We start from the raw sequence: 55,643 nt of genomic DNA, 5'->3' as shown, positions 1-55,643 counted from the left end.
CCGCGAGACCACCAAACCTGCCGACCTGGGCGAATGCTACGGCGCCGTGTCCACGGAGCGCTCCTCGCTCGGCGAGGTCGAACGCGGGCTGTTGCACCGCACCAATTAGACGACGGCATATGAAACTGAGTCCCCTGACTATGGATCATCTCAGCCGATGCGGCTTGGCTTAGTGTCATGACAGAAGACACGCAGAAGTTGGAAGCGGACACCACGTTGGTCGTGGGCGGCACCGGCAAGACCGGTCGCCGGGTGGTCGCCCGGCTCAACGCGCGTGGCCTGCCGGTGCAGGTCGGTTCACGCTCGGGCGAACCGCCGTTCGACTGGAACGATCGGAACACCTGGGAACCCGCCCTGGAGGGCATCGGCGCGGTGTACGTCACCTACCAGCCGGACCTGGCGTTCCCCGGGGCGGCAGAGACGGTCGCCGCGTTCTCCGAACTCGCCGTCCGCTGCGGGGTCCACCGGCTCGTCCTGCTGTCCGGGAGGGGCGAGGAGGGCGCCCTGGCCGGAGAGGACGCGGTGCGGAACGCCGGCGCCGACTGGACGATCGTGCGGGCGAGCTGGTTCAACCAGAACTTCAGCGAAAACCTTCTGCTCGAATCCGTGCTCCGCGGCGAGATCGTGCTGCCGGCCGGCGACGTGGCCGAACCGTTCGTCGACGCGGACGACATCGCCGATGTCGTGGTCGCGGCGCTGACCGACGGGCGGCACGCAGGACAGACCTATGAGGTGACCGGCCCCCGGCTGCTGACCTTCGACGACGTGGCCATCGAGATCGGCAAGGCCACCGGCAGGGACGTCCGCTACGTGCCCGTCACCATGGAGCAGTACATCACGCTGCTCCAGGAGAACGGCCAGCCGACGGAGATCGTCGAGCTGTTCGCCCAGGTCCTCGACGGCCGCAACGCCCACCTGTCCGACGGTGTGCGGCGCGCGCTGGGCCGCGAGGCCAAGGACTTCGGCGACTACGCGCGGGACACCGCCGCCACCGGGGTCTGGGCCGTCTGAGAGCCGCCGACCCGCAGACGAAAGCAACCGGAGGGGACGTCATCGGCATGTCGCAGCTGCTCGTGATCCTGCCGGTCGGCACAGGTGCCGGCCGGGCCAAGGCGCCGGTGCCCGCAGGACCGGCCCGGACCGACGCCGCACCTTCGGCACGGGAGGTGTACCGCCGATGAGCGTCCCGACGTCGAGTGAGAACAGCCTCCACGGCATGCCCGACCATCTCTGTGCCTTCGCCCTGATGCACGTGGCCATGCGCCGCGACGCCCGCAGACTGGGCAAGGCCGCACCGGCCCTGGATCCGGCGATGTACGGCCGGGTGGGGGCCTGGTGGCGCCAGGTGCGCGACGTGATCGACTGGCATCACCGCAGCGAGGACGACGTGGTCTGGCCCGCGCTGCGGCGCCGCGTGCGCGGGTTCGCGGCCAGTGAGAAGGTGATGAACCACGACCATGTGGCGCTCGACCAGGCCATGGAGGCGGTCTCGGCGGCGCTCGGGTCCAACGGCGACCGCGCGGCCCTGGTGTCGGCGTCCGCCTGGTTCGACGACCTCATCCGCGAACACCTCCGTCTGGAGGAGGCGGTCGTGTTCCCCATCTTCAGCGGCGACCTCACCGTGGATGAATACCTCTCCATCGAAAGAAGGGTGCTCGCGAGCGCCTCGGCCGGGATCCTGACGTTCCTGCTTCCATGGATGCTGGACCAGGCCGACAGGACCACGGCGGCGAAGGTGAACGCCACCATCCCGCCGCCGATCCGCCTGTTCGGCGGCACGCTGCTGCGCTGGCGCTACGACCACTCGTGGCGGTGGTGGTGACATCGGTCCGGCGTCGGCGGGGTACATGTCCCGCCTGGACAGCGGCATCCACCCCCAGACGTCCCCGACCCAGCCGCGATCGCGCTCAAGTGGAGAACCGTGATTTCAGACGCTCGCCGTACTACGTGTTCCTCCCGGAGGCCCGCACGGGCTTCTGTTGTTCCGCCGCCGGGTCGCACTCGGGACAGTGTCGAGTTAGGACATTCATGCACTCCGTGAACGCCCCTGTAAAAATCGACCGTTATGCCACCGAACGTCTGCCCCAGGACTCGCCGCGCAGGGCCATGCCGGACCGGGCCCCCGCGGAAGCGCTCCTGCCCGCGTCGAGGCACGGCATCGTCCTGTCGTGCCGCAGGCTGCGCCACAGCTTCGGCGACCGAGTGGTGATCGACGACGTCTCCTTCGACGTGTTCGCGGGCCAGGCGTACGGTCTGACCGGCCCGTACGGATCCGGCAAGACCACCGCCGTCCGCATCGCCTGTGGTCTCATGACGGCCGACCGTGGCAGCGTGCTGCTGGAGGGCCGTCCGATCGACCAGATCGACGGCCCCTCACTGAGAAGATCGGTGAGCTACATGGCGCAGAACACGGCCGCGTTCCCCTCGCTCACCGTGGTCGAGACGGTGCGGTTCTGGGCCCGGCTCGTCGGGCTCCCCCGTGCCGTTTCCGATGACCGTACGGCCGAGGTCCTCGCCACGGCCGGCATCGAAGGCCACGGTGCCACCCCGGTCGACCGGTGTTCGGGCGGCGTGCTGCGCGAGCTGAGCCTCGCCGTCGCGCTGCTCCACCGGCCTCGGCTGCTCGTGCTCGACGAGCCCACCCTCGGGATCGACGGTCAGAGCAAGGAGCGCCTGCTCACCACGCTGATCCGCTTGCGTGACGCGGGAACGGCCATGCTGTACGCCAGCCGCGACGCCGCCGAGGTGCGGCTGTTGTGCAACCGCTTCGGCCTCCTCGACCGGCGCCGGCCCGCCGAGGGACATCGGGCAAGCCACTGCGCGTCGTCGGCGCCGGTCGCCTGACATCCCATGACATCCGAGCCTTTGACGAACCTTGAAGGAAGATCCCAGTGAACTACACTCGTGAAGCCGTCGGCGGGCATCCCCGGATGAGCGGCCCGCGGCGCCCCCCGGTTCCGTGGTGGGCCGCTCCACTGCTCTGGCTCGGCATGGTGTCCATGGGACTCATGGCCGGCCTGTTCTACGCCTTCGCGGTGTCGGTGATGCCCGGCCTCGCCCGTACCGACGACCGCACCTTCGTGTTCGCCATGCAGCGGATCAACCAGGCCATCGAGAACCCCGCGTTCGCCACGACGTTCTTCGGCGCGTTCCTGTTCACCGGGGCCTCCGCCTTCGTGCAGTACCGCCTCGGCATGCGGGCCGCGGCCCGGTGGGTCGTGGCGGGACTGGTCCTGTACGTCGTGGCCCTCGCGATCACGATGGGCGTCAACGTCCCCCTCAACGAGAGGCTGGCGAGCGCCGGAGACCCCTCGAAGATCGCCGATCTCGCCGCGGTCCGCGAAAGCTTCGAGGGAGTGTGGGTCACGACCAACACCGTCCGCGCCCTGGCCTGCACCCTGGCCCTGGGCTGCCTGGGTCGCGCGCTGACCCTGCACGGCCGGGACGAGGTCAGATAAACGCGGTCGCGCCGAGAGGCCGGTGCCGCCCCGAACGGCACCGGAGGGGCCGGTGTGACCGGCCCCTCCTGGAGGTCCCTCTGACCGGCGGCCGGGGATCAGCTGGAAAGCGCCGCGACCTGCGGCTGACCGGCGGCCCGCGATCCTTCGACGCTGCTCCTGCGGTGCTCCTGCGGGCTGATCCCGCGCACCCGCTTGAAGGCGGCGCTGAGCGCGAAGGAACTGCTGTACCCCACACGCCTGGCCACCGTACCTATCGTCACGTCCGGCTCGCAGAGCAGGTCGGCGGCCAGCGCGAGTCGCCAGCCGGTGAGGTAGCTCATCGGCGGTTCACCGACCAGCTCGGTGAACCGGCGGGCGAGGCCCGCGCGGGAGACGCCGGTCCTGGCGGCCAGCTCCGCCACGGTCCACGGGCGGGCGGGTTCACCGTGCAGCATCCGCAGAGCGGAGCCGACGACAGGATCGTGCTGTGCCCGGTACCACGCGGGGGCACCGGCTCCCGGGCTGGCGAGCCACGACCGCAGGACCTTGACCAGGATCAGGTCGAGAATACGATCGAGCACCAGCTCCTGTCCTGGCTCGGACCTGCCGATCTCCTCGCCGAGCAGCAAGATGAGCGAGTCGTCCCCCGGCCCGATCGTCCTGACCAGCACGGGCGGCAGCGCGGTGAGCAGCCGTCGGCCGATCTCACTGTGCATTTGGTAGGTACCGCTCAGCATGACCGCCGCGCCATCCGGGCTGTCGCCCCAGGTGCGCACGCCCAGGTTCATCGTCTCCCCGAGGCCCTCTCCCCGCAGGGTGGTGCAGCGCTGCCCGGGGTGGATCACGATGTGGGGCGCAGTGTCCGGCGCGTCGGCGATCGTGTACGCATCCGGCCCGCGCATGATCGCGACGTCTCCCGGACGCAGCCGTGCCGGCTCACCGTTGCCCGGCATGATCCACGCGTCTCCGTGGACCATCGTCGCCAGCGAGAGCGGCGCCCGATCCTCGATGCGCAGCGACCACGGCGGGTTCAGGATCGACCGGAGCAGGAACGCGCCGCGCGCTCGCGGGCTCTCCAGCATTCCCGTCAGCGTCTCATCCGTCAGAGTGCCCATAGGCCTAATTTTAGACGCTGCAACATGAATTTGTTGATTCTAATATGGAAAGTCTCATCGGTAGGGCGTTATTGTGTAAAGCCGGTGATCTTGTCGGAAAGAGAAGATTGGTGCCATCGGAGATGCTGCACAACCTGTCGCTAGTGCTCGCCACGATCACCACGGGACTGATCGCGGGCCTGTTCTGGGGCTTCTCCATCTCTGTGATGATCGCGCTGCGCGGGGTCGACGACCGGACGTTCATCGAGGTGATGCAGCGGATCAACGCGGCGATCCAGAACGGCCCGTTCGCCGCCGCCTTCCTCGGCGCGCCCCTGTTCACCATCGTGGTCATCGTGCTGGATCTGCTCGGAGGCCGGGGGCTCTCGGTCCCGGTCACGGCCGGATTCGTGCTGTACGCGGTGTCGCTCGCCATGACGTTCGGGCGCAACATACCGCTCAACAACCAGCTCGACGCAGCCGGCAGGGCCGGCCGCGTCGCCGATCCGGCGGCGGCGCGCAAGCGCTTCGAGGCGGCCTGGAACCGCTGGAACCTCCTGCGCGCGCTCGCATCCATCGCCGCGTTCGGCTGCCTGTGCTGGGCCCTGCTCTTGACCCCCGCCGCGTAGCGACCTCAGTGGAAGGCGTAGCCGCCGTCCGGGAAGAGCGTCGATCCGGTCATGTACCCGTTGGTGAACAGGAAGACGACCGTGTCGGCCACCTCCTCCTCGGTGCCGAGCCGGTGCAGCAGCGTGTCCCTGCGGTACTGGGCGAACGCCGCCTCCCGCATCTCCTCCGGGCGCTGCGACCACAGGTTGCCGTCGATGGTCCCGGGGGAGACGACGTTGACGCGCACCGGGGCGAGCTCAACCGCGAGCCCGCGGCCGAGCCCCTCGATCGCGGCGTTGCACGCCACGTAGGCGGGCGCCGCGACCGGCGGGCGCACGCTGGCCGCCCCGGACATCAGCACCACCGAGCCGTCGGCGGCGAGTTTGGGCGCCGCGTACTTGACCGCGTGGTACTGACCCCAGAACTTCGAGGTGAACGGGCTTTCCGCCTCCTCGTCGGTGAGCTTGAGCATGGGCCCCACCTGGTAGGAGGCGGCCGGGGTGAACAGGTGATCGATCCGGTCGAGGTCGTGGAAGAAAGCGGCGAGGGAGCCCCTGTCGGTGTTGTCGACCACCCGCCAGGTCGCCGCGGCGCCCAGCTCGGAGGCGGCGGCGGCCAGTTTCCTCTCGGTCCGCCCGCCGAGGACCACGCGGGCGCCTTGGGCGAGCACGCGGCGGGCGACCTGAAGGCCTGTGCCCGAGCCGCCTCCGACGATGACGACGGTACGGCCGCTCAAGTCCTTGGTCATGTGTTCTCCTCGATGGTCGAGCTCGTGATGGGTGTGCGGTGACGGGAAAGACAGGACACCGCGGTCAGCTCCCGCCCCGTGTGGCCGACAGCTCGACGGGCACGTAGTCGTGGTCGTACCCGAAATAACCGGGTCCGGCGAGGGCCAGGCCCTCGGCCGTGCGCCAGCGGGGGTCGCAGGGCGCGCCGACGACGCTGACCCGGAACCCGTACCGCAGACCCTCGGTCGTGACCGGCTCGCCGCCGTCCGTCTCCAGCACGCAGATCAGGTCGGGAACGCCTGCGACGACCCGGCCGTCGAGCCGGGCAACCAGGTTCTCGTTCTGGAACTCCAGCTCCAGGGCGCTGTCACCATACGCCCCGGTGCCGGTCAGCCGGGCGGTGCCGTACGCGAATCCGCCGGAGGTACGCCGCACCACGTCGACGACCTTGCCGGTGAACAGCAGCCGGCCGCCCAGGACGCCGACGGCCGCGGCGACCGGGTCGCGGCGGCCGCGCGCCTCCCGCACGGTCCGGCCGAGCCGCTCGACGAGGGTCAGTGTGCCGGGCACCAGGGCGTCGCGCAGCTGCGAGCCGCGCAGGATGTACTGCGCGGTCATCGCGCTGCACCCCATCTCCACCGCGATCGACCTGGCGAACCGCTCGGCGTAGCGGTTGTCGGCCGTACGCAGCAGGGAGGTGTTGCCCTTCTCGTCGGCGAGCACCAGCGGGCAGGTGGAGACCCCGGCCAGCGTGGGCAGCACCATCTGCAACTCCGGGAAGGCACGGCCCATGCCGTCGGCGTCCAGGAGCGGCAGGCCGGTCTCGGCGGCGGCCACGATCGGGATCGTCGAGTTGACCCCGCCCGCCTCGATGCACGCCAGGTGGGTGATCTCCCGCCCGAGGACCTCCTGCAGCGCGCGCAGCGCCGTGTGGATCTCCTCTCCGCTGGGCGGCTTCTCCACCATCACCGTGGGCGCGCCCATCATCGCCACCGGCACCACGACCGCGTCGTCGGCCACGTCGTCGATGTCGACCAGCGTCACCGGACCGTGCCGCAGGATCGCCTGCTCGGCCAGCAAGCGCCCGATGTAGGGGTCGCCGCCACCGCCCGCGCCGAGGATCGCGGCGCCGCGGGCGATGTCCGCCATCCGATCCGCTGTGATCTGCCGCACGGTCATCTCTCATCACCTTTCATCCGCCGCCGTGCGGTGGCCCGCAGGACGGTCATATGTGCTCTCCCAGCTGGAGCTCCCCGACGGCCTTGACCCGGACGCGCACGGCGTTGCCCGGCAGGTAGGCCAGTGGGACCTCGTCCACCTCGACGATCCGCACGCTGCCCGGCCTGGCGCCGGCCGCGACGGCCGCGTCGGCGGCCTCCGATTTGGCCTGGTCGAGCACCTGGTCGCGGTCCTGCGAGCCGATCGCGAAGATCCGGTCGACTTCCCCACCGACCTGGGCGATCGCGGCGCCGATGGCGTTGGCGACCGCGAAGTGGTCGGGTCGGTGCACCCGGTCGAATCCGGGCAGCGAGCCGGGGACGAGAATCGACCCGCCTCCCACGATCACCACCGGGATCGGCTCGGGAGAGGTCCGGATCCGGTCGACGACCTCGCCGATGTCGCGGGCCATCCGGTCGAGCGCGCCGGTGACGAGGGCTGGGGCGAGGTGGCGGACCAGGGAGGGGTCGCCGATGTCGGCGTACCCCGCGGCGACCGCGATGTCCGTCGCGGTGAGGGTGTCGCCGCCGAAGACCAGCGCCCGCTTGGTCAGCTCGTGCCCGACGCTGTCGGGTCCCACGCCCTCCTCGCGCACCACGCTGCCGCCGCCGACACCGATCGACAGCACGTCGGGCATCCGGAAGTTGCTCCGCACCCCGCCGAAGTCGACCTCGTTCGCGGCCTCGCGAGGGAACCCGCCGGTCAGCACGCCGACGTCGGTGGTGGTTCCCCCGATGTCGACCACCGCGCAGTCGGCCAGACCGGACAGCAGCGCCGCGCCGCGCATCGAGTTGGTCGGTCCCGAGGCGAACGTCGCGACCGGGTATTTCCTGGTGTACTCGACGTCCATCAGCGTGCCGTCGTTCTGGGAGAGGTACAGCGGCGCGCGGATGCCGACCGTGGCGAGCGCCTCGGCGAAGGCGTCCACGATGGTGTCGGCGAGGTCGCGCAGGCAGGCGTTGACGATCGTCGCGTTCTCCCGTTCCAGCAGGCCGATCCGGCCGATCTGGTGGGAGAGGCTGATGTGAACGTCCGGCAGCGCCGCAGCGACGATCTCGGCGGCGCGCAGCTCGAAGTCGGCGCTGACCGGCGAGAACACCGAGGAGATGGCCACCGAGCGCACACCGGCCGCGCCGATCTCCTCGGCCGCCCGTTTGATCTCGTCGGGACGCAGTTCCGAGATGGTTCGGCCGTCGAACTCGTTGCCGCCGTGGCACAGGTACGCGCGGCCGCCGATCGCGGTCTTCAGGCGTTCCGGCCAGTCCACCATCGGCGGCAGCGCCTTGGTCGCGGGCAGTCCCAGCCGGATGGCGGCGGTCGGCGCGAGACGGCTTCCCTCCACGATCGCGTTGGTGAAATGCGTCGTGCCGATCATGACGGCCTGGATCTCGGCGGGCGTGAACCCGGCGGCCTCGCTCAGGCCCCGGAGCGCCGTGACGACACCACCGGTCACGTTGTCCGTCGTGGAGGTCTTGATTTCGGCCAGTACCGTGGTCCCGTCCATGAGGACGGCGTCGGTGTTGGTGCCTCCGACATCGATTCCGATGCGCACGTTCACTGTTTCCTTTCCGTTTCACTGCCAACACCCCGGGTGAGGCCGAGCTTGCCGGCGAACGCGTAGCCGGCGAACGCGAAGACCAGGGAGTTCAGGGCGGGGATGCCCCAGGTGACGTACTTGCCGACCAGGAAGGCGGCCAGCCACAGCACCAGGGAGGCCGGCACCCAGGCGGGCGCCCGGTCCGGCACCGCGTCGCCCGCGGCGTCCAGGACGGGTCTCCAGCGCCGTACGACGAAGTACTCGGCGATCATGATTCCCGCGACGGGCGGCAGGGCCACACCCAGCACGATCAGGAAGTCCGTGAAGTGGCCGAGGATGCCGGCCGCGGCCAGCAGGGTTCCTGCGACGCCGAGCACCACCGTGACGAGCGCGCGGTCCACCCGGCGCCCGGTCAGCGTGTCGATGATGTTGACGAAGCCGAGCGAGGAGGAATACAGGTTCCAGTCGTTGATCTTCAAGGTGCTCGCGACGAGGATGATCACGCCGATCGTGCCGCTGGTCGACACGACGATGGAGACCACGTTCCCGGTCCTCAGGGCGTGCGCGAGCAGGACGCCGATGAGACCGATGACGTATTCGCCCAGCGTGATCCCGACGACGGTCTGCTTGATCACATCGGCGATGCCGCGGTTGTAGCGGGTCATGTCCGGCGTGATGACCGCGCCGGCGATGAAGCTGCCGGCCACGAGGGTCGTGGCCGCCGTCATGCTCAACGACGGGCCGGGCGCGGGCGAGGAGACCAGTGTGCCGAGGGAGTGGCGTGAGAGCTCGGAGGCGATCGACCACCCGGCCAGCGCGATGAACAGCGGAACCGTCACGTACGCCGTCCATCGCATGCCGCCGATCCCGCCCACGACAATGAGGGTGACGAACACGCCCGCGATCAGCGTCCACACCCACAGCGGCGGGCCGCCGAGCAGGGAGTGCAGGCCTTCGGCGAAGACCGCGTTCTGGATCCCGAACCAGCCGACAAGGCTGATCGCGATGGTCAGGGAGATGAGGGCCGCGCCGTATCTGCCGAAGCCCGTCCAGCGGGCGAGCACCGAGGTGGACATACCCTCGCGGACCCCGATCACCCCCACCACGATCGCGACGATTTCCAGGATCGCCGCGCCCAGGGTGATGGCGCCTACCGCCTCCCAGAACGACATGCCCATGCCGAGCGTGGCGCCGAGCATGAACTGGGGAAGCGCCGAGAGCTGCCCGAAGCGCTGGGTGGCAATAGAGAACCAGTGATGGCGGGCGTTCTGCGGCACACGGTGCAGGGCGTAGTCGTCGTTGCCGATCACCGCCTCTTTCGTGGGGACTTCCGCGGAGTCAGCAGATGTCATGGTGGCCTCCGGAGCGGGGGGTGTGTGGCGTTGAATGCACGCTAGGCCCATGGCAATTACTGCGAAATGGATACTTTGCACCACAACCCATGCCATGTGGTGCAAAGTGCACCACACCGGTGTTAGCCTCCGTTCATGCAGATCAGAGCGGACGACGCGGCTGATCTCGCGGAGGGTGCGACGCTGCTCGGCTCGGGCGGCGGAGGCGCCGCCGCGGCGATGACCGCCGTCCTGCGGCATGCGCTCCGCCTGCACGGCCCGGTTCCCCTCATCCACGCAGCCGACCTGGACCCCGACGCGTGGGTGGTGCCGGTGGGGGCGATCGGCGCGATCAGCGTCATGGTGGAGCGACCGCCCAGCGGGACCGAGTTCGCCGCCGCGGTGCGCGCGCTTGAGCGGCACCTGGGCATCGAGGCCGTCGCCGTACACGGCCTGGAGACGGGAGGGATCAACGCCCTGCTGGCGGTGGCCACCGCCGCCTGGCTCGGCCTACCGCTCGTCGACGCCGACGGGATGGGCCGCGCCTTCCCCCGCCTCGACCAGACGGTTTTCACCCTCGCCGGGCTGCCGACCGCGCCAATCGCACTGGCCGACCCCTCCGGCACCGAAATGCTGATCACCCGGGCCGACGGCGCGGCCCTTGAACGGCTGGCCCGCACGGTGCTGCCCGCCCTGGGCGGCTGGGCCGCCTCCGCGCAGTGCGCGATGCGCGCGGAGACTTCCCGCAGGCACGCCCTGCCCGGCACCTTCAGCCGAGCGCTGGAGTTCGGCCGGGCCCTCGGCCGCGCGCGGCACGATCCCGCGGAACGCGACCGGATGCTCGAGTACGCCCACGCGCGCAGGCTGGGCACCGGGACGGTGCTCGAAGTACGGCAGCGCGGGCGGACGAGCGTCACAGGCTCGGTCACCGTCGAGCACGCGGCCGACGGCCGGACGCTCAGGCTTGAGATGGCGGACGAATACCTCCTCGCCCTCGACGAGGGCGTCGTGACAGCCAGGGTGCCGGAGATCATCGCGGTGCTGCACGCCCGCACCTGGCGTCACGTCTCCACCGAGGAGGTGGCGGCGGGCCAGCACGTCGACATCCTGGCGCTGCCCGCCCCCGCGGCGCTCGGCACGCCCGAGGCCGACCGGCTCATGGGTCCGACGGCGTTCGGCCTGGACATGCCGGACGAGGCGGCGCGAGGTGACGGGCACGGCACCGGCGCGCCCGGACACCTCACGGAGACGAGATGATCGGCGTGACCGTCGGCGACCTGCTGGCCGAGGAGACACTCCGCGACGGCCTGATCGTCGGCGGCCGGACGGGGCTGGACGCCGTCGTGCGCGACGTCGCGCTGGTCGTCACCGGCGCCGAGCTCGACACGGTCCCCTACGGGACCGCGGCGGTGTTCGACCTCGGTGGCAGGAGCTCGGCCCACCGCCGCCAGCACCTGGTCGAGATCGTCTGCCGCCGCCTGCACGGCCGTAACGGGCGGCTGCTGATCGTCGCGGGCGGCCCCTTCACGCCCACGCTGTCGACGGTACGGCTGGCCGACCGGCTCAGGCTGCCGATCGTGGCCACACCGGGCACCGCGCCACAGACCCTGGCCGCCGGCCTCCTCGCCCTGGTCCACGCGCCGCAGGCCGCCGTCGGACGGCGGCTCGCCGCGGGCGCAGCCCGGCTGCGGGCCGCGGGCTCGCTCAACCGCGTCATGGCCGTGCTCGATGCGGAACTGGACGGCCGTACGTCCCTGTCGACGACCGACGGAACCGTGCTGGCGGGCACCGTGCCCAGGCACGCCGTAACGGTGCCGGCAGGCGCTCCGGTGCCGACCGTCGAGCGGACGGGCCAGGTGTCCACCGCCCTGTGCCCGGTGCCCGGCACGGACGACTCGCGACTGTGGATCGTCTCCCAGTCGGAGCGCTCCGGCCCCCTCTGGCGTGAGACGGCGCTCGGCCTGCTCGACATGGGGGCGGCCTACGCCGCGGCCTGGTACGCCGCGGAACGGCTCACGGCCGAGCGGGACGCCCGCACACGCGGCGGGCTTCTGACCGAGATACTCGCTCTCGACGGCCCCCTGTCCCCCCACCTCGCGGGCCAGGCTGCGCGGCTGGGCTGGCGGCTGGACGGATGGCACTGCGGTATCCACATCACGCTCATCGGCTCGTCCGTTCCCGCCCCCGCAACGGTCACGCGGCTCCTGGCCGCCAGGCTCGACGCACACGGCGTGAAAGGGCCGCTCGTCGAGCAGGCGGGCGGATGGTCGGGCTGGCGCACCACCGAGCAGCCGGGCTCCGACAGCGTGGCGATCACCGCCGCGGTGCACCGGGCACTCGGCGAATATCACGCGACCCCGAACGTTCCCCCGATCACGGCGGGCATCGGACGCGCCGCCGCCGGACCTGCGGGCCTGGTCACCACCCTCGCCGACGCGCGCCGGGCCTCTCTCGTGGCCTCCGCCTCCAGCAGGCCCGGGACGGTACAGCACAGCGACGACCTGGGTGCCAAGCGGATGCTGCTCGACTGGTACGGCTCGCAGACCGCTCGCGAGGAGGCCGAGCAGATGCTCGCGCCGCTGCTGCGCGACAGGCGGGAGGCACTCCTGGAGACGGTCGAGTGCTACCTTGACAGCGGCTGCTCGACGGCGGCGACCGCACACCGGCTCGGCCTGCACCGCAACACCGTCACCCGCCGCGTTCACCGGGCCGAGGCGCTGCTCGGCGTGCCATTGAGCGACCCGGACGACCGGCTCGCCGTCCAGCTCGCCTGCCGGATGTGGCGCCTCGACAGAGACTGAACGCCCGCACGACTCCTCTCCTCGTCCTGCGGGGCATCTACCCGGCCGCCCTCGTGGCGGGCAGAGCGAGGCCGCTTGCGCCCCGGGGATGGCTCACTGCTGTTCCAGCCGCACGCAGGTCGCCTCCAGCACGCCCAGCGCGGCGGTGAGCGCGGGACGCCGTCCGGTGGGGGTCCGCCACACGCCGTAGATCCTCCGGAGCGGGGCCGACCGGACGGTGAGCGCGCGGACGGTCGCGGGCAGCGGCCCCCGGCCCATCCGGGGCACCAGGGCGACGCCGAGCCCCGCGCCGACCATCTCGATCTGGCTTGCGTACTCGCCGACCATGTGGGTGAACCGGGTGAGGCCGGGCGAGCGGCGGTAGGCGTTGAGCAGGAAGTCGTGGGCCACCGAGCCTGGCTCGTAGAGCCAGGACTCCTCCCGCAGGTCGTCGAGCTCGACCGAGGTCCTGTCGGCGAGCGGGTGCGTGTGGGAGACCAGCACGTCGGAGACGTCGTCGCCGCGCCGCAGGGCGCACCGGCCCCGCTGGTCGTCGCCGACGGGCTGGTGAAGCACTATCCGGTGCGGGGCGGCGGTCTCCTGCGGAGGACCGTCGGCCTGCGGCACGCCGTATGCGGGGTGTCGCTGGAACTCGCGGCGGGCGAGACGCTCGGGCTGGTCGGCGAGTCCGGCTCGGGCAAGTCCACGATCGGCAAGCTGCTGATGGCGCTTGAGAAGCCGACGGCGGGCAGCGGCAGCGGATCGGGATCGCCCGCTCGCTGGCCCTGCGCCCGCGGGCGCTCATCCTGGACGAGCCGATCTCCTCGCTGGACGTCTCGGTCCAGGCGGACGTGATCAACCTGCTCCAGGACCTGCAGGACAAGCTCGGCCTTTCCTACCTGTTCATCGCACACGATCTGTCGGTCGTCCGGCACATCGCCGACCGGGTCGCGGTGATGTATCTCGGCCGGATCGTCGAGACCGGGGACCGCGACGGTGTCTTCGACCGGCCGTCCCACCCCTACACCCAGGCCCTGATCTCCGCCGTCCCGGTGCCCGACCCACGCAAGGAACGCGCCAGGGAACACACGGTGCTGCGCGGCGAGATCCCAAGCACCCTGCACCCTCCCGCGGGCTGCCGCTTCCGCAGCCGCTGCCCCACCTACCTCGACCGGCTCGACGAGAGCCAGCGGACGGCCTGCGCGGAACGAGTCCCGGCGCTGGTCGACCACGGTGACGTGGTGGCGCTCGCCGACCCGGAGTACCTGTTCGTCGAGCGGATGCTGCGTTTCCTTGGCGCCCAGGTGGTCAGGGTGGGGATGGTCGAGGACCCGGCCGGGCCACAGCTGGACCTGCGGGCGCTGGAGGAGGTGGCCAGGGACGGCGTCAAACTGCTCTACGCGCCGGAGCTGCTGCCGGTCCCCCGCTACGAGGGGGACCACGCGGGGGTATGGATGCGGGCCGGGCCCGCCTTCCTCTACTTCAGCGCCGGGTAGGCGCGGACCAGCGGCGTGCGGCCCCACCAGGCGCCGATGCCCAGCGTCTCACCCGCGTTGGCCAGGGCCAGGCCGACCAGGACGATCGCGTAGATCAGGTGGTCGTCCACGAACGGGTTGGTGGCCAGGGGCAGCTCCGCGGCCCACATGAGGACCAGCAGCAGAGTGCCCGCGACGGCGGCGACGCGCAGTCCCGCGCCCAGCACCAGGGCGGCGCCGACGCCGAGCAGGCCGAGCATGAACAGCCAGTCGACCCAGGCCTGGCCCGCCAGGCCGGAGAACAGGCCGCCCAGACTGTTGCCCGCGGTGCCCTTGAGGAAGCCCGTGGTGGGGCTGCCGCCGGAGATCCACGCCTTCCCGGCCGGGGTGGCGAAGCCCAGGCCGAAGGTCTTGTCCAGGAACGCCCACAGGAACACCCAGCCGAGGGCGATACGCGCGACGGCCCAGGCGTAACCGGCCGGACCTGTCGTGGCTCGCTGCGAACCGGTGCTGATGGTGGGGGAATCGGTGCTCATGGGGGATGCCGCCTTTCGGGTGTGGCCGTACCGGTCCTTGGGAGGTTCTTGCCGCCCTTCAAGGACACCGGTTGCGGCGGGTGGCGTGCAGTGCCGTACGACTCCGGTCGCCGGGACCTTCGGCCTTGGCCTACGCGCCGGGCGAGGGGCTCCGTTTCGTTCCTCGGGCCTTTCGGCCCTGCCGTAATCGGGCGTTCGGCCGGATACTGACAGTGAGGAGCAGGACCTGACAGGGAGGTCCACTGATGATCAACCCGATGCGGCTGCGCGGCCGGCACATGACGGGTACGGCGAAGCCCGGACCGTCGAACGAGCCTCCGGCTCCGTCTGCCCCTCCCCCCTCCTCCGGCTGGCGGACCTGGCTGCTGCCCGCAGGCATGCTGATCATCACGGTGTGGCTGCTGGTCTCCATCATCCTCAACGGGGGAACACCCACGCCGTACCCCTACAGCGACTTCGTGGCGAAGGTGGACGCCGGGCAGGTGAAGGCCGTCACGATCGACGACCAGGGCACGGTGACCGGCACCCTGAACAACGGCACGAGGTTCACCAGCCAGATCCCCACGGCGCCCAACGCCGGGCAGCTGGAGACCCGGCTCCACGCAAGGCACGTCCAGACAACCGCGACCCAGGCGAGCGGCTCGCTGTGGTCGATCCTCCTCAGCTTCCTGCCGCTGGCGTTGCTCATCGGCCTGTTCGCGTGGACCGGGCGGCGGGCACAGCAGTCCCTGGTCGGCGGCATCGGAGGCTTCGGCCGGTCGAAGGCGAAGATCATCGAGGCGGAGCGGCCGACCACCCGGTTCGGTGATGTCGCCGGCTACGACGGCGTCAAGCTGGAGATCAGCGAGATAATCGACTTCCTGCGCGCCCCCGAGCGGTACGCCGCGGCGGGCGCGAAACCGCCCCGGGGCGTGATCATGGTCGGCCCTCCGGGAACCGGCAAGACGCTCATCGCCAGGGCGGTCGCCGGCGAGGCGGCGGTGCCGTTCCTGTCGGTCACCGGCTCCGGTTTCGTGGAGATGTTCGTCGGCGTCGGCGCCTCACGGGTCCGCGACCTGTTCGACGAGGCGCGCAAGCGCGCCCCCTCGATCATCTTCATCGACGAGATCGACGCGATCGGCGGTCGTCGCGGCGGGGTGGTCACCGGAGGCAACGACGAACGCGAGCAGACGCTCAACCAGCTGCTCGCGGAGATGGACGGCTTCGACCAGAGCAGCGGGATCGTCGTGCTGGCCGCGACGAACCGGCCGGAGACCCTCGATCCGGCACTGCTGCGGCCTGGCCGCTTCGACCGGCAGGTCACCGTCCCGCTGCCCAATCAGGCCGAACGCGCGGCGATCCTGGCCGTGCACACGGCGGGAAAGCACCTGACGCCGGACGCCGACCTCGACGTGACCGCCCGCGCCACCCCGGGATTCTCCGGCGCCGACCTGGCCAACCTGGTCAACGAGGCCGCGATCAACGCGGTCAGGGCGGACCGTACCACCATCGATGCCCACGATCTCGACACGGCGCGCGACCGGGTGCTGCTCGGCCGCAGGGAGACCTCCAACGCCCTGCTGCCGCAGGAGCGCCACGCGGTGGCCGTACACGAGTCGGGACACGCCCTGCTCGCGGCGTTGTGCGCGCACGCCGACCCGGTCGCCAAGGTGACCATCCTGCCCGCCGGTATGACGCTCGGCGTCACCGAGCAGCTTCCCGAGGCCGAGCGGCACCTCTACAGCGAGGGCTACCTGACCGACCTGCTGGCCGTACGGCTCGGCGGCCGGGCCGCGGAGCTGGTCGTCTTCGGCGAGGGCTCGACCGGCGCCGCCAACGACCTGGCGGCCGCCACGCAGATCGCCACCCGCATGGTGCGCGACTTCGGTCTGTCACCCGCGCTCGGCCCGGTCGGCTACTCGTCGGCGGCGCCGCAGTATCTCGGCGAGGAGGCCCAGGACCTGCGGCGCAGGCCGTACTCGGAACGGACCCAGCGGCTCATCGACGAGGAGGTGGCCCGGCTGCTCGGCGGAGCGGAGAAACGCGCGGTCGGCCTGTTGCAGGCCCACCGCGGCGCCCTCGACCGGCTCTCGGCGATCCTGCTCGAACACGAGACCGTCGACGGCGACGTCGTCGAGGGCGTGCTGCGCGACGAGCAGGTGGTCTCCAGGCTGAACACCAACATCGCCTGAAGACCTCAAAAAGAGGACCCGAGGACCTGCGAAAAGGCTCCCGAGGACGCGCATTGGCCGTCCGGCCGCCCCGGTCGCCGCTGACCAGGCGGCCGGACGGGGCTACTGGGGCCAGGTCCAGTCGCGGATCTCCGGGAGATCCTCGCCGTACTCACGGGTGTACGCCCTGGCCCGCAGCCGGTCGTCGACCATGCGCTGGCGCAGATGGGCGGCCCTGGCCCCCAGGTGCGGCACCCGGTCGATGACATCCATCACCAGGTGGAAACGGTCGATGTCGTTGAGCATGGCCATGTCGAACGGCGTGGTCGTCGTCCCCTCCTCCCGATAGCCCCGCACGTGGAGGTTGGCGTGGTTGCCGCGCCGGTAGGTCAGCCGGTGGATCAGCCAGGGGTACCCGTGGAAGTTGAAGATCACCGGTTTGTCCGGGGTGAACAGCGCGTCGAACTCGGCGTCGGTTATACCGTGCGGGTGCTCCGACGGCTGCTGCAGCCGCATCAGGTCAACCACGTTGACCACCCGGACCCTGAGCTCGGGCAGGTGCTCGCGCAGCAGCGCGGTGGCGGCCAGCGTCTCCAGGGTGGGCACGTCCCCGGCGCAGGCCAGCACCACATCGGGCTCGTCTCCCTCGCCGTCGTCGGTGTCGTTGCTCGCCCAGTCGAGGACACCGAGGCCACGGGTGCAGTGCGCGATCGCCTGCTCCATGGTGAACACGTCCAGCACCGGCTGCTTGCCCGCGACGATCACGTTGACGTAGTCCCGCGACCGCAGGCAGTGGTCGGCCACGGACAGCAGCGTGTTGGCGTCCGGCGGCAGGTACACCCGCACCACGGAGGCCTTCTTGTTCACCACCACGTCCAGGAAGCCTGGATCCTGGTGGCTGAACCCGTTGTGGTCCTGACGCCACACGTGTGAGGACAGCAGGTAGTTCAGCGACGCCACCGGGCGCCGCCAGCCGATCTTCTTGGACGACTCGAGCCACTTGGCGTGCTGGTTGAACATCGCGTCCACGATGTGGATGAACGCCTCGTAGCAGTTGAACAGGCCGTGGCGGCCGGTCAGCAGGTAGCCCTCAAGCCAGCCCTGGCACAGGTGCTCGCTGAGCACCTCCATCACCCGCCCGCCGGAGGCCAGGTGCTCGTCCGTCGGCAGGACCTCGGCGTTCCAGGCCCGGCCGGTGACCTCGAAGACCGCCTGCAGCCGGTTGGAGGCGGTCTCGTCGGGGCCCATCAGCCGGAAGATGTCCGGGTTGGCGGCGATCACGTCCCGTAGCCAGCCGCCCAGCACCCGGGTCGGCTCCGTCGACTCGACCGCGGGCGACTTGACCTCGACGGCGTAGTCACGGAAGTCCGGCAGCGCCAGCGGGCGCAGCAGCAGGCCGCCGTTGGCGTGCGGGCTGGCGCTCATCCGGCTGCCGCCCTCGGGCACCGTCGCGGTGATCTCCGCCACCGGCCGCCCGTCGGCGTCGAACAACTCCCGAGGCCGATAGGAGCGCATCCACTCCTGGAGCATCGCCCGGTGCTCGGCGTTCTCGCGCACCCCGGCCAGTGGCACCTGGTGGGCGCGCCAGGTGCCCTCGACCGGAAGGCCGTCCACCACGTGCGGGCCGGTCCATCCTTTGGGGGTGCGCAGCACGATCATCGGCAGCCGGTCGTTCTGGCCGTTCCTGTAGGCGGCGATCTCGTCGAAGACGGTGTCGAGGGTCTCGGCCATCAGCGCGTGCATGGTGGCCGGATCGTCACCGCCGACCAGGTGCGGCCGGTAACCGTAGCCTTCCAGAAGTTTGAGCAGGTCGGTCTCGGGGATGCGGGCCAGAACCGTGGGGTTGGCGATCTTGTAGCCGTTCAGGTGCAGGATCGGCAGCACCACCCCGTCCCGGGAGCGGTCGAGGAACTTGTTGGAGTGCCAGCTCGCGGCCAGCGGCCCGGTCTCGGCCTCCCCGTCCCCGATCACGCATGCCACCACCAGGTGCGGGTTGTCGAACGCCGCCCCGTAGGCGTGCGCCAGCGAGTAGCCCAGCTCGCCGCCCTCGTGGATCGAGCCGGGCGTCTCCGGCGCGACGTGGCTGGGGATGCCGCCGGGGAAGGAGAACTGCCGAAACAGCCGCCGCATGCCCGTCGCGTCACGGGTGATGGCGGGGTAGGTCTCGGTGTAGGTGCCCTCAAGCCAGGCGTGCGCGACCGCGGCCGGGCCGCCGTGCCCGGGGCCCGCAATGTAGATCATGTCCTGGTCACGGTCGGTGATGATCCGGTTCAGGTGCGCGAAGCAGAAGTTCAGGCCCGGGGTCGTGCCCCAGTGGCCCAGCAGCCGGGGCTTGATGTGCTCGGCGGCCAGGGGTTCGGTCAGCAGTGGGTTGTCCAGCAGGTAGATCTGCCCGACTGACAGGTAGTTCGCCGCCCGCCAGTACATGTCGACTCTCTGCAGCTTGTCCATGCTCTGAGCATCTCCACTCACCACGTGATCATGTAGGGCCCTTGGTCCCGGCTTCGGCGCCGTCGGAAAACTTCTCCCGCCCCGCGCCGATCCCGTCCCCGGTGATCCGAGCCGTGTCCCGCGGGTCTCGGCATGCCGGGGCGGCCCGGTTCTCCTGCCGTCCGGCTCTTTCCACGGGTTCTCACGGCGGCCGAAAGGCCCGGCCGCCCGGGACTTCCGGCCCTCGTCCCGGCGCCGTTCCGGTAGTGGAATGGGGAGTACGGCAGGCGGCCCCGAGGGGTTGCCTGGCCCGAGACCGCCTTCACCTTCTCACTGGGAGATTTCGATGACCGAACGTTTGACGGCCCCCGGTGACCTGGGTCGCCGGATGGCCAGGCGGCGTGAGGACCTGGGGCTGACCCGTGACCAGGTGGCCCACCAGGCCGGGATCGACCCCCTGTACCTGGCGTATCTGGAGGAGAACCCCGCCTCTCCGCCGGCCGCGACCGTACGCAGGCTGGCCTCCGCCCTGAAGACCGGGGTCGACGAACTGCTCGGCGGGACGATCGACCTGCCCCCAGGGCGTGGCCGTCCCGCCGCCCACCCCAGCCTGGAAAGGCTCGAACCCGCCGAGTGCCTGCGGCTGATCTCTCCCGGCGGCGTCGGCAGGGTGGCCTTCGACGAGCCGGGAGGGCCCGCGATCCTGCCGGTCAACTACGCGGTGCACCAGGGCGTGGTGGTCTTCCGCACCGCCTTCGGCGGCCCGCTCGACGAGAGCCTGCGCACAGGCGTCCAGGGTGTCGAGTTCAAGGTCGCGTTCGAGGTCGACCGGATCGACGACGCCAGCCGCGAGGGCTGGAGCGTGCTCATCCGGGGTGGCGCCCACCATGTCCCGGCCGGCGACGAGCAGACAGACGTGAAGGCGTCCGGCGTCCAGCCCTGGGCGGGCGGCGACCGCGAGCTGTACATCACGATCGTTCCCGCCGAGATCAGCGGACGGCGCATCCGGCACACCATGTGACAGGGCAACGAACCGGTTCGTCCGGCCCACGGCCTCCCAGAGGAGACCGTCACCCAGGAGCGGGACCTTTGCCTCTGCCGACCAGGCCCCCCGGTTCCGACAATGGGAACGACGGGCACACGCGGGCGAGGACGGGGGGACGGGCACCCGGGTACGGGGTGCCCGGTCACGTCCGCCGGGTGAGTCCGGCACCCGTCAGGTCGATCACCACGATCACCGCATCGAACCGGGGGGTTCAGATCATGGAAGCCAAGCAGTGGGCCGTACAGATCCACATCACCGAAGAGGGCGACGAGACCTTCGCCCGGGCGGTCCTGTCCACCGGGGCCGCCACCCACCTGGCCGGGGTCGGCCGGGCGCGCCGCAATCCGATCGACGAGCCGGTGACCGAGATCGGCGACGAGCTCGCCGCCGCCCGCGCCCTGGCCGATCTTGCGGGAAGGCTGCTCAACGTCGCCTCAGCCGACATCTCCCAGCTCACCGGCCCCACCTCATGGTGAGGACGGCCTCGGCCTTGACCTTGGCCTTGACCGTGCCCGGGACGTCCGCCGCACGGTGACAGCCCCGGGATGACGCAGGAGCACGGATCACCCGGAGGTCCACCAGGTGGTATGCCGTGAACATCGGGTCCTCCCCGACGGCCGCCCGCGTCAGGCCGCCCACGGCGACGCCCCGCTCTGTCTCCAGATCGGGGCGTCGCCGTTTCTCCGGTCCGGCGCGCGGACCGCTCTCGCCTCCCGGTCAGACACGGCCGTAGACGTGGTGGACGAACTCGGCGAGTTTGTCGTCGGGCAGCCCCTTGGCCAGATCGGCCTCGCTGATCATGCCGACGATGCGGTGGTTGTCGAGCACGGGCAGACGCTTGATCTGGTGCCGTTCCATCATGTTCAGCGCGTCGTCGACGCTGCTGTGGGCGTCGACCCACACCAGCCCGTGGGCGAGCTCGCTCGCCGTGGTCCGGTCGAGATCCATGCCCTCGGCACAGCACTTGATCACGATGTCGCGGTCGGTGATGATGCCCTTGAGCCGATCATCCTGCCCGCAGACCGGCAGCGCACCGACGTTCAGGTCGCGCATCATCCGCGCGGCCATGCGCAGGCTGTCGCTCTCGCCGATGCACTGGGCGTCCGGATGCATCAGGTCCTGGACCGTCCTTCCGGCCCCCGCTGTGGTCATCGCTACCCCCTGAGGTATGGATTTATACACCTTTCCGGCTTTATGCCCGATATGACCGAAATAAGCAGTCATCTCATGCGAAAAACGGCGCCAATCAGCGGCGCACGCGCAGAGGGACGGCCCGTCGTGCAGGACCGTCCGGCGGGCGGGCCGCGTCAGGGAAGGCGACATGGACGTGACTCACCCGGGCCGCGGTACCTCGATCCACCCGGACTCCACGGCGATGCGCACAGCGTCGGTCCTGTTCCTGGCACCGGTCTTGGTGATGACGCTGGAGATGTAGTTGCGGACCGTCGCCGCCGACAGGTGCAGTTCGGCGGCGATCTCCCCGGTCGTGGCCCCCGAGCCGACCAGGCCCAGCACGGCCGCCTCCCTGCCGGTGAGCGGGGTGGCCGTCGCGCTCATCGCCGCCAGGGCCAGGGACGCGTCGATCACCCGCTCTCCCTGGGCGACCCTGCGGATGCTCTCGGCCAGCCGCTCGGTCGGGGCGTCCTTGAGCAGGAAGCCGCTCGCGCCCGCGTCCATCGCCCGCCTGAGCAGCCCGGTGTGGGCGAGCCCGGTGAGGATGAGAACGCGGCAGGCGGGCACGGCCCGCCTGAGACGGCAGGTGGCCTCGATCCCGTCGACACCCGGCATCTCGATGTCGATGACGGCCACCTCGGGCGCGGCGGCGAGGGCATGGGCGACGACCTTGTCCCCCCTGCCGGTCTCGGCCACCACCTCGATGTCGCCCGTCAAGTTCAGCAGGGCCGTCAGGGCACCCCTGACGACGCCGTGATCCTCAGCCAGCAGAACACGAATCAACGGTGACCACTCTCTCCCGATCGTGTACGGCGGGCAGCCACACCCGCACCTCGAACCCGTCGCCGTCCGTGCCGCCCACCCGCAGGGACCCGCCCAGCCTGTCAACCCTCTGCCGCAGCCCGGCGAGTCCTGAGCCCCGCCGCGGGCCCGCTTCGCGGCGGGCGCCGTCGTTGCGCACCACCAGATGGATCCGCCCGTCCGCCCTGTCCAGCTCGATCAGGCAGCGACGGGCGTCGCTGTGCCTGACGATGTTCGTGGCCGCTTCGCGCACGATCCAGCCGAGCGCGTCGCCCGTCTCCTCGTCGATCTCGCTGAGTCCCAGGCGCAGCTCGCAGCGCGCGCCGGTCAGCTCGATCAGCGCGACGGCCGCCGACAGCTCCGCGCCCACGTCGAGTGAGTGCCTGGCCGCCACGACGTCTCCGATCTCCCCACGCGCCTCGGCGGCGATGGCGATCGTGGCCTCGACCTCACCGATGGCCCGGTTCCTGTCCAGGTCCACCAGGGCCAGGGCCAGCTCCGTCTTGAGGGTGATCGACGCCAGCGTCTGACCGAGGAGGTCGTGCAGCTCCCCCGCCATTCGTACCCGGTCCTGGTCCACGGCCATCTCCGCCAGTGCCGCCCGCAGCTCGCGCAGTTCCCGGACGAACCTGGCGTAGTGCACGATCCCCGCGGCGACCACCGAGGCGACGAACACTCCCGTGCTCTTCTGGAGCGCGGCCACGGGCGAGGAGTCCCACAGCGCCAGCGTCAGCGGGAACTCGGCGAGGACGACCACGAGGAGCACGCCGACGGCGAGCCCGAACCGCAGCAGGAGAAGGCCCGCGGTGGCGACGATGAGCGGCGTGTAGATCCAGACCGACCCCAGGAACGGAAGCGCCCCGTAGACGACCACCGCGAACAGGGCGAAGGTCCGCGCTCCGTACGGCGGCCTGCCCACCCCCGCGACGTGCCTGGTGACGACCCGCGCGTAGACCACGAGCAGACCGCCGAGCAGGACGCCCGACAGCGCCGTCCGGCCCATGTCACCGACGAGCAGGAACGCGACGGGGGTGAGCGCCCACAACGCCCCGGTGACCGCGACGACGCCCGCGGACAACCACCTGGCCTGCGCCTGGCTCTCCTGGGTCACGGGTGGTCCCCCACATGTCCGGGCATCATGATTTCGTACTGATCGTGACGCCTTCCCTGGCCGCGATCAACCGTCGGCGGCCTGCCCGTCCCGCAGCCATCCGCTGGCCCGCGCGATGCGCACGGCCTCCTCATCGCTGCGGGCGCCGGTCTTCAGGCGGGCGGCCGCGAGGTAGTTCCTGATCGTGTGGGCCGACAGCCCCAGCCTGCTCCGCAGGTCGCCGCCTCGCGCACCGCCCGCGACGGCCGACAGGACACCGATCTCCCTCGCGGTCAGCGGATTGGCGTCGATCTCCTGATCGGCGCCGTCGGCGGCCAGGTCAAGGTCGATGTAGCGCTCGCCCCTGGCCACCGCGCGGATCGCGTCGGTGAGCCGGTGGGCGGGAGCGTCCTTGACCAGGAAGCCGCGCACCCCGGCGGTCATGGCGCGTTCGAAGTTGCCCGGTGATCCGACACTGGTGAGGATGAGCACCGGCGGCGGCTCCTCCAGTTCCCTGATCAGGCCCGCCGCCTCGAGGCCGTCGATGCCCGGCAGCCCGATGTCGAGCAGCGCCACGTCGGGCTTGCAGCCGACGACGGCGGGCACGATCTCGTCTCCCCTGGACACCTCCTCGATCACACGGATGTCCCGCTCCTCGGAGAGCAGCGCGATCAGCGCCCCTCTGATGAGATCGTGGTCCTCCGCGATAAGAACTTTGATCATTTCCGGTCTCCTGTGACAGAGGTGGTTACGGCCGCCACGGGGCGACCCGGAACATCCAGCGACAATGTGAACCAGCCGTCTTCGATGTGCCGCACGCTGCTCCCGCCGATCTGCGCGAGCCGCTCGTCGAGTCCGGCCAGGCCGCTCCCGCCCACACCGTCGTCCGCGATCACCCCGGCCTGGGCGGCTGCCTCCGGAGCGGCGCCGTTCCGGCGTACGCCGTCGTTGGCGACGGTGACCGTGATCCGGTCACCGTGCGTCTCGACGCCGAGCAGGCAGACGGTGGCGTCGCTGTGCCGCAGCAGGTTGGTCGCCGCCTCGCGCACCGCCCAGGCCAGCGCCACACGGACCTCCGCGGGCAGCGAGGACGGCAGCTCGGCGAAGTCGCACCTGACGCCCGCGGTCTCCAGGGCCCGGCGCACCCCGCTCAGCTCGTTCTCCAGCGACATCTCGCGATACCCCTTGACCACCGCCCGTACGTCGTGGAGCGAGCGTCTGACGATGTGGTGGATCTCCGCCAGTTCGCCGTGCAGCCGCTCGATCTGCCCGGCGGGGATCCGCGAGGACAGCTCGATCCGCATCGCGATGACCGAGAGGTTGTGCCCGAGCACGTCGTGCAGCTCACGGGCGAACCGGAGCCGCTCCTCGGTGATGGCGAGCCTGGCCAGTTCCTCCCGGGTGCGCTGCAGCTCGCTCAGCAGCGTCGCGAAGATGGTCAGCCCCGCGAGCGCGCCCGCGGTGAGCATGCTCTGCAGGGAGCCGAAGAGCACCCAGCTCATCTCCTGGGAGGCGGACAGGACGACGTCGGCGGCGAGCGCGGCGAAGAAGCCCGCCGCCGCAGGCCAGCCCCGCAGCGTGACCGCGAACGCGAGCGGAAGCATAAACCCCACGCTCAGCCAGGAGGGCCCCGCGGCGAACGGCACCGCCACGGCCAGCGCCGACATCCCGCACAGCACGACCAGATCCAGCCGGGAGCCCCGGTCGAGCACCGCTCGCACCGCGAGCCACAGGTAGCAGCCCGTGAGACCCGTGATGAGGAGCACCGCGGCTGCCGCCCTGACGCCGGGGAACGCGCCGAGCGCCTCCGCGATGGGCACGGCGGAGAAGGCCGCCATGCCCACCGAGAAGACCGCGGCCCCGGCGCGCGCCAGCCGTACCGTTCCCGGCCCGACGCCTCTCAACCTCTCCGAGGCTCCCACTTGAACCACCTCTTCGCGGCCAGCAGGGAGAGGACGAGCCAGGCGGCCAGGACGAGCCAGCCCGGCCCCATCACCCGGAAGCCCTCCAGGATTCCCACCTCGGGCGGTACGGCGGAGCCGACGTGCCCGACGTAGTTCCGCCCGAGGTAGGCGGTGCTGATCCCCTCTGCCGCCCACCCGAACGGGAGGAAGGAAGAGACGGTCCGCAGCCAGCCGGGGAAGGCGGAGATCGGGTAGGCGAACCCGGACAGACCAATGGTGAGCAGCAGGAACGGCAGGCTCGCCACCACCGTGGCGTTCTGCGCCGGGATCCTGCCGCTCACCGCGACGGCCATCGCGGCGAACACCGCGAGCGTGAAGAGCACCGTGACCACCAGCAGGGCGGGGTTGGCCGGCAGGGCGACGCCGTGCACGGCCCTCGCCAGGCCGACGATGGCCGCGAGCTGGAGCAGGCCGATCGACATCACGGTCAGGATCTCCCCGCCGAAGATGGCCAGATCGGGTAGCTCCGTCCCGCGCAGCCGTTTGAGGATCAGCAGCTGCCGCTTCATGACGAAGGACTCGACCAGCGTCATGAAGCCCAGGGTGCCCGCGCCCATCACGATGACGCCGGTGATGATGGCGATCTCGACCGGCGTCCCGCCCCTGAGCCCTCCCGGGATCATCAGCGGCATCAGGCCGCCGAACAGGATGGGGAAACCCAGGGCGATGCCGATGGAGACGGGTGTGCGCCAGAAGAGCGTCTGGGTCAGCCTGAAGTGCGCGAGCGTGTAGGCGGTCACGTCCTGACCCCCCGCCCGCTCGTCTCGGCGATGTCGAGGAAGACCTCCTCGAGCGTGGCCTGGCGGACGTCGAGCCCGCTGAGCTTCACACCGCGGGTGTGCGCCCAGCCCAGCACGGAGTGCGCGAGGGACTCGGGCTCCGTTGTGAGGATCACGCACCGTCGCCCCGTCACGGTCAGGTCGTCTCCCTCGCCGACCGGCAGCCCGTCGGGGGTGACGCCGTCGGGCAGTTCGAAGGCGACCCGTCCCGAGCCCCGCCCGAGCACCTCGGCCATCGTGCCGTGGGTCACGATCCTGCCCCTGTGCATGATGGCCACCCTGGCGGCCAACTCCTGCGCCTCCTCGAGGTAGTGCGTGGTGAGCAGCACCGTCATCCCCTCGCCGACCAGATCCCCGATCAGGTCCCGGACCCTGCGCCTGGCCTCGGGGTCGAGCCCCGTCGTCGGTTCGTCGAGGAACAGCAGCTCGGGGTGGCCCAGCGTCGCCAGCGCGATGTCGAGCTTGCGCCGTTCCCCGCCGGACATCCGCTTGACCCGCGTCGCCGCCTGGCCGGAGAGCCCGACCAGCTCCAGTGCCTCGGCGACGGGCCTGGCGTTGGAGGTGAACCCACGCCAGGCCTTCACCGTCTCGGCCGCCGACAGGTCTCCGAGCAGGCCGGACTCCTGCAGCACCAGCCCGATCCTGGAACGCAGGGGGCCGCGGTCAGCGGGGTCACGGCCGAACACCCTCGCCGTGCCCTCCGAGGCCTTGAGGTAGCCCTCCAGGATCTCGATGGTGGTGGTCTTGCCCGCTCCATTGGTGCCGAGCAGGGCGAACACCTCGCCCCTGCGGACCTCGAAGGAGATGCCGTCCACGGCGGTGAAGGCGCCGTAGCGCTTACGAAGCCCCCCGACCTCGATCACCGTCTCGCTCACGCCGTACCGCCCTCGGGAACGGGGAAGTCCGACGTCAGGAAGGTGGCGATGGTACCGATGGTGTAGGCGGTGCCGACGGAGCTGACCCCGTAGCCGGCCCCGGTCTCCAGCTCGGCGATGTCGAACTCGCCCTCGGGCCTGGCGGGCAGCGGCGGGGTGGGCACACCGTCGGGGTAGACGATGCCGTACTGGCTGAGCACGGCTCTTGGCTCGGTCTCGTAGCGTTCGTGGAGAACGCCGTCGTCCCACGCCGCCGCGATCAGCCTCGCGAACTTCTTACGGTCCTCATCCCCGAGGATGTAGATGCTCTCGGCCATCGGGAACTCCTCTTCTTCTCGCGCAGCCGGACCTCTCACCGGCCACGATCCTTGATCTGGGCCGAGGCGGGCAGATGCAGACGACACCGGCCTCCCATGACGGACATCACGAACCGGACCTCGCGTCACGCGGAGCGCCCCCGATGAGGAAGTCGCCGACCGACGACTCCCTCACCCAGTCGAGCCCGAAGGTCCGCGCGGCCAGGCCTGCGTCCCCGCTGCCGAGGCCGCAGGGCGAAAGCCCCATCGCGGTGGCCACGAGGTAGAGCGTTTGGTAGAGGACGCCGACGTTCTTCAGCGTGGCCGAGTAAGCCAGGGCCGAGTACTTCCACGACAGCCGCTGGAAACGGGAGGTGATGGTGACGAGCACGTCGGGAGCGGCGAGCCCGCCGGTCGCGGCGCTCGCGACGGCCAGCATCGCCCGCGCGTCCTCGCTCCTGGCGGGCAGCGTGACGAGCCGGTGGCCGAGCGGGTCGTAGTAGTAGACGCCGCTGTCCAGGCCCTCGCACCTGCCGACGGTGAGGTAGAGCTCCAGCTCGTAGACGGCGCCGCCGCCGGGGTAGGGCCTGCTGCTCGCCTCGTACGGCATGCCGGGCCCGGGCCCGAAGACCTCCCTGACCCTGGCGGTCCGGTAGAGCAGCTCGCCGAGCTGGCGGAGCGTGGGCGGCGCGTCGGCGTACTCGCGCACCGACCTGCGCGACTCCAGCACCGTGGTGAACGGCGGATCGGCCGCGGCGATCTCCTCAAGCGAGGGCCTGAACAGCTCGACGGCCACGCCCTCCGGCGGAGGTTTCACCACCGGCTCCGGCGGCAGCTCCGCCGCGAAACGGAAGGTCGCGCCGAACGGCTGGTCGTTGCCGCCCCACCTGCTCCTGCTGTGGAAGAGCAGGTCGTGGAAGTCCCAGGCGCGTAGCGCGGGGTCCTCGTCCTCGGTGTCGTCCGCGCGTGCCAGGCCCGCCGCGACCAGGTGGCCGAGCGCCTCCGGCGCCTCCTTCACCATGACCTCGCGGCCGAGCGCCGCGAGCAGCGGCATGGCCTCCTCGGCCAGCGTGACCCGGTGCCGCGACAGCGGGGACTCCAGAACCAGTCCCTCCCGTGACCTGCGGACGAGGGCGAACCTCGACAGGCGCACGGTGCTCCCCGGGGACAGGGCGGGCCGCAGGAACACGGCGTCGCGGGCGATGGGGATCACGCGCAGCAGCGGCTCGACCGCGTGGACCAGGATCGGCCGCAGCCGGGACAGCGCCAGATACAGCAGGGCGACCTCCTGGCTCGTCCCGCCCTCGGCCACGAGCCTGCGGGCCAGCTCGTCCTCGTCGGCCAGCGTGCCCGGCAGCTCGCGCAGCAACGACTCGATCCCCGGGGGCAGGCCACGCGCGATGGTCACGCCGAAGGGATGCGTGATGGTCAGCACGCCGCCCGCCGACTCGACGACGGCGTCCTCGCGCAGGCCGATCATGCGCGTCAGGCCGGTCAAAGGAACATCGTGACGGGGTTCATCTGCTCCTCCGGTGTGGGCTCCGCCTGCCAGCCGAGCTGGACGGGCACGTCGTAGAGGCGGCCGGGCGCCAGCCGCCGCCAGAAGTGGCGCAGCCCCGGCACGATGACCTTGACGACCGGCAGGCCGATGTCGGGCCTCGTCTGGTCGAGCACGAGCATCTCCATCCCGCGCTCCTCGACCAGCGCGCGGGCCGCGGCGACGTCGTCGAGCAGGTCGGTGGTCGCGGGCCTGCCGTACGCCGACGCGGGAACGGGCGGCCCCGCGGGCACCAGATGGGGGTGTCCCTCCAGGCGCGCGTGCTTCCACCAGGTGAGCTGGTCCCCTTCGTGGAAGCGGTAGCGGGTGCCGTCCTCGCCGGTGTCGATGACCGCGGGGATGAACTGGTTCATCTCGGCCAGGGCCCGCTGGACGGCGATGCGCGCGTCGAAGTGGGCGCCGAAGGCCATGAGGATGTCCTCGGTGGGTCCCTTGACGCGGCGGCTGATCGCGGCGGCCACCGGGACGCCCAGGTCGGTGGTGAGATCGAGCACGTGCAGCTCACGGCCGAGCCCCGCGTAGACCTCCTGGAACTCCGCCATCCACGGGTCGGCGAAGCCGCCGAGGTCGAAGGCGGGACGCCGGACGCGGTTGTACCACCACACGGCGACCGCGTCCCTTTCGACGAGCTCCATGAAGCCCTGCACCACGGCGTCCTCCAGCGAGGAGCCCGCGGCGTTGCCGTTGGAGTCGGCCCAGGCGTAGAGCGGTCCCTCGGAACGAGGGTCGCGGTAGTAGTAGTACAGGTACCCGGTGGGCAGGTACTTGTGCCGCCGCTCGGTCAGCGACCACACGGGCGTCCACTCGATCGCGGCGTCCTCGTCGAGAGGGTCGTTGACGTAGGCGTAACTGGACGTCGCGGCCTTCTCCCGCCTGGCGCGGTACTGCGCCTCGCTGTAAAGCGAGCACGCGTTCGGATGGACGGCGTCGGCGCCCAGCTCCCTGAAGCTGGCCGTGCGCCTGGCCTCGTCCCCCTGAAAGACGCCCGAGTAGCGTTCCATCGCCTCGCACATGGCGCTGACCCTCGCCTGCAGGTCGGTCGTGCCCTTGCCGCTGCTCTGGCTGCGCAGGCCGCCGCGCAGGGAGCGCAGGTCGCGTACCTGCCTGGCGAAGTTGTGTCCCGCCATGTACGTCTTGACGAAGGGCGTTCCCGTCTCCAGCCTGACGAGCTCCCTGACGACGCCGGTGACGGGACTGACGAGGTGACCGTACCGTTCTGCGGTGTCCTCGGGATGCCGTGAGCGGTGGCCGCCGTCGGCGGTGAAGGTCTTTGGCCGCGAGCGCGGCTCGACCGGCAGCCCGGCCGTGGCGGCCACCAGCCCCGGGTCGCCGCACTCGGGGCATTGCGGCCTGCGGCGCAGCTCGTGGCGGGTGGTGCCGAGCCGCTGGGTGTCGAAGGTGATCACGTCGCGCTGCTGCTCGTTCCTGACCCCCGCCAGCCACTTCACCACCTCCGCCGCGACCAGGCGCACGCCCGCGGCGCGGGTCAGCGGCAGGTCCGCGACGGGCAGGGCCAGCGGCTGCGCGCTGCGCAGCCGGTTCTCCAGGTACGTCAGCGACTGCCTGTGCCCCTCGAGGCGCTGTGACAGGCAGCGCCAGCAGCCGCTCTCCCCCGGCTGGAAGAGCGGCCCCAGCCAGAGGACGGGGCCCACGGGACGGGCCAGCAGCCACGGCCGTCCCTGCGCCAGATGCCGTCTGTTGATCTCGGCGAGCTCCCCGCGGAGGTAGTCGTCGGTCAGCACCACGGTCAGCGCTCCCTCTCCGGGACCCGTGACCTCCACCCCTTCGGCGGCGAGCAGTCGCCGAAGCTCCTCCTGCGGCACCTCGCCGACGGCGAGCACCTCGACCCGGCCGCCGCGCACCTGCGCGACCGCGGTCTCCCCGAGCCGTCCCGCCATCTCCCAGTAGGCGGCCGCCCCCGGCTCCACGTCCTCGGTGACGTCGACCAGGAGGCCGCGTTCCCTGAGTCGGTGGAGCACGTAGTAGACGTGCTCGGGCGGGATGCCGGGATCGGCCGCGTCGAGGATGTCCTGGACGGTGTGCTTGCCGTCGAGCAGGCCCGCCACCGCCTCGATGGACCGGCCGGTGAGAAGGTGCAGGTCGCGCTCGGAGATCAGGAAGACTCCCTCCCCCTCGACGGTCTCCACCCGGAAGTGGCGGCGAAATCCTGGTCGGGCGTCCATGTCATTCCTTTCTGTGGCGTCAGTGCGCGAGTCTGTGGCGTCAGTGCGTGAGGCTCTGCGGCGTCAGTGCGCGAGGCGGAGCGAGGCGACCTGGTCGTCGGCCAGCCGCAGGAGTGTGAGCCCCGCCGCGGCGAGCCCGTCGACGGCGGACAGGGTGAGCCGGTCCGCGCGCCGCCGGTCGGCGAACCACCTGCCCGTGTGGTCGCGGCGGCGCAGCAGCTCGGCGGCCAGCTCCCCGGCGGACCGCACCAGCGTGCGGTCACCGGTCAGGCGGCCGGTGTGGAGCGCCAGCTCGGCGTCGACCACGAGCCGCGCGCAGGAGCGTCCCGCGGCGGGCGCGCAGTGCCTGGCCACCCGCTCCCGCAGGGTGACCGGGACCTCTCCGGTGAGGAGGTGCGCCGTGGCGACGGCGGCGAGCAGCGAGCCCGGCGTGCCGAGAGCGAAGCGGTGCGCCCGCGCGGCGACGGCCCGGTGCCCCTCCCCGAGGGCGTCCGCGCTGACGGCCAGGGCCCACACCAGGCCGTCCACGCCGGTGGGCAGCCCGTCGAGGACGGGCACCCCGGCCGGGTACGGCGCCCGCGCCGCGCCGCCGGAGGCGAGCTCGGCCAGCAGTTCCTCGTGCAGCCGCGCGGCGAGCGCGTCGGCCGCGGGAACCGTCACGGGAGAGGCCTCGCGCAGCTTGTGCAGGGCCGACAGCAGACCCGCCCTGCCGAGAACGAGATCGGCCGAGGTCGGCCGGGACAGCTCGCTCTCGGCCAGCGGCACGAGCTCGGCCGCCCGCTCCACCAGCCTGGTGTCGGCGAGCGCGGCGCCGCAGCGGCTCAGCGCGTAGATGGCGGAGCCGATCCCGACGAAGGCCCCGACGGGCGCCTGCATCCCGCACATCCTGCGGTAGAAGGACGAGCGGGTGGACAGCGTCGCGAACTCGACCGAGGCGTCCAGCGCGTCCTGCGCGGCCGTCCAGTGGCCGGGGGCGCCGGTGTTGGCGTACAGCTCGGCGAGGAAGACGGCCAGACCCGCGGTGCCGGTGAGCAGGTCGCCGTGGAGGGGTTCGATCTGGTCCAGGCCGTGCGCCGGGTAGGAGACGACGCCGATCCATCCGGACCGCTCGCCGTGCGGCCTGCCCTCGGGCACGCCGAGCGAAACGGCGGTGGCGAGCACTTCGTCGGCCAGCTCGCCCGCGCGGGCGAGCAGCACCTCGGCCTGTGGCTCCTGCCTCCTGCCGGACAGGTCGTAGGCGTGCATGCCGATCTCGCGCACCGTGCGTGGCCTGGGGCCCGCCGTGGGAAAGGAGGCGGGCAACTCACCGGCGCCGGTGAAGTCCAGGCAGGTCTCCAGCACCGCGAGGTGCTCCTCGACCGGAAAACCCGCCAGGTCGGCGACGCGATCCTGCAGACGCTGCCAGGCCGTACCGGAGAAGTGCCCGGGGATCTCGGCGCCGTCGGGCGTGAACGCCGAGTCCGATCCCGGCCTGGCGAGGAAGAGCGGGATGTCCATCCGGCGGAACGCGTCGATCTCCTGTTCGATGATCTCCAGGATGTCCGTGCGCCCCGGGTCCTCCCGCAGCGTCTCCTGGGCGCTGCGGAACAGGTGGGCCAGGCAGATCTCCCTGGCCATCCCGTCGACCAGCGCGCCGGGGCTGAGGCTCTTGCCGAGCAGCTCGACGCAGTCCCAGGTGCCGCGCCAGATGTAGCGGACCGGCGCGTCCTCGAGCAGCGCCAGCGGACCGCGCGCGTCGGCCAGCAGCTCCCGGTTGCGCGCCAGGCAGTCCTGCATCTGCCGGTAGCCGTCGGCCACCTCGTCGGCGTAGCGGCGGGGATCGGCCAGCTCCCCCGCGCCCCATGTCGGCCGGTACGGCGGCGCCTCCCAGCCGATCGGATACCCGTGGGAGTTCTCCGCCACCTGTTCCTGCAGCGCGGCCAGGCAGCCGATGTCCTGTGCCCGGACACCACCCGCGATCACCCTGGGAAAGGTGACGACGGCGGTCCTGACCACCGTGTCCTCGACCTTCCCCCACAGGGAGCGAACCCTGTCGCCGATGAGGGCGGGTTTGCTGATGCGCGCCTGCAGGACGTTCTCCAGGTCGATGAAGACCGGCGTTTCTCCCTTGGCGACCAGGTTGTCCGCCCACAGGTCGCGGCACTCCAGGAACTGGGCGAGCCTGGCCAGCATGCCCAGACGCGTGTAGTAGCGCCTGGCGCTGTCCTCGTCGGCTCCTGGCTCGGCGGTGACGTACTCCTCCCAGCCATAGCCGTCCCGCAGGATGACCTCACGGGTGTGCAGGGGGAGCGGCAGCCCGTGGTTGTTCAGCAGGGTGCACACGTCCATCACCCCCGCGACGGAGCGCAGGTCCTTCGGCTTGTAGACCACCCGCTCGCCCGAGGCGAAGGTGAGCAGCGTGACGACCCTGCCGTGGTTGTGCGGGTCGCCCGAGTCGCCGGAGTAGCCGGTGACGGGGCCGGGGTCGGCCCAGCCCCACAGCGTCCTGCGCAGCTCCGGCAGGTCGGCGCCGAGCCTGTCGAACAGCTCGTGGACCACGCGCCTCCACTGCAGGCACGCCATGCCCATGACGTAGGCGAGCCCCGGCAGCGTCTCCAGCCTGTCGAGCCAGCCCGCCTGGCTGACGTCGAGACCGGGGCTCTGCAGCCAGCCGGACACGTCGTTGGCGGTACCGGCGAGCTGCGCCTCGAAGGCGAACCCGGAGAAGCAGACCTGCGTCAGGCGCTCGATGAGCTGGCCCGCGATGTCCTCACACGCCTCGGGGGTGACGGGCACGCCGCGCACCGTCCCGTCCTTGATGTCGACCAGCCGGTTCACCGCGCGCCTGAAGGCCACGAACGGCGAGCCGGGGCGCCCGGACGCGGGATCGGCCGCGGCGGTCGGCGGCTGTGCGAGCAGGAAGTCGACCAGCGCGTATCCCCAGTCGGGCAGCCTGCGCGGATCGGCCACCCGCACGTCGACGAGCCCGGCGCCGAGGTCGCGGCCCGAGCGTCTGCGGTGGTGCAGCAGCGCCCGCTTGGCGTCCTCGTCGTCGCCGACGGCCGCCTTCAGCCAGCGTTTGGTGCGTTCGGACGCCTGGCGCGGACCACGACCGGCGACGGGGACGAAGAACTCTCCCGACACACGCTCGGGGAAGGGCGCGGCCGCGGCCAGCACGGCTATCAGCCGCTGGTCCCCGCCGGGGACGGCGAGCAGCCCCTCCCCTCGCGCCTCCGCGTATTCCCGGTGAACCGAGACCGTCATCTCAGACCTCCTGTCGGCGGACCATGTGGGCGAAGAGCCGGTTGTCGTTCGCCAGTTCCTCGAAGGGGCCGTCGGCGACGACCCTGCCCTGGTCGAGTACGTAGATCCGATCCGCCGATCTGATGGTGCTCAGCCGGTGCGCGATCACGATCCTGGTGATGTCCAGCTCGGCGATCCGCTGGCTGACCAGCGCCTGCGTGATGTTGTCCAGGGCACTGGTCGCCTCGTCGAGGATGAGGATCCGCGGCCGCTTCACCAGCGCTCTGGCGATGAGCAGCCGCTGGAGCTGGCCTCCGGAGAAGGAGGCGTTGTCCTCGCTGACGAGGGTGTGCATGCCCATGGGCATCGCGGCGATGTCACCGTCCAGGTCGGCCAGGCGGGCCGCCCGCCAGGCGTCCTCCTCCTTCGCGCCGGGCACGTCCCCGACGATGTTCTCGAGGATCGAACCGCGCAGCACCCTGGCCTGCTGCATCACCACGCCCACCTGGGAGCGGATCCGGCGCGGGTCCAGGTCGCGCAGGTCGCCCCCGTCGTAGAGGACCTGGCCGATGCGCGGCGGCTCGAAGCCGAGCAGCAGCCGCACCAGCGTGGACTTGCCCGCGCCAGAGGGGCCGACGACCGCGACGAACTCGCCCGGCCTGAACACCATCGACACGTCGTCGAGGATGCGCTTGGCGGTGCCCGGATAGGCGAACGAGACGCCGCTGAGCCGTACCAGGCCGGTCAGCTCGCCCGGGTCCTTCGCCTCCGGCGGCGTCTCCGCCGCCCGTTCGAGCAGCGGCCTGAGCCGTTCGAACCTGGGCAGCAGGGCGAAGGCCGCCTCGACCGCCCGGTTCATCTGGCCGAGTGCGAGCACGAACTGGCCGAGCGCCACGGCGGCGATCACGAAGGAGGCGGCGGGCACCTCAAGCGCCAGTCCCGTGCCGGTGAGCAGGAGCAGCAGCGTCGGCTGCGCCGCGGCGCCGATCGCCGCGGAGACCGCCCGCTCGCGCTGCGCCGCCGCGGCGGCGCGCTGCTGTGTGGCGAACAGCCGCGCCCACAGCCCGAACACCTGGGCCTCCCGGCCCGCGACGTGGATCTTGTCGATCGCGCCGAGGCAGGAGTACAGCAGGGAGTAGATCTTCCCGTACTGCTCGTGGACGACCAACTCGTGCCGCTGCTGGCGGACCGCCCGCACGGCCAGTACGGCCAGCAGCGCCACGACCCCGCCCAGCGCGGCCGCCGCGAGCCGCCAGTCGACGGCAACCAGGAGCAGCAGGCCGAGCAGGGAGAACACGCCGCCGATGAGCGAGTTGACCGTGGCCTCCCCCAGCGACTTGCGCATGTCGGAGACGGCGTTGGCCCGCTGGACCAGCTCGCCCGTGCTGTACTGGGCGAAGAACGGCTGGTCGAGGGAGATCAGGTGGCTCCACAGGGCGGGTTCGAGGCGTTCCTGCAGGCGGCCCTGCACCCGCACGAGCACCGAGTTGCGCACGGTGAGGAGCATGGCGCCCGCGCACACCACTCCCGTGATGATCGCCACGATCCAGATCGCCGCGGGCCGGTCCGCCGGGTTCTCCGCCGACCTCAGCAGGCTGAAGGTGAACAGGGGGACGCTGAGCGCGAACAATGCGGCGGCGGCGCCGGTCGCCAGGAGCCAGGCCAGCTCCCTGCCCGCGCCGCGCAGGCCGTACCTGAGCAGGGCCGCGGGCGAGGTGAGGCCCTCGTCGAGCGGTGGGTACACCTGCCAGGCGTCCGGGGCGAGGACGGCGGCCGTCGCCTCGGTCACCCGGCGGGCGTCCGCGGCCGGGTCGGCGATCCGATAGCCGCCCCTGCACGGCAGGAGCGCCACGGGCCTGCCGTCCTCCCCGGCGAAGCCGATCATGGGGACCGTGGCCTTCCGCCACCACCGCTCCTCCAGGCGGACGCGCCTGTACCTGACCCTGGCGGCGTCCAGCGCGGCGCCGAGCCGATCGCCGGGCGCGGCGAAGCCCGGGTCCCGCACGGCGGCGGGGCCCGCGTCCCGCACGGCGAACCCGCAATGGTCGCCGAGCACCCTGACGACCTCGGCGGCGTGTTCCGCGCCCGTGCGCGGCCTGCCGGGCGAGGGGGCCGCGCCCGCGGCGACCGCCATGTCGGCGCAGGACCGCCTGAGCGTCTCGCCCGTCGCCTCCGCCCTGGCCTCGCGCCAGTTGTCCCTGTCGGCCTCCTCCGCCTCGGCCGGCAGCAGCACCCGCGCCCCGCGCTCGCCGACGGGATATCCGTTCATGTCGCTTCCTCGACGAGTTCGCGATAGAGGCCGGGCCTGGCGACGAGCTCGGCGTGCGTGCCGCGCTGGACGACCCTGCCCCGGTCGAGCACGAGGATCAGGTCGCTGTCGCGCACGGTGCTGAGCCGGTGCGCGATGACCACGCACGTGCAGCCCCTGGCCTTCAGGTTGGCGTCGACCAGGGCCTCGGTGTCCGCGTCGAGCGCGCTGGTGGCCTCATCGAGCACGAGCACCGAGGGGGAGAGCGCCAGCGCCCTGGCGATCTCCAGGCGCTGCCGCTCGCCGCCGGACAGGTTGCGGCCCCGCTCCTGGATCCAGCCGCCCGACAGCCCGCCCCTGCGGTGGACGACCTCGGCCAGGCGGGCGTCGTCGAGTGCCCTGCGCAGCCGGTACGCCGGGACCGTCGGGTCCCAGAGGGTGAGGTTGTCGGCCACCGTGCCCTCGAACACCTGCAGGTTCTGCTCCACATAGCCGACCGAGGTGGTGAGCGTCTCCCTGGGCGTCAGCTCCCTCGGGACGCCGTCGAGCCTGATCTGTCCCGACCACGGCCTGACCGCGCCGGTGAGCAGGCGGGCGACCGTGGACTTGCCGCTGCCGGTGCGGCCGACGACGGCGATCCGCTGGCCGGGCTCCGCCCGAAACGACAGTCCCTCGACGACCGGCCCGCGCTGGCGGTCGTAGCCGAAGGTGACCTCGTCGAACTCCACCGCGCCCCGCAGGCCGCCCGTCCGCTCGGGCGCGCCCGGCGGCACCGCGTGCTGCGGGTCGGGGTCGGCGCAGAGCGCGTCGTCGAGCATGCTGGTCTGCGCGACCACGATCTGCGCCTCGGCGCCGAGTCCGACCAGGGAGGTCACCGGCACCAGGAAGGCGCCGACGAGGAGCTGGGCGGCGACGACGGTCTCCATGGTGACCTCGCCGCGGGCCGTCAGCACCGCCCCGGTGATCACCATGGCGGCTCCGGAGAGCGAGCCGAGCGCGGCGGGCACCACCATCAGCGCCTGCGTCACCCGCGTCAGGTCCTGGGCCGCGGACAGGGCCCGCGCCGACAGACCGGCCCACTTGGCGAAGAACCAGTTCTCCGCACCGTCGGCCTTCAGCGACTCGGCCATCGAGATTCCGTTGAAGGCCATGCCGTCCCTGCGGTGCTCGTCGAAGATCAGCCGCTGCTGGTGCGGGGCGCTGCGGCGGGCGGCCACGCGCATCGCCACCAGGTTCACCGCGGCCAGCAGCCCGGCGACCGCGGCGAAGGCCGGGTGAAAGGCGAACAGGATCGAGGAGTGCACCGCGATGGTGAGGACGGCCGCGACGGCCGCGACGGCCCTGTCCGACAGCAGCAGGGCCAGCCCCGCGCCGAAGGAGGTCCTCGTCACCAGGCCGCCCGTCGCCCGCCTGTGGAAGTAGTCACCCGGCAGCCGCAGCATCCGCCACACGTGGCGGCCCGACAGGTCGGCCGCCATCGCCGTCTGCACGGCGCCGAGCAGCCGCTGTTGCGTCCAGGTCCCGGCCAGGGTGAAGGCCGCGCAGCCGAACAGCCCGAGCAGCACGGGCACCGACCAGGCGGGGTCTCCGGCGACCAGCACCGTGCCCAGCAGCAGCCGGGTCAGCAGCGCCGTCGCCACCGCGGGGAGGGTGAGCGCGAAGGCCATGACGGCGACGGCGAGCAGCGGGGACAGGTACGGCCATGCCTTCGCCAGTGCCGAGCGGGCCGCGGGGAAGCGCGCCCCTCCCGGTGTGAAGGCCTCGCCGGGGCGCGGCACCAGCGCGATCCCGCTGAACCGCCGCCGGAACTCCTGCCTGCTCAGCCGGATCCTGCCCACGGCGGGATCGTTCAGGTAGGCCCATCGCCCGCGCATGCCCTCCAGCACCACGTAGTGCCGGTGGTCAACGAAGATCATCGACGGGACGGGGAAGGTCTCGAGCTCGTCGGGGCCGACGCGCCAGGCGCCGATGTCGAAGCCGTACTGCTCGGCCGCGGCCTTGAGCCCGGCCCCCGTCAGCCCGTCCCTGCCGACGCCGCACCGCTGCCTGATCTCGTGCGGGGGGACGTGCAGGCCGTGGTAGGCGAAGATCATGCTCAGGCAGGCGGGCCCGCAGTCGGCGTCCTCCATCTGCGGACGGCGCTCGGTGCGGACGGGGCGTGGCCTGGTCGCCGTCTCAGCCACGGCCGCCTCCGGGGAACAGCACGTCGACGGGGCGGACGACGGCGACGGTGATCTCCCCGGAAACCGGGGTGAGCGTGGCGCCCGGCCAGGCGGGCCTGCCGAGATCGACGGTCACCAGGTAGCGGCCCTCCGCCCGCAGGGCGTCGCCGAACAGCGGGCGCAGCAGCTCGCCGGAGGCGGGGTACGGCGCGACGGCGCTCACCCGCCCCTGTCCCGCGCCGCCGGCCGTGACGGGCAGGCCGGGGGTGAGCGCGCCGATCCGGTCGCCGCCGACCACGAGCAGCGCCCGCAGCGGGCCCGCGACGGGATCGACGGCCGCGACGGTGCCGCCCGCGGCCAGGGTGGTCCCGGGCGCGGCCGTACGGAGGACCCGGCCGCTGACCGTGCCCGTCACGACGTATCTGCCTCCCCTATCGTCGGAGAGCACGGCCAGCGGGGTCATCGGGGTCACCTCCTGCCCCGCGTGAACGAGGACCTTGGCCAGGCTGCCGGAAACGGGGGCGGCCACCGGCACGGGCCCGTCCCCCGCCACCAGCACGCCCGTGGCCACGACCACGTCCCTGACCTGGCCCAGCCAGGCCCAGCCCGCCCCGCTGGCAACGACCAGGACGAGCGCGACCGCGGCGAGCCACGCCTTGGTCCGCACCGTGGAAACGAGCAGGTCGATCCGCTCGCCCCCGGGCGTCTCAACCGCGGGCACGGTCATCGGGAGTCCCTTCCCGAAGGGCTCTGCAGGCAGAAGCAGAAGCTGAGCATGCACGGCGGCGGCAGGGACCCGGGCCCGTCCAGCGCCTCGATGACGAGTTCGGTGCCGGGTTCCGGCGGCAGCGCGGGCGCACGGGCCCCGTCGGCGAGCCGGATGCCGTACTCGGCCAGGACCGAGGCGGGCTCGCGCTCGTAGCGGAGCCTGATGTCGGCGTCGAACCACGACCGCACGGTCAGCTCGCCGAACCCTCTGCGCTGGGCGGTGTCCCAGCCGATCGCGTCCACAGTCATCACGGGTCTCCTGCCACGTGGTGTGAGATGCTTTTTTCCGCGGGGGGTGGGCATCTGGACTGCCCACCCCCCGCGCCGCGGAAGTGCGGGGGATGTCTCAGTCGCCCCGCCCGCCGGAGAAGCATCCGGTCGGGCAGCTCACGGTGCCGATCGTGCCGAGAGCGCCGCCCGCCGACGACTCCAGGCTCTCCAGGTCGATGGCCTGGTCGGGCTGGACGGGCAGGTCAGGCGGGGGAAGCTCGTCCGGCCAGTCGACGCCCGCCTCCGCGAGCGCGGCACGCGGGTCGCGTGCGAACTCCCGCCTGATCGACTCGTCGGACCAGGCGCGTGCGACGAACCGGGCGAGCTGGGTGCGTACCTCGGGGGACAGCGTCGGGTCTTCCGGCATGAGGTCACCTCGTTGGGAGGCCGCGGGGTCGCGGACGCCTTTCGTCCGCTCCCCCGGTGGGTCAGGGGATCAGCCGTCTGTGAGGTCCAGATTCGCCATCAGCGGTAAAGCACGCCAGAAACAACTAACACCGACATATCGTGATGTTCATCATTTCGGGTAGTTCGTCTTTCCCGATGGAAGCCGCTGCTCCCGATGCGCGAACCCTCGCATCTCTCTCTGGGCCTCACGAGCCACGTCGAGCATGTGGCGCAGCTCTGTCTTGACGGTCTCGGTGTCGCCGTCCGCGCCGCCGAGGACCTTGTGGCCCTGCGCGGCGATGGCGTCGAGCCTGCTGCCGAGGATTCCCTCCAGCTCGTGCATCGCCCTGGCGCGTTGCGCCGCCACCTCGACCGTGACCAGCTCGGCCCTGGTCGCGTAGAGGACCCTCGCCGTCTCCGCGAAGTGCGTCAGGCCCGCCAGGGGCACGGCCGCGACCGCGACGGTCAGCGTCCAGGACATGGCCCCCGCGAGCCCCTCCCCGAAGGCCGCCGACTTGAGCGCCTCCGCGAGGATCACCAGCGCGAACGCCGCCGGAGCGTACGGCCTGGCGAGGAGCCCCAGCGCCGCGGCGGCGAGGAAGACCCCCGAGGCGGCCCACCACGCGCCCAGGAACGGCAGGGGCGCGTAGACCAGGAACGCCATCGCTCCGACCACCCACCGCCGCCACCGGTGCCCGAGCGGGCCCGCACAGCTCGCCACGACGTAGAGAGCGACGACCGCCGTCGCCAGGATGACGGCGGGCAGCCGCCTGGCGGAGCCGTCCTGGATGTAGTGGGCGAACGTGAGACTCATCAGGAAAAGCGCGAATGTCACGATCGCCGCGCGGCCGAGCCGTACCTCAAGCGGCGCGCGAGCGGCCGCCCGCGGTCCAGGGGCCCCTGTCTGGGTCACAAACGGATCATGACAACCGATTCCGGTGAAGGCAACGCGTCATGGGACCGGCTTTCCCGCACCGGTTCCCCGGCCGCCCACCGGCCGCCCACCGACCGCCCACCGGCGGGCCACCGACGGGCCACCGACGGGCCACCGGTGGGCCGGGGCGTCCGGGGACCCTGCGGATCCACCGGACGCCCGGGGGCGGACGGCGTCCGGGGGCACGAGCGGGAGCGCCGTTCCCCGGCCCGTCACGCGCCGGCGACGTCCGTACCGCAGCCGTAGGTGGAGGCGCAGCCGAAGCACCCTCCGAGGGTGCTGATCGTGCTCACCGAACCCAGGCAGCCCCCGGCCTCGCTGCCGCCTCCGGCCGCGACCTCCAGCTCCTCGACGCTGAACTCGCCCTCCGGCTTGACGGGCAGCGGCGGCGTGGGCACGCCCTCGGGGTAGGCGATGCCGTACTCGGCGAGCATCGTCCGGGGCTCGTGACCGTAGCGGGCCCTGGCCTCGCCGTCCGACCACGCGGCGGCGATCAGCCTGGCGAACTTCCTGCGGTCCTCGTCACCGAGAATGTAGAGGCTTTCGGCCATCGGGCCACTCTCCTTCCTTCAACCCCGGCTCGCAGCCGAGATCCGACGGGAACGGCAGCGGGCATCTGGACTGCTCGCTGCCCCTTGTCACAGGTTCAGCCTCGCCCCAGACGGGATGCGCGGGTAGAGACAACTAACACCACCCGGCCGTGATGACCGTCATGTGGCAGACGCGTGGAGGGCGGTCCAGGCCATGGGCGGGTTGCCGGAGTCGGCCGGGAGAGGTTCCCCCGATCGGCGAATCCGGGCAGAAGATCCATGATCATGCCTTCTCCGCGAGCCGTCCGGCTGTCAGGATGGCGGATGTGACCCTCACGGCGTCGGCTCTTCGCATGCCACGGGCCATCGTCTTCGCGACGTTGTGCACCGCGGTCTCCGCGGGCGGTCACGTCCTGGCCGGCGGCGCGCTCGTCCCGCCGCGCCTGGGGATCCTCGGCGCCGTGATCGCCTTCTGCGTCGCCTACCCCCTCGGCGGGCGCGAACGCGGCCCCGAGGTGGTGCTCGGCGCCACGACCGGCGTCCAGATCCTGCTGCACGAGCTGTTCAACCGGGCCGCGTCCGGACCGCACGCGACGGGCCTTGGCGAGCACGGACACCCCGGCTCCGGCATGACCGCGGTCCACCTCGCCGTCGCGCTGGGCACGGGATGGTGGCTGTACCGCGGCGAGAGCGCGGTGTGGCTGATGATCCGCCTGCACGGCGGGCGCGTTCCGGCGATCCGGCTGCTCCTCGTGATCCCCGCCGAGGTGAGCGCCCCCGTGTGGCAGGCCGTGCCCGCCGCGGACGCCGCGCCGTACGGCGGCCTTGAGATCCTCCCCTCCATACGGCGGCGCGGCCCGCCGCCGCTTCCGCGGCACACCGGCTGAGGGACCGGCCGGACAGACCCGAGGGGCGGAGAAGCCCTGCCGGGGGCGGCGCCATGCCGTCTCGCCCTCCGGACTCGCGGACTCGCGGACTCGCGACGAGCCGATTACGGCGAGGCCTCCGCGCCCCGGAGGGACGCACGCGCCTGCGCACACCGCCGCGCCTTCGCCGCGCGCCGCTCCGGCGCGCGCCGAGCGGCCACGCCCGGCCGTCCCTCCCCCGGGGCTGATCCGCCCTCTCAACCGAGCCGGTCACAGGACGGCCCGGCCTCTTCGCCGTGCCCCGGACCGCCCGGTCCCCGCCGTGCCCCCGTGCCCCCGTGCCCCCGTGCCCCCGTGCCGCCGGTTCCGCTCAGCGAGCGCGTCCCTCCGAACGCGTGCCCGTTTACCCTGCGCCTGAAGGAACGATCACCATGAGCTCTGCCATGCGCGATCACCGCGCCCCGCACCACGAAGAGACCCCCGTTTTCTCCGACGAGCACGTGACCGTGCTCGCACTGGCCGCGCGCGGAGGAACCCCCGCGGCCGTCGAGGCCTTCACCCGCGCCGTCTATCCGGACGTGCGCAGGTTCGTCGCCTACCTCGCCGGAGCCCACACGGCGGAGGACCTGACGCAGGAGACGTTCCTGCGGGTCCTGGGCAGCCTGCCCAGGTTCGCCGGTCGCTCCTCCGCCCGCACCTGGCTGCTGACCATCGCCCGGCGGGTCGTCGTCGACCGGTTCCGCTCCGCGGCCTGCCGCCCGATCGTCGCCGACCTCGCCGACTGGCAGTCCGCCGCCGAACGGCGCCAGCCCCGCGGGCTGCCCGGCTGCGAGGACGGCGTCGCCCTGGCCGACCTGCTGGCCAGGGTGCCGCACGAGCGCCGCGAGGCCTTCGTCCTGACCCAGCTCGTGGGCATGCCGTACACCGAGGCCGCCGCGATGATCGGCTGCCCGGTGGGCACGGTGCGCTCCCGGGTCGCACGGGCCAGAAGCCAGCTGATCGAATCGCTGGCGGCGGCCGACCGGGCCGCCTGACCGCGGGTCCCCGCCGGGTTCCGACGCCCCGTGACCCGGCGGGGAGCCAGGACGGCCAGGGCAGCGGGCGATCGCCGGGAACCCGGCGGGGACGCCGGACGACTACTCGGTACCGGACGCGCGTCGCCGCGCGCCGGCCGCGCCGGAGAGATCGGAGACCTGGTGACCATCGCCGTACTGGAAGCGCTCACCTTCGGGCTCAGCCGCATGGTCGCGGCCGCGGAGCGGGCGGGGCAGCGTCTGTGCCTGCTCACCGGCGGGCGCGGGGTTTACCGCCACGAGCTTGGCCGCCTCGCGCCGGACGCACTGGACGTGGTCGACGTCGACACCCACGACGTGGCCGAATGCGCGGCGGTACTCGGCCGCCTGCCGGACCTGCGCGGGCTGGTCAACTCGACCGACACCTGGATGCGGCCGGGGGCCGAGCTGGCCGCGCGGTTCGGGCTGCCGGGCCCGGATCCCGCTGTGGTCCGCACGCTGCGCGACAAGCGCGCGGTCCGGGTGCTGCTGCACGAGCGAGGCCTGTCCCGCGGCACGGCCGTCGCGCTGCCGCCGGGCCCTGACCACACCGCCTCCGCCGCGCTGGTCCGCGACGTGGTCGGCCTGCCCGCGGTGCTCAAGGACTCCGCGGGGACCGGGTCGCGCAACGTGTGGCTGGTGCGGGACGGTGAACAGCTCGACGCGGCCCTGCGCGAGGCCGCGGGCCGGGCGTTGCTCGGCCGTCTGTTCGCCGAGCCGTACCTCACCGGCCCGCTGTACAGCGCGGAGACCCTGAGCTGGGCCGGCCGGACCCGGCTCCTCGGCGTCACGGGCAGGCTGCTGTCCGCGCGCTGGTTCGGCAGGGAGGATCTGCTGTCGTTTCCCGTGCTGCTGCCCGCCCCCGACCTGGCGGCCGTCGACGACTGGGTGGCGCGGGTGCTCGCCGCGGCCGGGCACACCCGGGGTTTCGCCCACGTCGAGTTCGTGCTCACCTCGGACGGGCCCGAGCTGGTCGAGATCAACGCCCGGATCGGCGGCTGCCTGGCGGGCGAGGCGATGTGCCGCTCCCTCGGCGTCGACGTCTACGACGCGATGATCGACATGGCGCTCGGCCGTGCCCCGGCGCTGCTCGACACGGCGACCGGCACGACGAGCGGCACGGCGGGAACGACGGGGACGACGGGGACGACGGGGACGACGGGGACGACGGGGACGGTGGAGACGGTGGAGACGGTGGAGACGACGGGGACGGTGGAGACGACGAGTGACACGGCGGCGACACGGCCGACGGCGACGGCGACGGTCCTCATCTATCCCGGCCGTCCAGGTACGTTCACCGGGGTGACCGGCATCGAGGACCTGCCCTCCCATCCCGGCGCCCCCGAGTGGTATCCGACCATGGCGGCCGGAACCGAGGTCGGCGACCTCGGCGACCAGCGCGCCTGCGCCGGGCTGCTGCTGGCCGAAGGGGCGACGACCGAGCTCGCGATGTACAACGCGCTCAGCGCCGCCCGCGGCGTGCACCCCCTCATGGACGACGAGTGGTGAGACAGTGGCCGGTGAGACGGTGGCCGGTGAGACGGTGGACGGTGAGACGGCGCGGGCGGAGAAGGGGGCGTTGAGGCTCACGGGCGCCCAGCGGTTCATGCTCGCGAGTTCGTTCGTCACCACGCTGGGCAGCTTCGCCGTACTGCCCTTCACGTCGGTCCTGCTGCACCAGCGGCTCGGCATGGACCTCGGCGTGGTCGGCGCGGTGCTCGCGGCGGCCTCGCTGCTGCAGTTCGCCGGGTGCGTGGCGGGCGCGGCCGTCGCCGTACGGCTCGGCCTGCGGCGGACCCTGCTGCTGGCGCTGCTGCTGCACGTCGCCGGGTTCGCGGGGTTCGCCGCGGGCCTGGATCGGCCCGCCGTGATGATCGCCGGTCTGGTCGTCGTCTGCTGCGGTGCCGCGCTCTACCTGCCCTCGGCCAAGGCGTATCTGGTGCACGGCGCCGACCGGGAGAGCCGCCCCCGGCTGTTGTCGGCGAGCAACTCCGCGCTGAACGCCGGGGTCGCGCTCGGGCCGCTGGCGGCGGGGCCCTTCGCGCTCGAGGCCCCCGGCGCGCTGCTCACCGCGGTCGTCATGCTGCTGGCAGTCCTGACGGCCGGGCACGCGCTGCTGCCGGACAGCCGCGACCACGATCCCGGCGCGGGGGCGGAGGCGCCGTCGCGGGTCCTGGCCGGAATCCCGGCGCTGCCGTTCGCGGTGACCGCGTGGACCCTCTACCTGCACATGTACTTCTACTACTACCTGCCCGTCTACACCGTGCCCCGGGTCTCCTCCGCGTTCTACGGCGCCGTGCTGATGCTGCACTCGCTGCTCCTGGCGGTGATGCAGCCCGTGCTGGCAGGCTGGGTCGGAAGGATGCGCCACACCCGGGCGATGGCGCTGGGCTTCACCGCCATGGCCGTGGGAATGACGGTCCTCGCGCTCGGCGGCGCCGCCGCGATCGCGGCCGGGGCGGTGGTGGTCTGCCTGGGTGAGGTCGTGCTGTTCCTGAAGAACGACCTCGAGGCCCTGGCCAGGTCCGCCCGGTCCCCCGCCGTCGTGTTCGGCCAGCAGCGTCTCGCCGCCGGAGTCGGCGCGTTCGGCAGCGGAATCATCGGCGGCGCCGGTTACGGGGCGTTCGACAGGGCGGGCAACGCCCCGCTGTTCTGGCTGGCGGTCGCCGCCCAGTGCGCGCTCCTCCCGCTCGTGCTGCTCGTCGCGTGGCTGGCGTCGCGGCGGCGGTCACCCGGGAGTTCACCAGACGATCCACCGGGGCACTCACCGGCGGCGAACGACGACTCGATGAGGACGACATGAGACCTGACGACGCCCGGACCGCGGCCGGGCGACTTGCCGAGCGGCTGCGGGCCGACGCGACGGACCGGGACCGCGCGAACAGGCCGCCGGTGCGCGAGATCGAGCTGCTCCGAAAGTCCGGGCTGCTCGCCCTGTCCCCGCACGATCACGCCGCGACGCACGCGGTGACCCGGATCGTCTCCGCGGCGGACGCCTCGATCGGCCACCTGCTGGGGTACCACTACCTGCACCTGTGGCGTGTCGGGCTGTTCGACCAGGCCGAGCTGACCGCCAGGACGTGGCGGGAGACGGCGGAGCGGGGATGGTTCTGGGCGGCGGTGAGCAACCCTCAGGACGCGATCTTGGCCACCCCCGTCGCGGACGGGTATCTGCTCAACGGCACCAGGACCTTCGCCACCGGGGCGAGCGTGGCCGACCGGCTGGTCGTCAACGCCACCCGTGACGACGACGGCGAACGGCTCACGCTCGTCGTGGACGCCCACGCCGCGGGAGTCAGCCACCCGGCGGACTGGGACAACATGGGACAGCGGCTCTCGGCGAGCGGGAGCGTGATGTTCGATCGGGTGCACGTCACCGTCGGCCAGGTGGTCGGCGCGCTCCCCCGGGAGGCACACGACCCGAGGATGGTCAGGTTGTCGCTGTCCGCGCTGTCCTACCAGTCGATCCTCACCCAGGTGTACGTCGCCCTCGCCGAGGGCGCGCTGGCCGAGGCCGCCGAGTACACCAGGCGCAACGCCAGGCCCTGGGCGCTGAGCGGGGCCGAGTCCGCCGCCCGGGACCCCTACGTCCTGGCCGGTTACGGAGAGCTGGTCGCCGGGGTCAGGGCGGCGGGTCTGCTCGCCGACCACGCCGTCGCCGCCCTGCAGGACGCCGCCGACCGGGGCGGGGCGCTGACCGCGGAGCAGCGGGGCGAAGCCGGTGTGACGATCTCCTCGGCCAAGGTCGTCGCCACCCGGGTGGTCAACGAGACGACGACGCGGATCTTCGATTTCATCGGCGCGCGGGGCACCGCCTCCCGGTTCGGTTTCGACCGGTTCTGGCGCAACGCCCGCACGCTGACGTTGCACGACCCGGTCGCCTACAAGGCGCGGGAGGTCGGCGCGCACTACCTCACCGGCGAGCTGCCCCCGTCCACCTCCTACAGCTGAACCACACGAGCTTCTCGACGCGGCCCTGACGGAGGATGCGGACGCCCCCCGTCCACCTCCTACGGCCTGAAACCACACTGCCGGGCCCCGCGCGGCCGGACGGACCTCCCACGGCCACGCGGGCCGCCGGGCCCGCGCGCCCGGCGGCCCGTCACGACGTCAGCGCACCGCGACCAGCACCACGTCGTTGCCCGACTGCCAGACGGTGCCCACCTCGGCGAAACCGGCCGCCCGCAGCAGCTCGGCATGCCGCAGGACCGACAGCTCGGTGACCCCGCCGCGGGCCCCGCGGCGTTCCCGTTCCGCGATCGCGACGGCCAGCCCGGGCTCGGCGGAGACGGCCTGCCACCAGGTGGCCCAGTCCTCGTGGTGGGACACGCCGACCCGGGCGGCCCGCCCCTCGAGTACGGCGGCGGCCAGCCCGGCCAGGACGGGCTGCTCGTCGTACAGGTTGTCCGCGTTCACCAGCACACCGCCGGGTCGCAGCAGGGTCGCCGCCTCCTCGTACACGGCGCCGAGCCGGTCCTCGGGGATCCAGTGCAGCGCGGTGGTCGAGACCGCGGCGTCCACGGGCCCCGTGAGCTCAAGCCCCGTCGACCAGCCCGGTGACGCCAGGTCGACGTCGACGAAGCGCGCGAGGTCCCGGTAGCCGTCGCGCGCCAGTGCCAGCAGCACGGGATCCTGGTCCAGGCCGACGATGACGGCTTTGGGCAGACGGCTCGCCAGGCGCGCCGACATCGATCCCGGGCCGCAGCCCAGGTCCAGGAGCAGCGGCGCGGGGCTGCCCGCGGTCGCCTCGGCGACCACGTCCGCGACGACGGCGAACCGTTCCTCGCGATCGGCGATGTAGCGCTCCTGCTGACGGTCCCAGCGCGCCGTCCAGGCACGGGCCGTGTTCGCGTCCATCCTGCGTGACCTCCTCGAAAGCCGATCCCCGGAACCGGTCCGCCCCGGCCGGGACGCCTCCCCCCTGCCGGGAACCCGGCGTGGGCGGACGCCGTCCCGCCTGCGTCCCGCACCCAGGTAGTCGTCGCGGATCCCCGCCGGGTTCCGTGAGGATGCGCCGCCCTGTCCTGGCCACCGTCTTCACACCGCCACCGCCCTGTCCTGGCCGCCGGCTTCACACACCGCCACCGTCCGCCACCGGCACCGGCTTCACGCCGCTTCCCGCGGGTTTCCTCCCCGATCGGCACCCGATCGGCACCCGATCGGCACTGGCCGGGAACCGGCGGCGCCACCCGCACGACTCCCTGTTCAGGACGGCGTTCAGGACGGCGGCCGGACGCGGGCGACGTATGGCTCCGATTCACGAGGAGGTCGGCAGGAATGCACTGGTACGAGGACGAGGAGCTGTGGACGGGCTTCGCCGAGGTGATGTTCTCCCGGGAACGGGCGGCGCGGGCGGCCGAGGACGTGACCGGTTCGCCGCTGCTGCGGTTCCCCTCCGGGGCCCGCGTGCTCGACCAGTGCTGCGGGATCGGCGTGTTCACCGTGCCGCTGGCACGGCGTGGATACACCGTGACCGGCATCGACCTCAGCCCGGTCATGCTCTCCCAGGCAGAGCGGGCCTGCGCCGACGCCGAGGTCGAGGTCGAGCTGGTGCGGTCCGACATGCGGGACTACGTGCGGGCCGGCGCGTTCGACGCGGTCATCAACCTGTACACGTCGTTCGGCTACTTCGAGGCGCCGGAGCAGAACCTCCAGGTGTTGCGGAACGCGCACGACTCGCTGGTGCCCGGCGGGAGGCTGGTGGTCGACGTGATGGGCAAGGAGACCTACGCCCGCTGGGCGGGCCAGCCGAAGGTGGTGAAGGTCGACAACGGCCAGGTGTTCATGTCGGACACCATCCTCGACGACTGGACCAGGTACCGCACCGACTGGACGCTGGTGCGCGACGGCAGGGCCAGGCACGGGTCGCTGACGTGCTTCGTCTACAGCGGCGCCGAGCTGCGCGCGCTGTTCGAGGCGGCGGGCTTCGTGGACGTCGAGTGCTTCGGCGGGTTCGACGGCGCGCCGTACGACAACCACGCGACGCGGTTGATCGTGCGCGGCACCCGGGCCGGCTGACCGGTGGGAACCTCGCGGCGCCCGCACGTTGCCACGGTCCTGCTGGTGCTGTCGGCGGTCCTGTTGGCGACGGTCCTGGCCGGGATCGCGCTGGGCCCGACGACGATCCCCCTCGGCGACGTCGTGCGCTACGTCGGGGCGGCCGTCACCGGCGGCACGATCACCGCCGACGAGGTGCCCGGCTACAGCATCGTCTGGCAGGTCCGCGTGCCGCGAGTGCTGCTGGCGGTGCTGGTCGGCGCCGGGCTCAGCGTGGTCGGCGTCGCCGTCCAGGCGATGGTGCGCAACGCGCTGGCCGATCCGTTCGTGCTGGGCATCTCCTCGGGCGCGTCGGTCGGAGCGTCGTCGGTCGTGGTGTTCGGGCTGTTCACCGGCCTCGGCGTCTACGCGGTCTCCGCGGCGGCCCTGCTCGGCGCGCTGTGCGCCTCCGTGCTGGTCTACCTCGCCGCGCGCGGCCGGGCGGGCCTGACCCCGCTGCGGCTGGTGCTGACCGGGATCGCGCTCGCGTACGGGTTCCAGGCGGTGACGAGCCTGGTGGTCTTCCTATCACCCGACTACCAGGCGGCAAGCACGGTGCTGTTCTGGACACTGGGCAGCCTCGGCGCGGCCACCTGGGGGTCGTTGCCGCCCGCCGCGGCCGGGGTATTGTGCTGCGTCGTCGTGCTGCTGCGACGCAGCAGGGCGCTGGACGCGCTGGCCACGGGCGACGAGACGGCGGCGAGCCTCGGCGTCGACGCGGCGGCGACGCGGCGGTGGATGTTCGCCCTCACGTCCGTGGTCACCGGCCTGCTGGTCGCGGTCAGCGGGGCGGTCGGCTTTGTCGGGCTGGTGATGCCGCACCTGGTGCGGATGCTGGTCGGCTCGACCCATCGCCGCGTGCTGGCCGTTGCGCCGCTCGCCGGGGCCTGCTTCACGGTGTGGGCCGACATCGCCTCGCGGACCTTCTTCTCGCCGCAGGAACTGCCGCTCGGAGTGGTCACCGCGCTGGTCGGCGTCCCGGTGTTCGTCGCCCTCCTGCGTCGCAACGGCTACCTGTTCGGGGGGCGGTAAATGGAGCTGCGCCTTGACGGGGTCTCCGTCGAGATCGCCGGGCGGGCCCTGGTCCGCGAGCTGCGGCTCGACGTCGCGAGCGGCGAGGTGGTCGGCCTGGTCGGCCCGAACGGCAGTGGCAAGTCGACCGCCCTGCGCTGCGTCTACCGCGCGCTGCGCCCGACCGGCGGGGCCGTGCTGCTCGACGGCGCGGACGTGGCCGGGATGTCCCTGCGCGGCAGCGCCCGCTTCGTCGCCGCGCTGGCCCAGGACAGCCAGAGCGAGCTGGACTTCACCGTCGAGGAGATGGTCGCGCTCGGCCGCACCCCACACCTGCCGCACGGCCAGGCCCTCAGCCAGAAGGAGCGCGAGCTGTGCCGGTCGGCCATGGAGCAGGTCGGCGTCGCCCATCTCGCGGACCGCGGCGTGCTGACGTTGTCCGGCGGCGAACGGCAGCGGGTGCTGATCGCCAGGGCGCTGGCGCAGCAACCCCGGGTGCTGGTGCTCGACGAACCCACCAATCATCTCGACGTACGCCACCAGGTCGAGCTGGCGGCGTTCCTGCGCGCGTCCGGGCTCACCGTGCTGGTCGCGCTGCACGACCTCAACCTCGCCGCCGCCGCCTGCGACCGGCTCGGCGTGCTCTGCGGCGGCTCCCTGGCGGCCACCGGCCGCCCCGCGGACGTCCTCACCCCCGAGCTGGTCAAACGAGTGTTCGGCGTGGACGCGACGGTCGTGATCCATCCGCGGACCGGTGCGACGCAGCTGCTCTACGACCTCGGCGCCGACTCCGGCCACACCAGCGCGATCCCGAAAGGTGCCCGCACATGACGCGTTCCCCACTGCGCCGCCTCCTGGTCTCACTCCCGGCCGGGCTGGTGCTGGTCACCGGATGCGGGGCGAACGTACGGCCCGCAGCCGATCCCGGCCCCCGCCCCGTCACCATCACCGACTGCGGGCAGCAGGTCACCTACCCGCGTCCGCAAAGGCCGATGGCCTACGACGTCAGCGCGGTCGAGAAGATGTTCTCCCTCGGGCTCGCGGGCCAGATGCGGGGCTACGTGATGAACACCCTCTTCGACTCCGCGATCGCCGGGTCGCCGTGGCGTGCGGACTACGCCCGGGTGCCCCGGCTGGGCAACGGGCGGATCAGCAAGGAGATCGTGGTCGGCGCCAAGGCCGACTGGGTGATGTCCTACTGGGGCGGCGGCTTCAGCGAGGACCGCGGGATCACCCCGAAGCTCCTGGAGCAGGTGGGGATCCACAGCTACGTGCAGACCGAGAGCTGCTTCGGCTACGGCGACGGGAAACCGGTGCCGCCGATGGAGTCGGTCTACACCGACCTGCTCAACCTCGGCAGGATCTTCGGCGTCGAGCAGCGGGCCGAGGCCCTGGTCGCCGAGCTGCGGGGGCGCGTCGACAGGCTGAGGCGATCGCGTCCGGCCGGCGCAGAACCGGCCCGGGTCTTCGTCTACGACTCCGGCACCGACCAGCCGTACACCTCGGGCGGCTACGCCTCGCCGACCGGCATCATCGAGGCGGCGGGCGGGCGCAACGTGCTCGGCGACGTGAAGAAGGGCTGGACGACGGTGAGCTGGGAGTCCGTCGTCGCCGCCAGGCCCGAGGTGATCGTCATCATCGACTACGGCGACCTGCCGGTTTCCGGCAAACGGGCCTTCCTGGCGTCCAATCCCGTGTTGCGGTCGGTGCCCGCCGTACAACAGAACCACTACTTCGTGCTGAACTACGGCGAGGCGGTCAGCGGGCCGCGCAACGTCACTGCGGCGGAGGAGTTCGGCGCCTACCTGCGTTCGATCGGCCGGTGAGCGATGACCCTCGCGCCACGACCCGGCCGCGGGACCGTCCGCGCCGTCCCGGCGAGCGCCAGGATGGCCTCGGGCGTGTGCAACGGCACGCTGGGAGAGCTGTTCCAGGGACCGGTCGCACACCGGGGGAAGCGCGCCATCGGCGTGATCTCCTTCCCGGTCGACCGCTACTCCTGGGCGTACTTCACCGAGGGCTGCGGCGACGCCGAACCGCTTCCCGCCCTTCAGAAAGCGTCCAGGGGGGCGCGGCTCTTCCTGCGCAGGCACGGGCTCCGGCTGCCGCGGGGGCGGTGGAGCAGGCACACGGAACTGAACGTCGGCGTCGGCATGGCCAGTTCCACGGCGGACATCGTGGCCACCCTGCGCTGCCTCTTCCAGTTCTTCGGGATGCCCTACGACCAGATCGAGGTGATCGACATCCTCTCCCGGATCGAACGCGCGGACAGCGTCTTCCTCGACGAGTCCGCCCTCTACCTCAGCGACCGTCACGAGGTGGCCGAGCGCCTGGGCACCTCGGTCGGCTTCCACACGTGTTTCGTGGTCGAACCGGGGGCGGTGGACACCGCCGGGGTGACGCCGCTGCTCCTGGGCCACTACACCGCCCGCGGTGACGCCTACCGGGCGTGCCTTGAGGGCGCCCTCGCGGCGTTCCGGGCCGGGGACGTCGTGGGGGTCGCCCGGGCCGCGACGACCAGCGCCGCCCTCTCCCAGGAGGTGCTGCCCAAGGTGACCCACGACGCCGTCGCCGCCAACCGCCGCTACTTCGGCGCGGACGGGGTCTTCGTGGCCCACACCGGCGGCGTGATCGGATACCTGTTCGCCGACCGGCTCGCCAGGAAACGGATGGACGAGCTGTCGGCGTTCTTCGGGGAGCTGGGGTACCAGTGCTCGTTCGCCTGGGGCGGTTATGGCGGTGCGTGAGCACATCGCGGATGCCCTGAAGACGCCCCAGCTGATCCGGCTCGGCGCCAACGTCGTCCTCGCGAGGTTCGAGACGCTGAAGATCTACTCGGCGCTCGCCGCGGTCCGCGCCCTCCTGGAGCGCGGAGCGGTCGAACCGGGACAGGTCCTGGTCGACAGCTCAAGCGGCATCTACGCCACCTCCCTCGCGCTGGCCTGCCACCGCTACGGCATGCGCTGCCACATCGTCGCCTCGACCACGGTCGACGTGGCGGTCCGCGCCCAGCTGGAGATCCTCGGCGCGACCGTCGAGCAGATGCCGCCGTCCTCGTCCCTGCGGCTGGACCAGGAGGCCAGGGTGCGCCGGGTGCGCGAGCTGCTCGCCGAGCGCCCCGACATGTACTGGATGCGGCAGTACCACGACGACATCCACTACCTGGGATACCAGGAGTTCGCCGACCTCGTCGCCGCCGAGCTCGGCACGGACGAGCTGACCGTCGTGGGCGGCGTCGGTTCCGGGGCCTCGACCGGAGGCGTGACCGAGTATCTGCGCCGGGAGAACCCGGAGGTCCGGCTGGTCGGCCTCCAACCGTTCGGCAGCGTCACCTTCGGCAGCGAGACATTCAGCGACCCGGAGGCGATCATCGCCGGGATCGGCAGCTCGATCCCCTTCGGCAACGTGCGCCACGAGCTCTACGACGCCGTGCACTGGCTCGACTTCCGCCACGCCATGGCGGGCGCGGTCGCGCTGCTGCGTGACCACGCGGTGTTCGCGGGCCTGTCGACCGGCGCCGCCTACCTGGTCGCCCGCTGGGTCGCCGCGCGGAGCCCGGGCAGGACGCACCTGGTGATCGGCGCCGACACCGGCCACCGCTACGCCGAGCGGGTCTTCGTCCGGCACCGGGAGGCGCCCGGCCTGTCGGAGCTGAAGCCCAGGGAGATCGGTTCCCTGGAGGAGCTGGAGATGCCGTGGTCGGCCATGGAGTGGCGGCGACGGCCGTACGGGGCAGGCGGGTAGCGGGCGCGCTCACGGGGCGGCGGCCGTACGCGGCGGAGCGGTGAGGCATGTTCCCACCGGGCGACGGCCCCGCCGCGGGTCACGGCCGCCCGGTCAGCGCCTTCTCCATCCGGAGACGAGGACCCAGACCAGGTAGACGCCGCCGAGGGAACCGGTCATCACCCCGACCGGAAGCTGGAGGGGAGCGAGCACCCGCTGGGCGGCCAGGTCCCCGGCGACCAGCAGCAACGCGCCCATGAGGCACGAGAGGGCCAGGACGGGGGCGGCCGACCTGGCGAGTCCGCGGGCGAGCTGGGGGGCGGCGAGCGCGACGAACGGGATGGGCCCGGCGGCGACGGTCGCCATGGCGGTGAGGGCGACGCCCAGCAGCATGAGCCAGAGCCTGGACCGCTCGACCCGCACGCCCAGCGCGGTCGCGGGCTCGTCACCGAGCTCCATGAGCTTCAGCCTCCTGCCGAACGCCAGCGTGACGGGGAGCAGGACCACGAGCGTGGTGGCGAGCAGGTACACATGGCCCCAGCCGCGCCCGTTGAGGTTGCCGGTCATCCAGGTCGCGGCGACGTGGGCGTCGGCGAACTCGGCCCGCGCGATCAGGTAGACGTTGGTCGCGACCAGGCCTCCGTTGACGGCGATGCCGACCAGGATCAGCCGGTAGCCCTGCACCCCGTCCCTGAAGGCGAGGAGGTAGACGGCCAGTGAGGTGAGCAGGCCGCCCGCGAGCGCGCCGCCCGCCACGGCGGCCATTCCCCCGCCGAGCACGATGATCTGGATGAGCGCGCCGGTCGCGGCCCCGGTGGTGAACCCGACGATGTCTGGGCTGCCCAGCGGGTTGCGGGTGAGGCTCTGGAAGACCGCTCCCGCCATGCCGAGGGCCGCTCCCACCAGGAGGCCGGTCAGCACGCGCGGCAGCCGGAGCGTCTCGACGACGAACGTGTGGGCGCGCTCGCCGTTTCCCGAGAGGACGCGCAGGACGTCTCCGGGGGAGATCTGGTACTGGCCGGTCCCGATGGCGAAGACGGTGAGGACGGCCACGGCGGCCGCGAGGGCGACGCCGACCAGGGCGGCCCTGCGGTCGACCCGGAAGGCGATGCCCCGGCCCGGGGTCGCAACCGTGATCCCCGGCCTGCCGCCGCGGGCCGCGCGGGGTTCCGCCGGGCTCCGGCGCCTGGTGGCGTTGGGCGCGTTCACAACTGGGCGATCCTCCTGCGGCGGACGAGGACGAGAAAGACCGGCATGCCGATGAAGGCGGTGACCACTCCGGCCTCGAGCTCGGCGGGCCACAGCACGAGCCTGCCGACGATGTCGGCGGCCAGCACCAGCA

Annotated in this window: 51 protein-coding genes and 1 pseudogene (1 of these 52 only partly in view); 22 read left to right on the top strand and 30 right to left on the bottom strand. The window is 72.0% G+C overall.

The window, feature by feature from the left end:
• The first annotated feature begins 177 nt into the window (after nucleotides 1–177).
• The 4 genes from AB0395_RS20215 (at nucleotide 178) to AB0395_RS20200 (ending at nucleotide 3,458) form a co-directional block, all read left to right on the top strand.
• Nucleotides 178–1,011, top strand: coding sequence for an NAD(P)H-binding protein (locus AB0395_RS20215; protein ID WP_366282575.1), 834 nt, complete (start codon nucleotides 178–180; stop codon nucleotides 1,009–1,011).
• 166 nt (nucleotides 1,012–1,177) lie between these two features.
• Nucleotides 1,178–1,822, top strand: coding sequence for a hemerythrin domain-containing protein (locus tag AB0395_RS20210; protein WP_366282573.1), 645 nt, complete (start codon nucleotides 1,178–1,180; stop codon nucleotides 1,820–1,822).
• A gap of 215 nt (nucleotides 1,823–2,037) precedes the next feature.
• Nucleotides 2,038–2,844: an ABC transporter ATP-binding protein gene (locus AB0395_RS20205; RefSeq protein ID WP_366282571.1), complete on the top strand. Its 807-nt coding sequence runs from the start codon at nucleotides 2,038–2,040 to the stop codon at nucleotides 2,842–2,844.
• A 47-nt stretch (nucleotides 2,845–2,891) separates the two neighbouring features.
• Nucleotides 2,892–3,458, top strand: a complete 567-nt coding sequence (locus AB0395_RS20200; RefSeq protein WP_366282569.1) for an anthrone oxygenase family protein — start codon at nucleotides 2,892–2,894, stop codon at nucleotides 3,456–3,458.
• 98 nt (nucleotides 3,459–3,556) lie between these two features.
• Here AB0395_RS20200 and AB0395_RS20195 read toward each other — a convergent pair whose 3' ends face one another.
• On the bottom strand, nucleotides 3,557–4,555 hold the full coding sequence (locus AB0395_RS20195; RefSeq protein WP_366282567.1) for an AraC family transcriptional regulator: 999 nt from the start codon (nucleotides 4,553–4,555) through the stop codon (nucleotides 3,557–3,559).
• Between the two features lie 110 nt (nucleotides 4,556–4,665).
• On the opposite strand from AB0395_RS20195, the gene AB0395_RS20190 reads away from it, so the two are divergent.
• Nucleotides 4,666–5,163 carry an anthrone oxygenase family protein gene (locus AB0395_RS20190; RefSeq protein ID WP_366282566.1) on the top strand — a complete coding sequence of 166 codons (498 nt, stop codon included), beginning with the start codon at nucleotides 4,666–4,668 and terminating at the stop codon, nucleotides 5,161–5,163.
• Nucleotides 5,164–5,168: 5 nt separating this feature from the next.
• Here AB0395_RS20190 and AB0395_RS20185 read toward each other — a convergent pair whose 3' ends face one another.
• From AB0395_RS20185 to AB0395_RS20170, 4 genes are all read right to left on the bottom strand, one after another.
• On the bottom strand, nucleotides 5,169–5,891 hold the full coding sequence (locus AB0395_RS20185; protein WP_366282564.1) for an SDR family oxidoreductase: 723 nt from the start codon (nucleotides 5,889–5,891) through the stop codon (nucleotides 5,169–5,171).
• Between the two features lie 64 nt (nucleotides 5,892–5,955).
• Entirely contained in the window at nucleotides 5,956–7,050 is a 1,095-nt protein-coding gene (locus AB0395_RS20180; protein ID WP_366282563.1) for a DUF917 domain-containing protein, read from the bottom strand.
• Between the two features lie 46 nt (nucleotides 7,051–7,096).
• Nucleotides 7,097–8,641, bottom strand: coding sequence for a hydantoinase/oxoprolinase family protein (locus AB0395_RS20175; protein WP_366282561.1), 1,545 nt, complete (start codon nucleotides 8,639–8,641; stop codon nucleotides 7,097–7,099).
• 2 nt (nucleotides 8,642–8,643) lie between these two features.
• Nucleotides 8,644–9,978 carry a cytosine permease gene (locus AB0395_RS20170; protein WP_366282560.1) on the bottom strand — a complete coding sequence of 445 codons (1,335 nt, stop codon included), beginning with the start codon at nucleotides 9,976–9,978 and terminating at the stop codon, nucleotides 8,644–8,646.
• 135 nt (nucleotides 9,979–10,113) lie between these two features.
• On the opposite strand from AB0395_RS20170, the gene AB0395_RS20165 reads away from it, so the two are divergent.
• A complete protein-coding gene (locus AB0395_RS20165; protein WP_366282558.1) occupies nucleotides 10,114–11,214 on the top strand; it encodes a DUF917 domain-containing protein in 1,101 nt (366 codons plus the stop codon).
• Entirely contained in the window at nucleotides 11,211–12,758 is a 1,548-nt protein-coding gene (locus AB0395_RS20160) for a helix-turn-helix domain-containing protein (RefSeq protein WP_366282557.1), read from the top strand. Before AB0395_RS20165 ends, AB0395_RS20160 begins: the two co-directional genes overlap by 4 nt.
• A 93-nt stretch (nucleotides 12,759–12,851) precedes the next feature.
• Here the strand turns inward: AB0395_RS20160 and AB0395_RS20155 are convergent, their stop codons facing one another.
• Complete coding sequence (locus AB0395_RS20155; protein ID WP_366282556.1) at nucleotides 12,852–13,241, bottom strand: LysR substrate-binding domain-containing protein; 390 nt, start codon at nucleotides 13,239–13,241, stop codon at nucleotides 12,852–12,854.
• 42 nt (nucleotides 13,242–13,283) lie between these two features.
• Here AB0395_RS20155 and AB0395_RS20150 point away from each other — a divergent pair.
• Nucleotides 13,284–13,945, top strand: a pseudogene (locus tag AB0395_RS20150) (ABC transporter ATP-binding protein); the annotation flags it as partial.
• Nucleotides 13,946–14,214: 269 nt separating this feature from the next.
• Here AB0395_RS20150 and AB0395_RS20145 read toward each other — a convergent pair.
• Nucleotides 14,215–14,748, bottom strand: coding sequence for a hypothetical protein (locus tag AB0395_RS20145; protein WP_366282555.1), 534 nt, complete (start codon nucleotides 14,746–14,748; stop codon nucleotides 14,215–14,217).
• Nucleotides 14,749–14,993: 245 nt separating this feature from the next.
• Here AB0395_RS20145 and ftsH point away from each other — a divergent pair, with 245 nt between their 5' ends.
• Nucleotides 14,994–16,919 carry an ATP-dependent zinc metalloprotease FtsH gene (gene ftsH, locus AB0395_RS20140; RefSeq protein WP_366282553.1) on the top strand — a complete coding sequence of 642 codons (1,926 nt, stop codon included), beginning with the start codon at nucleotides 14,994–14,996 and terminating at the stop codon, nucleotides 16,917–16,919.
• A 102-nt stretch (nucleotides 16,920–17,021) separates the two neighbouring features.
• On the opposite strand, the gene AB0395_RS20135 is transcribed toward ftsH, so the two are convergent.
• Nucleotides 17,022–19,370 (bottom strand): phosphoketolase family protein, encoded by a 2,349-nt coding sequence (locus AB0395_RS20135; RefSeq protein ID WP_366282551.1) that lies wholly within the window; start codon nucleotides 19,368–19,370, stop codon nucleotides 17,022–17,024.
• 304 nt (nucleotides 19,371–19,674) lie between these two features.
• Here AB0395_RS20135 and AB0395_RS20130 point away from each other — a divergent pair, with 304 nt between their 5' ends.
• Together AB0395_RS20130 and AB0395_RS20125 are read left to right on the top strand one after the other, a co-directional pair.
• Nucleotides 19,675–20,349 (top strand): pyridoxamine 5'-phosphate oxidase family protein, encoded by a 675-nt coding sequence (locus AB0395_RS20130; RefSeq protein ID WP_366282549.1) that lies wholly within the window; start codon nucleotides 19,675–19,677, stop codon nucleotides 20,347–20,349.
• A gap of 242 nt (nucleotides 20,350–20,591) precedes the next feature.
• Nucleotides 20,592–20,849, top strand: coding sequence for a dsRBD fold-containing protein (locus AB0395_RS20125; RefSeq protein ID WP_366282547.1), 258 nt, complete (start codon nucleotides 20,592–20,594; stop codon nucleotides 20,847–20,849).
• Here AB0395_RS20125 and AB0395_RS20120 read toward each other — a convergent pair.
• The 19 genes from AB0395_RS20120 to AB0395_RS20030 form a co-directional block, all read right to left on the bottom strand.
• A complete protein-coding gene (locus tag AB0395_RS20120) occupies nucleotides 20,827–20,973 on the bottom strand; it encodes a hypothetical protein (RefSeq protein WP_366282546.1) in 147 nt (48 codons plus the stop codon). The genes AB0395_RS20125 and AB0395_RS20120 overlap by 23 nt on opposite strands.
• A gap of 117 nt (nucleotides 20,974–21,090) precedes the next feature.
• Nucleotides 21,091–21,525 (bottom strand): CBS domain-containing protein, encoded by a 435-nt coding sequence (locus AB0395_RS20115; protein ID WP_366282545.1) that lies wholly within the window; start codon nucleotides 21,523–21,525, stop codon nucleotides 21,091–21,093.
• 180 nt (nucleotides 21,526–21,705) lie between these two features.
• Entirely contained in the window at nucleotides 21,706–22,329 is a 624-nt protein-coding gene (locus AB0395_RS20110; protein ID WP_366282543.1) for a response regulator transcription factor, read from the bottom strand.
• Nucleotides 22,307–23,458, bottom strand: a complete 1,152-nt coding sequence (locus AB0395_RS20105; RefSeq protein ID WP_366282541.1) for an ATP-binding protein — start codon at nucleotides 23,456–23,458, stop codon at nucleotides 22,307–22,309. Before AB0395_RS20105 ends, AB0395_RS20110 begins: the two co-directional genes overlap by 23 nt.
• A 66-nt stretch (nucleotides 23,459–23,524) precedes the next feature.
• Nucleotides 23,525–24,160, bottom strand: a complete 636-nt coding sequence (locus tag AB0395_RS20100) for a response regulator transcription factor (protein WP_366282539.1) — start codon at nucleotides 24,158–24,160, stop codon at nucleotides 23,525–23,527.
• Nucleotides 24,157–25,359, bottom strand: a complete 1,203-nt coding sequence (locus tag AB0395_RS20095) for a histidine kinase (protein ID WP_366282538.1) — start codon at nucleotides 25,357–25,359, stop codon at nucleotides 24,157–24,159. Before AB0395_RS20095 ends, AB0395_RS20100 begins: the two co-directional genes overlap by 4 nt.
• The gene (locus tag AB0395_RS20090; RefSeq protein ID WP_366282537.1) at nucleotides 25,338–26,141 is read right to left on the bottom strand and encodes an ABC transporter permease; all 804 of its coding nucleotides are present in this window, start codon (nucleotides 26,139–26,141) and stop codon (nucleotides 25,338–25,340) included. Before AB0395_RS20090 ends, AB0395_RS20095 begins: the two co-directional genes overlap by 22 nt.
• Nucleotides 26,138–27,055 carry an ABC transporter ATP-binding protein gene (locus tag AB0395_RS20085; RefSeq protein WP_366282536.1) on the bottom strand — a complete coding sequence of 306 codons (918 nt, stop codon included), beginning with the start codon at nucleotides 27,053–27,055 and terminating at the stop codon, nucleotides 26,138–26,140. The genes AB0395_RS20090 and AB0395_RS20085 overlap by 4 nt, the downstream gene beginning before the upstream one ends.
• Nucleotides 27,052–27,372: a hypothetical protein gene (locus AB0395_RS20080; protein ID WP_366282534.1), complete on the bottom strand. Its 321-nt coding sequence runs from the start codon at nucleotides 27,370–27,372 to the stop codon at nucleotides 27,052–27,054. The genes AB0395_RS20085 and AB0395_RS20080 overlap by 4 nt, the downstream gene beginning before the upstream one ends.
• A 106-nt stretch (nucleotides 27,373–27,478) precedes the next feature.
• On the bottom strand, nucleotides 27,479–28,849 hold the full coding sequence (locus AB0395_RS20075; protein ID WP_366282532.1) for a SagB family peptide dehydrogenase: 1,371 nt from the start codon (nucleotides 28,847–28,849) through the stop codon (nucleotides 27,479–27,481).
• Nucleotides 28,846–31,092 carry a TOMM precursor leader peptide-binding protein gene (locus tag AB0395_RS20070; RefSeq protein WP_366282530.1) on the bottom strand — a complete coding sequence of 749 codons (2,247 nt, stop codon included), beginning with the start codon at nucleotides 31,090–31,092 and terminating at the stop codon, nucleotides 28,846–28,848. Before AB0395_RS20070 ends, AB0395_RS20075 begins: the two co-directional genes overlap by 4 nt.
• A gap of 63 nt (nucleotides 31,093–31,155) precedes the next feature.
• The gene (gene lanM / locus AB0395_RS20065) at nucleotides 31,156–34,335 is read right to left on the bottom strand and encodes a type 2 lanthipeptide synthetase LanM (RefSeq protein WP_366282529.1); all 3,180 of its coding nucleotides are present in this window, start codon (nucleotides 34,333–34,335) and stop codon (nucleotides 31,156–31,158) included.
• Between the two features lies 1 nt (nucleotide 34,336).
• Nucleotides 34,337–36,583 carry an ATP-binding cassette domain-containing protein gene (locus AB0395_RS20060; protein ID WP_366282527.1) on the bottom strand — a complete coding sequence of 749 codons (2,247 nt, stop codon included), beginning with the start codon at nucleotides 36,581–36,583 and terminating at the stop codon, nucleotides 34,337–34,339.
• Complete coding sequence (locus AB0395_RS20055) at nucleotides 36,580–38,745, bottom strand: cysteine peptidase family C39 domain-containing protein (RefSeq protein WP_366282525.1); 2,166 nt, start codon at nucleotides 38,743–38,745, stop codon at nucleotides 36,580–36,582. The genes AB0395_RS20060 and AB0395_RS20055 overlap by 4 nt, the downstream gene beginning before the upstream one ends.
• Nucleotides 38,738–39,451 carry a hypothetical protein gene (locus AB0395_RS20050; protein ID WP_366282524.1) on the bottom strand — a complete coding sequence of 238 codons (714 nt, stop codon included), beginning with the start codon at nucleotides 39,449–39,451 and terminating at the stop codon, nucleotides 38,738–38,740. Before AB0395_RS20050 ends, AB0395_RS20055 begins: the two co-directional genes overlap by 8 nt.
• On the bottom strand, nucleotides 39,448–39,741 hold the full coding sequence (locus AB0395_RS20045) for a hypothetical protein (RefSeq protein WP_366282523.1): 294 nt from the start codon (nucleotides 39,739–39,741) through the stop codon (nucleotides 39,448–39,450). Before AB0395_RS20045 ends, AB0395_RS20050 begins: the two co-directional genes overlap by 4 nt.
• 97 nt (nucleotides 39,742–39,838) lie before the next feature.
• Nucleotides 39,839–40,129, bottom strand: coding sequence for a hypothetical protein (locus tag AB0395_RS20040; protein WP_366282522.1), 291 nt, complete (start codon nucleotides 40,127–40,129; stop codon nucleotides 39,839–39,841).
• A gap of 150 nt (nucleotides 40,130–40,279) precedes the next feature.
• Complete coding sequence (locus AB0395_RS20035) at nucleotides 40,280–41,062, bottom strand: hypothetical protein (protein ID WP_366282520.1); 783 nt, start codon at nucleotides 41,060–41,062, stop codon at nucleotides 40,280–40,282.
• Between the two features lie 233 nt (nucleotides 41,063–41,295).
• Nucleotides 41,296–41,634 (bottom strand): hypothetical protein, encoded by a 339-nt coding sequence (locus AB0395_RS20030; protein WP_366282518.1) that lies wholly within the window; start codon nucleotides 41,632–41,634, stop codon nucleotides 41,296–41,298.
• 332 nt (nucleotides 41,635–41,966) lie between these two features.
• Between AB0395_RS20030 and AB0395_RS20025 the strand changes: the two genes are divergently transcribed.
• From AB0395_RS20025 to AB0395_RS20005, 5 genes are all read left to right on the top strand, one after another.
• On the top strand, nucleotides 41,967–42,500 hold the full coding sequence (locus tag AB0395_RS20025; protein ID WP_366282516.1) for a hypothetical protein: 534 nt from the start codon (nucleotides 41,967–41,969) through the stop codon (nucleotides 42,498–42,500).
• A 410-nt stretch (nucleotides 42,501–42,910) separates the two neighbouring features.
• Complete coding sequence (locus AB0395_RS20020) at nucleotides 42,911–43,513, top strand: sigma-70 family RNA polymerase sigma factor (protein ID WP_366282514.1); 603 nt, start codon at nucleotides 42,911–42,913, stop codon at nucleotides 43,511–43,513.
• A 30-nt stretch (nucleotides 43,514–43,543) separates the two neighbouring features.
• Nucleotides 43,544–45,040 (top strand): ATP-grasp domain-containing protein, encoded by a 1,497-nt coding sequence (locus AB0395_RS20015; RefSeq protein ID WP_366282512.1) that lies wholly within the window; start codon nucleotides 43,544–43,546, stop codon nucleotides 45,038–45,040.
• A gap of 4 nt (nucleotides 45,041–45,044) precedes the next feature.
• Entirely contained in the window at nucleotides 45,045–46,334 is a 1,290-nt protein-coding gene (locus AB0395_RS20010; protein WP_366282510.1) for an MFS transporter, read from the top strand.
• Entirely contained in the window at nucleotides 46,331–47,482 is a 1,152-nt protein-coding gene (locus AB0395_RS20005; RefSeq protein WP_366282508.1) for an acyl-CoA dehydrogenase family protein, read from the top strand. The genes AB0395_RS20010 and AB0395_RS20005 overlap by 4 nt, the downstream gene beginning before the upstream one ends.
• Before the next feature lie 159 nt (nucleotides 47,483–47,641).
• Here AB0395_RS20005 and AB0395_RS20000 read toward each other — a convergent pair whose 3' ends face one another.
• Nucleotides 47,642–48,388, bottom strand: a complete 747-nt coding sequence (locus AB0395_RS20000) for a class I SAM-dependent methyltransferase (RefSeq protein WP_366282507.1) — start codon at nucleotides 48,386–48,388, stop codon at nucleotides 47,642–47,644.
• 420 nt (nucleotides 48,389–48,808) lie between these two features.
• On the opposite strand from AB0395_RS20000, the gene AB0395_RS19995 reads away from it, so the two are divergent.
• The 6 genes from AB0395_RS19995 to AB0395_RS19970 are packed head-to-tail and all read left to right on the top strand — an operon-like array spanning nucleotide 48,809 to nucleotide 54,322.
• Nucleotides 48,809–49,549: a class I SAM-dependent methyltransferase gene (locus tag AB0395_RS19995; RefSeq protein WP_366282505.1), complete on the top strand. Its 741-nt coding sequence runs from the start codon at nucleotides 48,809–48,811 to the stop codon at nucleotides 49,547–49,549.
• 60 nt (nucleotides 49,550–49,609) lie between these two features.
• On the top strand, nucleotides 49,610–50,599 hold the full coding sequence (locus tag AB0395_RS19990; protein ID WP_366282580.1) for an iron ABC transporter permease: 990 nt from the start codon (nucleotides 49,610–49,612) through the stop codon (nucleotides 50,597–50,599).
• Entirely contained in the window at nucleotides 50,600–51,409 is an 810-nt protein-coding gene (locus AB0395_RS19985; RefSeq protein WP_366282503.1) for an ABC transporter ATP-binding protein, read from the top strand.
• Nucleotides 51,406–52,404, top strand: a complete 999-nt coding sequence (locus AB0395_RS19980; RefSeq protein ID WP_366282502.1) for an ABC transporter substrate-binding protein — start codon at nucleotides 51,406–51,408, stop codon at nucleotides 52,402–52,404. Before AB0395_RS19985 ends, AB0395_RS19980 begins: the two co-directional genes overlap by 4 nt.
• A gap of 3 nt (nucleotides 52,405–52,407) precedes the next feature.
• On the top strand, nucleotides 52,408–53,325 hold the full coding sequence (locus tag AB0395_RS19975; RefSeq protein ID WP_366282500.1) for a hypothetical protein: 918 nt from the start codon (nucleotides 52,408–52,410) through the stop codon (nucleotides 53,323–53,325).
• Entirely contained in the window at nucleotides 53,318–54,322 is a 1,005-nt protein-coding gene (locus AB0395_RS19970) for a cysteine synthase family protein (RefSeq protein ID WP_366282499.1), read from the top strand. Before AB0395_RS19975 ends, AB0395_RS19970 begins: the two co-directional genes overlap by 8 nt.
• Nucleotides 54,323–54,415: 93 nt before the next feature.
• Here the strand turns inward: AB0395_RS19970 and AB0395_RS19965 are convergent, their stop codons facing one another.
• Nucleotides 54,416–55,510, bottom strand: a complete 1,095-nt coding sequence (locus AB0395_RS19965) for an iron chelate uptake ABC transporter family permease subunit (RefSeq protein WP_366282497.1) — start codon at nucleotides 55,508–55,510, stop codon at nucleotides 54,416–54,418.
• Nucleotides 55,507–55,643: the final stretch of an iron chelate uptake ABC transporter family permease subunit gene (locus AB0395_RS19960; protein ID WP_366282496.1), read on the bottom strand. The gene runs 904 nt beyond the window's last position; 137 of the gene's 1,041 nt are visible here — the last part of the coding sequence; its start codon lies beyond the right edge, outside the window — the gene reads right to left on this strand; the stop codon is at nucleotides 55,507–55,509. Before AB0395_RS19960 ends, AB0395_RS19965 begins: the two co-directional genes overlap by 4 nt.

This window comes from Streptosporangium sp. NPDC051023 (assembly GCF_040689595.1).
GTDB lineage: Bacteria > Actinomycetota > Actinomycetes > Streptosporangiales > Streptosporangiaceae > Streptosporangium.
This window is presented reverse-complemented; position numbering and strand designations above follow the sequence as displayed.

Coding starts and splice junctions, on each gene's coding strand:
- ftsH (WP_366282553.1), top strand. CDS start 14,994: ATGATCAACCCGATGCGGCTGCGCGGCCGGCACATGACGGGTACGGCG.
- AB0395_RS20000 (WP_366282507.1), bottom strand. CDS start 48,388: ATGGACGCGAACACGGCCCGTGCCTGGACGGCGCGCTGGGACCGTCAG.
- AB0395_RS20020 (WP_366282514.1), top strand. CDS start 42,911: ATGAGCTCTGCCATGCGCGATCACCGCGCCCCGCACCACGAAGAGACC.
- AB0395_RS20210 (WP_366282573.1), top strand. CDS start 1,178: ATGAGCGTCCCGACGTCGAGTGAGAACAGCCTCCACGGCATGCCCGAC.
- AB0395_RS20145 (WP_366282555.1), bottom strand. CDS start 14,748: ATGAGCACCGATTCCCCCACCATCAGCACCGGTTCGCAGCGAGCCACG.
- AB0395_RS20040 (WP_366282522.1), bottom strand. CDS start 40,129: ATGCCGGAAGACCCGACGCTGTCCCCCGAGGTACGCACCCAGCTCGCC.
- AB0395_RS19975 (WP_366282500.1), top strand. CDS start 52,408: ATGACCCTCGCGCCACGACCCGGCCGCGGGACCGTCCGCGCCGTCCCG.
- AB0395_RS20115 (WP_366282545.1), bottom strand. CDS start 21,525: ATGACCACAGCGGGGGCCGGAAGGACGGTCCAGGACCTGATGCATCCG.
- AB0395_RS20025 (WP_366282516.1), top strand. CDS start 41,967: ATGCCACGGGCCATCGTCTTCGCGACGTTGTGCACCGCGGTCTCCGCG.
- AB0395_RS20185 (WP_366282564.1), bottom strand. CDS start 5,891: ATGACCAAGGACTTGAGCGGCCGTACCGTCGTCATCGTCGGAGGCGGC.
- AB0395_RS20050 (WP_366282524.1), bottom strand. CDS start 39,451: ATGACCGTGCCCGCGGTTGAGACGCCCGGGGGCGAGCGGATCGACCTG.
- AB0395_RS19980 (WP_366282502.1), top strand. CDS start 51,406: ATGACGCGTTCCCCACTGCGCCGCCTCCTGGTCTCACTCCCGGCCGGG.
- AB0395_RS20215 (WP_366282575.1), top strand. CDS start 178: ATGACAGAAGACACGCAGAAGTTGGAAGCGGACACCACGTTGGTCGTG.
- AB0395_RS20005 (WP_366282508.1), top strand. CDS start 46,331: ATGAGACCTGACGACGCCCGGACCGCGGCCGGGCGACTTGCCGAGCGG.
- AB0395_RS20125 (WP_366282547.1), top strand. CDS start 20,592: ATGGAAGCCAAGCAGTGGGCCGTACAGATCCACATCACCGAAGAGGGC.
- AB0395_RS20130 (WP_366282549.1), top strand. CDS start 19,675: ATGACCGAACGTTTGACGGCCCCCGGTGACCTGGGTCGCCGGATGGCC.
- AB0395_RS20100 (WP_366282539.1), bottom strand. CDS start 24,160: ATGATCAAAGTTCTTATCGCGGAGGACCACGATCTCATCAGAGGGGCG.
- AB0395_RS20070 (WP_366282530.1), bottom strand. CDS start 31,092: ATGGACGCCCGACCAGGATTTCGCCGCCACTTCCGGGTGGAGACCGTC.
- AB0395_RS20120 (WP_366282546.1), bottom strand. CDS start 20,973: ATGTTCACGGCATACCACCTGGTGGACCTCCGGGTGATCCGTGCTCCT.
- AB0395_RS20195 (WP_366282567.1), bottom strand. CDS start 4,555: ATGGGCACTCTGACGGATGAGACGCTGACGGGAATGCTGGAGAGCCCG.
- AB0395_RS20030 (WP_366282518.1), bottom strand. CDS start 41,634: ATGGCCGAAAGCCTCTACATTCTCGGTGACGAGGACCGCAGGAAGTTC.
- AB0395_RS20165 (WP_366282558.1), top strand. CDS start 10,114: ATGCAGATCAGAGCGGACGACGCGGCTGATCTCGCGGAGGGTGCGACG.
- AB0395_RS19985 (WP_366282503.1), top strand. CDS start 50,600: ATGGAGCTGCGCCTTGACGGGGTCTCCGTCGAGATCGCCGGGCGGGCC.
- AB0395_RS20045 (WP_366282523.1), bottom strand. CDS start 39,741: ATGACTGTGGACGCGATCGGCTGGGACACCGCCCAGCGCAGAGGGTTC.
- AB0395_RS20180 (WP_366282563.1), bottom strand. CDS start 7,050: ATGACCGTGCGGCAGATCACAGCGGATCGGATGGCGGACATCGCCCGC.
- AB0395_RS20170 (WP_366282560.1), bottom strand. CDS start 9,978: ATGACATCTGCTGACTCCGCGGAAGTCCCCACGAAAGAGGCGGTGATC.
- AB0395_RS20160 (WP_366282557.1), top strand. CDS start 11,211: ATGATCGGCGTGACCGTCGGCGACCTGCTGGCCGAGGAGACACTCCGC.
- AB0395_RS19995 (WP_366282505.1), top strand. CDS start 48,809: ATGCACTGGTACGAGGACGAGGAGCTGTGGACGGGCTTCGCCGAGGTG.
- AB0395_RS20060 (WP_366282527.1), bottom strand. CDS start 36,583: ATGAACGGATATCCCGTCGGCGAGCGCGGGGCGCGGGTGCTGCTGCCG.
- AB0395_RS20080 (WP_366282534.1), bottom strand. CDS start 27,372: ATGGCCGAGAGCATCTACATCCTCGGGGATGAGGACCGTAAGAAGTTC.
- lanM (WP_366282529.1), bottom strand. CDS start 34,335: ATGACGGTCTCGGTTCACCGGGAATACGCGGAGGCGCGAGGGGAGGGG.